Raw genomic sequence first — 49,871 nt, forward strand, 5'->3', positions numbered from 1 at the left:
GGTTTCCTTTTTCATCAACAGCTAGACATCTATCTGCATCTCCATCAAAAGCAAATCCCATTTGGCATCCTTTTTTAACTACATAGTCCATTAATTCTTCTGGGTGTGTTGAACCACACTTCTCATTTATATTAGTTCCATCTGGATTATCATTTATTACGTATACTTCAGCGCCTAAATCTCTAAAAGCTTCAACAGCTGCTTTATGAGCTGATCCATTAGCACAGTCTAAAGCAATTTTTACTCCTTCAAGATTTGATGCTATTGTATTTTTAGCAAATTCAATATAATCATCTAAAGCAGCAACTTCAACTCTTTCTCTTCCAAGTGCTACTCCTGTTGGACTTGGAACTCCAATAAATCCATTTTCTATAGTACTTTGGATTTGATCTTCTAACTCATCTGAAAGTTTATATCCTTTATTATTGAAGAACTTAATACCATTGTACTCTACAGGATTATGTGATGCTGAAATCATTACTCCTGCGTCTGCTCCATATTCTCTTGTTAAATGAGCTACTGCTGGTGTTGGTATTACTCCTAAAACAACGGCCTCTGCTCCAACTGATAATATTCCAGCTACTAATGCAGCTTCTAACATATCACCTGACAGTCTTGTATCTTTCGCTACTAATATTTTTGGTTTGTGAGCTCCCTCTGTTAATACGTAAGCTCCTGCTCTTCCAAGATTATATGCAAGTTCTGCTGTAAGCTCAGTATTAGCTACTCCTCTTACTCCGTCAGTTCCAAACATTCTACCCATAAAATTTTACCTCTTTCTTTTCATTTAAGTTTACATTTAAACCTTTAACTTTTTCATCTAATATATAGTATAATATTTTCTCTAATCATTGACAACTATTTCAGAATCTATCCTATCTAAAACAGTGTTGTAGCCATCACTACCGTAATTTAAGCATCTATTCACTCTACTAATTGTAGCTGTGCTTGCTCCTGTAATTTCTGCAATTTCTGTATATGTCTTTTTGCTCTTTAAAAGTTTCGCAACATGTATTCTTTGTGCTAATGCTTTAACCTCTGTTATAGTCGCAACATCTTCAAAAAACTTATAACATTCCTCTCTGTTTTCTAATGCTAGTATTGCATCAAAAAACAAATCCATGTCTTTGCTCTTTATCTTTGAATCCATAAGTTACTCTCCACCTTTCATCTTAAGTTTTATTATACCATCTCATTTCACTAATTCATAACGTTAATATATAGAAGACACTCTATTCATCTTCAAATACTTCTTCTTTTAAACTATCTTTATCATTTACTGACCTCATCTTATCATAAACAACTTTTGTTGGGACAAGCCATACATCTCCAGTGCCTCGATAAACATTAAGTAAACCTTCTCCACTTGTCGCACTACCTATCATAGTTGTTGCTGACTTCTCTACTGAGAATTCAATATCACCAGTTCTAAGTATGGCAAAGCTTCCATCTACTTTTAATACATCCTCATTTAGCTTACATTTAAATATTTCCTCTTCTGGCACTGGAATTTCTAAAGCTACTATTCCTGTTCCATATATTTTTGTTTGGAATATACCTTCATTACCAAATATCATAGATGATATAGTCTTTTGACCTGAATGTGTTACTTCTACTCCATCTTCACATGCTAAAAACATTCCGTCATCAACTATTATTCTATCATCTTCAAGCTCAATTAAGGCATAATGTTTAAATGAAGGCTCTAAAAATATTTCCCCTCTACCTTCATAGCTTGGCTTAAACATTTCCTCTCCAGTTAACTTGCTTGAAATAAACTTCTTAGACATTCCAATAACACCATTAAGTTTATTTACAATCTTTATATCGCCTTTCATATAACTTAAAGCGCCACTTTCTATTTTGACTTTACTTTCATCTAAAATTATTCTAATTTGTTTAAGCTTTACTCCAGCTTTCTTCATAATATTTAAATCAAATGCTGTATCTATATCTGTAGCTCCATTTAACTTATCAAATTCTAATACTTGAAATCTTGAATCATTTGTCATTTGAGCTAACATTGTTAATGTGTTTTCAAACTTTAAACTTGTCCTCATTTTCTATTGCCTCCGATCATTCTTTTATAAAAAAAGAGATATATCTAAATTATAGACATATCTCCCTATATTATTCAACAATCAACAGGTTAGTTATAATTAAATAATAAATTAATATTCTTTAGCTTTTTCTTCTCCGTTTAATACTCTAATAGCACCTTGTGCTAATGCAAGTAATTCATCTTCTCCTGGGTAAGTCTTAACTTCTGAAATCCATCCTACTCTTTTTGTTATGTCCCCTACAACTTTATCTGAGTAAGCCATTCCTCCTGTTAAGATTATCCTATCAACTTTTCCTTCTAGTACAGTTGACATAGCTCCAATTTCTTTTGCAACTTGGTATATGAATGCATCATAAATTAATTGAGCTTCTACATTTCCTTCTTCTGATAATTTTAAAACATCTCTAAAATCATTTGTATCAAGGTATGAAACACATCCACCCTTACCTACAAGTTTGCTATATATTTCTTGTTCTGTATACTTATTGCTAAAGCACATTTTAACTAAATCACCAGCTGGTACTCCACCTGCTCTTTCTGGTGAGAATGGTCCATCTCCATCTAGTGCATTGTTTACATCTATGACTTTACCTTTCTTGTGAGCTCCAACTGAAACTCCACCGCCCATGTGAGTTACAATAAGGTTTAAGTTTTCATATCCTTTTCCACTTTCTTTACCAAATCTCTTAGCTACAGCCTTTTGGTTAAGTGCATGGAATTTACTCTTTCTTGGAAGTTCTGGAACACCAGAAATTCTAGCAACTTGTTCTAATTCATCAACAACAACTGGATCTACTATAAATGATGGAACATTTAATTCATTTCCGATTTCTCTAGCTAATATTCCACCTAAGTTTGAAGCATGTTGTCCTTGTACTCCTTCTTTTAAGTCACTTACTAAGCTATCTGTTACTTCATAAGTTCCTCCTGGAATTGGCTTAAGCATCCCACCTCTGCCAACAACAGCATTTAAAGTTTTAATATCAAAATTCTTTTCTGCTAATACTTTTAAAATAACATCTTTTCTAAAAGCTAGTTGATCAACTATTGTAGCATATTTAGCTATTTCATCTGATGAGTGTCTTAAAGTTTCCTCTAAAATTTCTCTCTCATCTTCATAAACTCCAATTTTTGTTGAAGTTGAACCTGGGTTTATTATTAATAATTTGTATGACATAAACTTAATTCCCTCCTAAATATATTACTTTAATGATTCAGCAACTAAAGCTGCTAAAGCTATTGAATTTACTTTTGTTTGGAATGAGTCCGCTCTTGAAGTTAATATAACTGGTGCTGATGTACCTACTAGTAATCCACCATTTTGTGTGTTTGATGTGTAAGTTAAGCATTTATACATAACATTTGCAGTTTCTATGTTTGGAAGCATTATTATATCGGCTTTTCCTGCAACTGGTCCTGTTATTCCTTTGTGGTGTGCTGCTTCTTCTGAAAGAGCATTATCAAGTGCTAGAGGTCCGTCAACTACACATCCTTTGATTTGGCCTCTATCATTCATTTTTGATAATAATGAAGCATCTAAAGTAGCTGGCATATCTGGGTTTACAACTTCAACTGCACAAACTGGAGCTACTTTTGGTATAGCTAATCCACAAGCATGTGCTACAGCTACTGAATTCTCTATAATTTGCTTTTTAGCTTTTAAATCTGGGTATGTGTTAAATGCTGCATCTGTTAAGTATATTAATCTGTCTATTCCTTCGATTTCAAAAACAGCAACGTGTGACATAAGTTTTCCTGTTCTTAATCCTATTTCTTTGTTTAATACGCTTCTTAAGAAAGTTGCAGTGTCTACTAAACCTTTCATAACCATATCAGCTTTTCCACTTGAAACAAGTTGAACTGCAAATAAAGCTGCTTTTCTAACATCTTTTTCATGCATTATTTCGTATCCTGATAAATCCATTCCGATTTTATCTGCTAATTTCTTTATTTCATGTTTATCTCCAACTAGTATAGCGTCTGCTATTCCTTGCTCTTTTGCTGACTTTACTGCTTCTAATACTGGCTCATCTTGAGCTACAGCGACAGCTACTTTTTTTGGTTCAATCTCTTTGACCTTTGATAATAAATCATCAAAATTTCTACTCATTTTCAACGCACCTCTTTAATTTTTATTTAAAAACCACTACTTTTTTAACACATTCAGTATTAATGGCATTTTTTATCGTTAATTTTATAACAATTTCATTATGTCTATTGTATCAGAAAATTTATTTAAAAAGCAAATTGTCAGAAAATTTATATAAAAAAAAGTGGCATTAAGCCACTTAATTTTTTTTGTACTCTTCCATTATTCTCTCAGCAACCTTTATTCCGTCTACTGAAGCTGAAATTATTCCACCTGCAAAGCCTGCACCCTCTCCAGTTGGATAAAGTCCTTTAACATTTACACTTTGTAATCTTTCGTCTCTTGGCATTCTAACTGGAGCTGAAGTTCTAGTTTCAATTCCCGTTAAAACCGCATCTGACATATCGTAACCTTTAATTTTTTTACCGAATACAGGTATACCTTCTTTTAAAGTTTCCACTACAACATCTGGAAGACATTCTTTAAGTTCTTTAAACTCATATCCTGGTTCATATGTTGGCATTACTCTTCCAAACTCTGTTGACATCTTATCCTTTAAGAAGTCTCCTACAAGTTGAACTGGTGCTTTATAATTTCCACCACCTAAGTTAAATGCAAGACTTTCATAATATCTTTGGAATTCCATACCTGCTAGAGGATGCTCCCCATTAAAATCATCTGGTCCTACTGTTACAACTAATGCTGAGTTTGCATTTACTAAGTCTCTTGCATGATAACTCATTCCATTTGAAACTAATCTTCCTTCTTCTGATGCAGCACCAACTACAACACCACCAGGGCACATACAGAATGAATACACTCCCCTATTCATCTTTTCACTTTGATAAGCTAATCTATAATCAGCTGCATGTAATCTTTTATGATCTTTATACTTACCATACTGACTTTCGTTAATTATTTCTTGTGGATGCTCTATTCTAACACCTATAGCAAATGCCTTTTGCTCCATAGATACTCCTTCTTCATATAACATTTCGTAAGTATCTCTTGAGCTATGTCCTATTGCTAGTATTAAAACACTACATGGTATTTCACGTCCATTAACAACAATTTTTGTTAATCTACCATCCTCTTTTATTATCTTCTCAAGCTTTGAATTAAAGTGTACTTCTCCGCCTAAAGATTTTATATCTTCTCTTATATTTCTAACAACATTTTTTAATATATCAGTTCCAACGTGAGGCTTGCCAACGTAAGTTATTTCTTCTGGCGCTCCACTTTTTACAAGCTCTTCTAATACGAATGCACATCTTTTATCTTTAATTCTAGTAGTAAGCTTTCCATCTGAAAAAGCTCCTGCACCACCTTCACCAAATTGTACATTAGAATTAATATTTAATTCCCCAGTTTCCCAAAACTTTTCCACAGTTTTAGTTCTATTGTCAACATCCTCTCCTCTTTCAAAGACAATTGGTTTATAACCATGCTTTGCTAAAGTTAGTGCTGCAAATAATCCTGAAGGCCCAAGCCCTATAACAACTGGTCTACTTTTTAATTCAGTATCACCATATATAAAGTCTTCTTTTTTTAAATTTTCTTCTAATTTAATGTTGTTATCTTTAACTCTACTTACTATAAGTTTCTCATTTTCACAATTAACATCAACGCAATAATTAAATTTAATATTATCTTTCTTTCTTGCATCAATACTCTCTTTTATTATTTTTAATGAACTTATATGTTCCTCTTTTATATTAAGCTTCTTTGCCGCTTTATTTTTTAAAGTATCTTTATCATCTTCTATACCTAGAATAATGTTATTTATTCTTATTGTCATATAATTTTTACTCCTACGTAGCCTTATTGGCATCATTATTTGAATCTTTTACTGTTGTCTTTTTAGTTAATGTAAATTTGATATTACCTACATTTGATATAGTTACTTTTGCATTACTATTAACTATATCAATAGTAGCATTACCATCAAATGTGCCGCCTTCCTTATACTTGCTTATATCAAGCTTGCAAGCGAAGTTAGCATTGGTTAAACTATCAACATCTTGCTTACTACCTTCAATAGTGAAACTAACATTTTTTGTTTCACTTGATAATTCTAAAGAACTATCAAGCCCTGTGTAAGTTACAGGTATTGTCATCTTCTTTGTTATTTTATTAGTCTGATCTTGATTGTTATTATTATTATTTTCTTCTTTTTCTTTTTGTACTTCTAATTTAACTGTTACTGTATTATCACCAGCTACTAAACTAACTCCATCTGGAACAATTATTTTAACCTTCTTCTCAGTACTACTTGTTAAAGTAGATAAATCTATCTCTTCTGTCTGTAATGAAGTAATATTTTTTAATGTATCATCACTTCCAACAATTTGAACACTTTGCTTTGATAAAGTTGTATTTAATAACTTATATCCTTGTGGAATGCTTCCAACTGTATTTGCTGTTATTGTAACTGACTTTCCATTGTTTACCCCAATACTTATTACACCTTTGTTTTTACTTAATGTAACACCTTTTACTATTTTGCCATCAGCATCTAATGGTTCAAAGGGAAACTCCTTAGTTACACTACTATTAACATCCTCTAAGTTCCCGACTAAAGCTACTGTTGCTACCTTATCAACTGCACTTTTAGGTCCAGATACTGAAACTTTTTCTGATGTGAATTGTTCCTTCTCTTTATAAGCACCTTGTGCATATGTTACATTTACATTAGACGTAGTATTAACTTCCTTTGTTATTAACTTTTCTAACTTAACCTCTATTGTTAAATTACTATTGTTTCTTATATTTACTTGCTCTGGATAATTAATTACATTAACTGGGATGTTATTAACTCCACTTTTTAACGCATATTCTCCAAGGTCTGCAGTTAAATCAAATTGATCTTTAGATACAGAGTATACATACTTTATATCTCCTTCAAGCTTTAAGTCTACAGCAAAGCTTTGATCTGGTGATAAAGCAAGTCCGTATGCTTTTAAACTTTCAGTATTTAAAACTTTAACTGGTACACCTTTTAATGTATATGTTCTTATTGAGTTTTGAACATTAGAAACATAAAGCCATAGAATAAAGGATAGTAATAAACATACTAATTTTATACCTATTGTTTGTTTTTTATTCCTTTTATCCATGATTTCACCCTCTCACCAGCTGATTTTACTTTTTTATTTTCTTTACTTTGCATTATGCTAAGTAATGTCTTTTTCAACTTTTCTTTATCATAGTTTCTAGTAAGTCTTCCTCCAATTGCTAAAGATATAACACCTGTTTCTTCTGAAACTATTATTACTAAAGCATCTGAGTTTTCTGAAAGTCCAATACCAGCTCTATGTCTAGTTCCAAGTTTTTTGTTTATATTATTATTATTTGTTAGTGGTAATACACATCCTGAAGCATATATTCTGTCTTGTCTTATTATTGTAGCTCCATCATGCAGTGGTGTATTTACAACAAATATATTCTCTAAAAGGGCAGAACTTATAACTGCATCTATTATAGTTCCTGATGCTAAAACTTCTCCTAGCCCAGTTCCTTGTTCTATAGCTATTAAAGCACCTGTTTTTGTTTCTGCTAAATTTTCTACTGCAATTACTATTTCATCAACAACTACTTCTCTTTGCTTAACATCTCCTATATTGTGACTCTCATCGAATGCACTTCTACCTAAATGTTCAAGCGCTCTTCTAATTTCTGGTTGGAATATAATAACTACTGAAAGCACACCTATTGTTAATGTCTTATTTAATATAAAATAAAGCATATCTAACCTTAGAATATAACTTATTGGAATTAACGCGACAATAAGAAGTATTCCTTTTAAAAGTTGTTCTGCTCTAGTTTCTTTTATAAGCATATACCCTTTATAAAAAATATATGAAACAACTAAAATATCTACTATTGACCAAACAGATATATGTTTAATCGAATTTAGCGCTCCAATGAAAAAATCTTGCATCAGTCTCACCTCTCTTAATATCATTTCTTTCTAAATTATACACCAAATAATCAAAGCTTAATATAATAGAAAACTACTTTTTACTATTTTTAATAATATTTTAAAACCTTTCTTAATATAATCTATAGATTACTATATTTAGATTATGAAAAGGAGGAATATTGCATGGAAAAGTATAACGAAATTTTAAATAAAATCAAATGTAAAATTAAATCTAATAAGAAGTTGTTTAGTGCTACCTTAGCAATTATCACAATTCCATTAATACTGCTTATTATAACCAAAATTATGCCATCTAGTATAAATCTTAGACATATTAATAAATTTTCTAAAGAAATTTCTTCAATAAACTTATATTTAGCTAATTGTATTTCTAAAGAAAGTGTTGACCCAGAGCAGTCTAAAAAAACTCTTACTGATAACATTACTAAACTTAAAGATGTACAATCTAAATTAAGTGCATTAGAAGTATCTTCTAATGCCTCTAATACTAAAGCTTTACTTGATGAAACACTTACAAATAATATATCGATATGCGAAAAAGCAATGTCTTTATATAATAACGCTTCAACTTCTGAGCTTAGTTCTAAACTTAAAGATTATAACGTGAATTTAGAAGCTATTAAATCATTAAATAAAGATTTAAATGCATTAGGTGTTAAAAGTGTAACTTCTAAAGATAGCTTAGAGTTTTTTGAAAAAACTTATAAATATTTTGATACATTAATTCAAATTAATATTATGAAAGATATTAATAGCGAAAAGAATTCAGCATACATTTTAGCAATAGATAAAATGGTATCTAACTTCAAAGAAATAGACGAAGATTTAAAGCCTGCTTTTAATGATATTATTAAAAATAACAGAGACATACATGTCCTAATTTCGGATATTTCGAATAAAAAATCTACTTTTGAGAATATTAAAAATGATTTCTATTCACTGAGCATCCCTGAAGAAGGTAATGAACTTAACTCAAACTTACTTCAAACAATAAACCTTTATGATATTTATATAAATTCAATGAATGATGCTCTAGATAGTTATATTACTGACTCTAACAACAATGTAAACTTTGAGAATTCGTTTTCTAAACATGCTGATTTTATTACCTCATTAAACAATTTATGTAACAAATTAGAAAGTTTTAAAAGAAAATAGTATATAAAGATTCCTTTTGGCAATACTAAAAGTTAACTGGGTTGTAAAAAGGAGGTTTTTATGAAAAAATTTTTCAGTATATTCTTACTATCTATGTTTTTCTTATCATCAATAACAGCAGAGGCATCTGTTCTTACTATATTTGATTATATTAATGCCACTGAAACAAAAGTTGATGATACTAAAAACAAAGAAAAAGATAAAGATAAAGTGAGCGTAGAAAAGCATACATCTAAGGCAACATCAGCCACTAATAAAGAAAATTCAAAAAATGATATAGAGGTATTTAATCAAAAAGGTTCATCACTTAAAATAACTAAAGCCGACATAGACTTAATGGCAAAATTAGTTTACTGTGAAAGCAGAGGGGAACCCTTTGAAGGAAAAATTGCAGTAGCATCAGTTGTTTTAAACAGAGTTATGAACCCTAAGTTCCCTAATACAATTAATGATGTAATATTTCAAAAGAATGCATTCTCATGTGTTCAAAATGGAAAGATAGTAGCCCAGCCAAATAAATCTTGTTATGATGCTGTTTATGAAGCAATTAGAGGAAAAGATCCTACTAATGAAGCTTTATTTTTCTATAATCCAGAAATAGCAACTTGCTCTTGGATGAAGTCAACATCAAAAAAAGATAGTAAAACAATTGGAAATCATACGTTTTTTAAACAATAAATTAAAGCCTTCCTGCAAAATGCAGGAAGGCTTTATAAATTCTACTTTAAGTTAATTACTGTAGCCTTAGGTCTTGACATTGCTTCAATTGAATATTGAACACCTTGTGTTCCCATACCTGAAGCTTTAACTCCTAAGAATGGGAAGTGATCAGGTCCTCTTTCAGTCTTATTATTCACTTGAACTGTACCAACTTCTAATTTATTAGCTATATTAAATGCTTTATTTATATCTTTAGTAAATACTGATGATTGAAGTCCATATTCAGACTCATTAGCAATTCTTACTGCTTCATCTGCATCTTTAACTCTTATAATAGGTAGTACTGGTCCGAATGGTTCTTCCCAAGCTATTCTCATATCTTCTGTTACATTATCAAATAATGTTGGCATTATAGTGTTTCCTTCTCTATTTCCACCAAGTAAAAGTTTAGCTCCTTTATCTACAGCTTCTTTTATTAATCCATCAACAAAATCACAAGCTTTAGTACTTATAAGTGGTCCAACTACATAATCTCCTTCTAATGGATTACCAACAGTTACATTTTTCATTTCTTTCATTACTTTTGATACTAATTCATCAGCAACGCTATCTAAAACAAGAACTCTCTTTACTGCTGTACATCTTTGTCCTGAATAAGAAAATGCTCCTGCAACTATATTTTTAGCAGCCAATTCTAAATCAGCATCTTCTAAAACTATTGCAGCATCTTTTCCACCAAGTTCCATTAATAGTGGTTTCATTTCTGTTATTCTTGAAATTCTCTTTCCAACTTCACTACTTCCTGTAAAGTTTACGAAATCTATATCTTTATGAGTTACAACGTAATCTCCAATTTCGCTTCCTCTTCCTGTAATAGTATTTAAAACCCCATTTGGTATTCCTGATTCATTAAATGCTTTCGCTAAATAAAGAGCTGAAATACTACCTTGAGTAGCTGGCTTAAATACTACTGTATTTCCAGACATAAGTGCTGGTGCTATTTTTGAAGCAGCTAAGTTTACTGGATAATTAAATGGTGATATCGCAAGTACAACTCCAAGTGGTTCTCTTGTCACTATTGATATTTTATCATTTTTAAATCCTGGGAAAGAATCTCCTGGTATTGATTCACCTTTAATATTTTCTGCAGTATCTGCTGTAAATCTTATTAAGTCAGCTGTTCGTTTTATTTCAGACATAGCACTCTTTTTATCTTTACCAATTTCAATAGTCATAACTTTAGCCATTTCTTCTATTCTTTCTTCTAATAGATCAGCCACGTTATGTAATAACCTTGACTTTTGATTTGTTGGTACTTCTCTCCACTTTATTTGAGCTTCCTTTGCAACTTTTATTACATCATCTACTTCTTCCTTACTCATAGGATGAACTACTCCAACTAATGATTCATCTATTGGTGATAATATTTTAATTCCATTTTCATCACCTTTATTTACGAAGCTACCATTTATTAAGTTACCATAAATAGCAACGCCATTTTTTTCTTCTTTGAACATATATAAGTCCTCCTTATAAATTAATAAATCCTCTATCTTTATAATCTATATATTTCTATACTTTTATTCTAAAATTTCAATTTAGTTTATGATATTATATATTAATTAATATTCATTATTAATATCATACCACTATAGGAAATTTTTAAAACCCCTTTACAACAATATTAACTTTTTATTAATAAATAATTATTATCATTTAAATAGTAAAAAAAATAAAGAAACTTTATTTTTTTATTTTTTTCTCTATTCCTTCTCTAAGATATTCAAGATAGTCTGTATTTGCTCCATTTTCTTTTAGCCAATTAATTTTTTCTTTAGCCTTCTCTATCGAATTTTTAGCTTCTCTAAAATCCTTTTGCTTTATGCATATACTAGTGTACTCTAAAAAGTAATCCGCTTTCATAACATCTTTAGCTAAGTCTTCTCTATCCTCATTTACTAAATCTAAAATAACATTATAAACTTTAGGTGAAGATTTTTCCCTTGCTCTATATAAAAAGTCATTATTTTTACTTGTTTTCTTTGCCATAATTTAATCTCCTTTAAACATCATATTTATTATATTTTATACTTTTCTACGAAAAAAAAAAGTGGCAAAACCACTTTTTTTAAAATTTAAACTAAATATTTTGATGCAACTACTTTAAATTCTTCCTTATTATCCTTATACCAGTCTTCGAATTTTAAATCAGCCTTCTCTAAAACTTTATATAAATCATATACAAAGTTTGGAACTTCTTCATCAACAATATCTCCATAAATCTCTGCAAGCTTTGTGTCTAGAACTTCGTAGCTTCCATTAACATTTAATTCAAAGCATTTTCTTGGAGCATCGTTAACTCTCTTTGATTTTCCTGCTAATCCTATTGAACCAATTTCATGAACTCCACAAGAGTTTTGACAACCTGAAATGTGTAGCATTGGTAAAAGGTCCTTTTCTACATTTTCACTTGAAAGTTTATCTAAAATACTTGTTAATAGCTCTTGGCTATTTGCTAATCCCATTTGACATATTGGAACACCGATACATGAAACAGATTGCATTACTTTAATTTCACCACCACGTCCTTGTGTTAGTTCAATCATTCTTTCTGCTTCTTTACCATTAAGATTTCTCATATAGAAACCTTCTGTCATAGTAAATCTAAAGTCTATGTCTTCCATATCCTCTATAGCCTTTAAAATTTCGTTTAAGTCAGTTAACTTAAGCTTTCCACCAAATGGATGGAAGTAAACACTATAAAGACCTTCTTGCTTTTGTTCTACTAATCTTGAATGTTTAAACTCTGTTACTATTCCACTCTTATTAATTCTATTTTCTTTTACATCTATTTTTAAGTCAGCTTCTCCTAAAACTTCATTTAAATGTTTCTTGTAACATTTAACGAATTCTTCAGCTCCCATTCTTTCAACTATATATCTTATACGAGCCTTATTCTTGTTTTGATAATCACCTTCAGCCATGAATAATCTTACCATAGCTTCAAAGTGGTATATACAATCTTCTGGCTTTATAAGCTCATCATATTCTACTCCAAGTCTTGGGTTTCTACCAAGACCTCCACCTAAATAAACTTTAAAGAATCTTTCACCATCTTTTTCTACAGCTAAAAATCCTAAATCAGTTACTGTTGCATGTGGTGCATCTTCATTATCTATTGCCATAGCAACTTTAATTTTTCTAGGTAACTTATAAGTATAAACTCTTTCCATAATGTATGCATTTAAAGCTTTAGCATATGGTGTTATATCAAATGCTTCTTCCTTGCAAGTCCCTGAAAGTGGTGATATTGCAACATTTCTTGGGAAGTTTCCACCTGAACCTCTTGTATATATTCCGTAATCTAATGCTTCTTCCATTAAGTCACAAACTTCATCAATACTTAACCCATGTAATTGAATCGCTTGTCTTGTTGTTGGATGTATCCAATCTAAGTTATATCTATTTGCCCATTCATATATTTTATTCATATCTTCTTTTGATGCCATACCTGATGGAGTTTTTAATCTTATCATGAACTCTTGTCCACCTCTATGTGCATATACACCCATTCCCCCAGATATTCCTTTAAACTTTGCAACATTTAATTCTTTATTTAAGAACTTATGTCCATTTTCTCTAAATTCTTGTATCTCATCTCTTAGTATCTCTTTTAAATCTTTCATTAACATTCACCTCGTTTATAATTCTACTATTAAAAATTTATAAGGTAAAAGAAGATTTCTTTATAACACATATAAGTATATACCTATATGACTACTAATATATCTTATAAAGAATCTCTAATTACTTTCTTTTGATTTATACATAAAAATCAAAATTGTAATAGCTATACAACATAATATTATGAAAATTATTCCGAGTAAACTAAACATATTAAACCCATAATTTATAATATCCATTGATTTCATACTTTCAAATGGCGAAAAAGCCTTTAATATTCTAACTTTAGGTGATAACCTTGAAGCCATACCTAAAATGTAAGTATAAATTCCAATTCCAATTGTTATTGATATAGAAACTACATCATCCTTCGTAATTGAACATATAATAAATCCTACACTCATAAATAATATTCCAATTACAATTAATCCAATTATTAAATATAATTCCTTTAATAATACATATTCTAATGCTGAATTTATATCTGTAACTAAAATAAGTGTCATAAATGTTATCATTCCTATTATTATACAATATGCTATATATTTTTCTAAATTTGCTATTACCTTTACTTTAATAAAGCTTTTGTATTCTGATGTTTTTAAATATTCTCCTCTTATATTAGAAGTGGCACCAAGGATTCCTCCATATACTGCACCTATTATATATAAATAGTTAAATATATATCCTAAATAAGTAGTTAAGCTAACGTAATTTATCGCTTTATTTATATTTAAAAAGTTATTAGCACCTTGCGATGATATTCTAGGTATACTAACTACACCTTTAAGATCTTTTCCTATAACATAATAAATGGCTAAAAACATAATTACTATTAAAGAACTACATCCGCTCCATATTAGAACTGATTTTATATCTTTAGATACTTCCTCTTCTATTGAGTTCATAAGAATTTTCTCCTTAAACTATTTATATTTTTTGTAAGTATATTCAAATTATAGGTACAAAAAATAGACAAGATTTTAATCCAGTATAAACTTTAAGTGAATAATTTAGGATACTAAATCATTTTTAGTATCCCCATTCATTCAATATTTTATATTAAATTCTGTAATCTTTTCTTTTATAAACAACTAACGTCATTCCAATACATACTGCTATTATGCCAATCATTGCTAATAAGTACCCCTCATTAAATCCATTTTTCATAATCTGTGCTGGTATTAAATTATCATAGGGTGATACATATTTTAAAAATTCTACATTATCATTTAATTTTGATAATATACCAATAAAATAGGTTCCAAAAAATAATCCTAGTGCTATCGGTGTTGCAGACTTTGCACTTTTAATTACAGTTGATATTAAAAATCCTACACTCATGAAAAATACTCCTAATAGGAAAAAGGCAATAAGTACTAACTTAACATCTATTAATGTCTCTAACTTATCAACACCATCTGGTATAAATAATAGTATACATATAACTGAAGCAATACTAATTATCATAGAAAATATGAAAAAACTAATTATATTAGATATTATTTTCATTGAAGCAATTTTACTTCTTGATACTGGTTTTGAATATAGAAACTCTATAGTACCATCGCTTTCTTCACTTATAAGTGAATTGGCACCAAGTATACCCCCATATATAGCTGAAACCATTAATATATATTGAAATGAGTATGCAAAATATTCTCCTATGTCTGCAAAATTTGCCATTTCATTTATATTAAATATTTCTAGCATACTTTTAGGAAGAGTATCCATCTTAGTATTTACTATATCCATCATGGCGCTATTTTTCATAGAAGGATATATGCTCATAAATAGTATTACTATAAGAGAACTTACAATACTCCACATAAGTAATGATTTAAAGTTTCTCTTTATCTCAACTTTTATTATATTCATTACTTTTCACCTTCTTTATAATAATTTAAGAATGTATCCATTAAATCCTCTTCGCTTATTTCTATATCTTCTATCTCAAACTTTGATAAGTTAGTTATAAGTTTATTAATATTTCCTTTATACGAAAATGTAAATTTACCATTCTCTTCACTTAATATTTCTCCATTTATATTTTCTATATCTTGTTTTTTAATATTTTCGCCTTTTATTACTATTCTTTTCTTCTTCTTTTCCTTTAGTGAATTTATATCTTGAATATCTACAATTTCTCCTTCTTTTATTATTACTGCCTTATGACAATAATTTTGAACTTCGGTTAAATTATGACTTGATAGAAAAATTGTTGTTCCTTTTTTATTTTCTTCTAATAGTATTTCAAATAATTTCTTCTGTATTAATGGGTCTAGTCCATTTGTTGGCTCATCTAATATTATAAGTTTTGGTGAATTTATTAAAGCTTGTACTATTGCTACTTTTTTCTTATTCCCTAAAGATAATTCGCCCATCTTTTTATTTTCTTCAATATCTAACTTCTGACATAAGTTAGATATCCTGTCTTTATCCACATTTTCATAAAAGCTTTCCCCATACTTTATAATATCTTTAACTTTCATATCATCGTAAAATCTTACTTCACTAGGTACATAACCTGTAAATTCTTTTATCTTCTTAGAATCTTTAACACAATCTAATGAAAATATTTCACATTCTCCACTAGTTGGAAATATAAAATTTAAAAGAGCCTTTATCGTTGTTGACTTACCAGCCCCGTTCGGACCTATGAATCCAACAATATCACCCTCTAAAACTTCAAAACTTATGTTATTAACTCCCCGTTTGCTGCCATATTCTTTAGTTAATGAATTTATTTCTATAGCTTTCATATAACAATCCCCCTTTTATATATTAAAAACAAAAATATATCCACAGATTTTATTAATAATACACAGTATATTATTAAAACCTGTGCACATATGTTAATAATTTTATTATATCTTATGTTCAAATGTACCAAATACTTTTGCTTTTCCATCATCCACCATAACTGTTCCAAGTGCTAAAACTTTATCAATTTTAAGTTCTTTATTATCAACAATTACAATATCAGCATCCATTCCCTTTTCAATTTTTCCTTTAGTAATAAGCTTTAAAATATGAGCAACATTTGATGTTATAACTTTAATAGCTGTCTCAATGCTTATTTTTTCTTCTAATATTGATTTTCTAACCTCTTCATAAAGAGATTCTACACTACAGATGCCAAGTCCTTTAAGTTTTCCACCATCATCAAACATAGGCATACTTCCATTTCCGTCTGATGTGAATGTTATTTGCTCTATTGGTACCCCTTTATCTAATGAATATTTAAGTGCTTTTGATGCTATTAATTCCCCTTTTTCTAAATGATCTGGATCTGAACTTGTTGTTAAGTCAATATATCCTCCTCTTTTAGTCCACTCAATTCCAGCATCTAAAAGTTCATTTGTCCTACACATATGAGTTGGTAGAAGTTGTGCTGCTGGTATTTCTGATTCATCTAATAACTCAAATAAGTAGTTAAGCCTTCTAGCTCCTCCACCTAAATGAACATTAACAACTCCTGATTTATTTGAAAGTAAGCCACCAACTCTTGACTGTGCAACTAAATTTATAAATTGCTCTACAGTTGGCTGTGAACTTCTATTATCTGATAATGCAATTTCACCAACTCCAATTACTTCTTCAACTAACATAAGATCACCTTTAATGCTATCAGTCATAGTCTTTACTGGAACTTCATAAGAACCTGTATAACAATATGCTGTTATCCCCTCTTCTTTTAAACCTTTAACTTTAGCAACAAGTCCTCTCATATCACGACATACTCCATCCGTTCCAATACATCCAACAACTGTTGTTATACCTGATTTAGTAATAGTGCTTAGTTGTAATTCTGGTGTTCTAGTTTTAAATCCGCCCTCTCCACCTCCACCTGTAAGATGTACGTGGGCATCTATAAATCCTGGAAAAGCGATTTTGCCACTTCCATCTATAATCTCTATGTTCACAAAATTATTTGGAACTTCAATATTTTCATAAATTCCTTCTATCTTATCTTTAACAATTACTATATCTTTGATTCCAACATGTTCAGGTGAATATATTTCTATGTTCTTTATTATTTTGATCATTTAAACATCTCCTCTAATACATTGTTATATTTATTATTACCTATAATATAATAAAAAAACAGAACAAAAAAAAGAAGTCATCTCATAACAAACTATTGTTAGAAAATCCTTAAATTATTTTAGGATTTTCTTATAGTTATGAGACAACCTCTTTTAGCACATTAAAATGGTTACGTAAACTGATCTCTATATTACTTACAATATTTAATATAATCTAATTCGTTTGAAATAGCTATATTATAAATATATGAATTTGATACTTCATCTAAGAATTTTTCTTTTAAAACATCACTTAGTTCAATATTATTAAGCTTTGTGTAGTATTCCATAATGAAATCTTTTCTTCCTTCATCTTCGTTAAGAGCTTCATATTGATAGTAATTTAAAGCATTATAATCCACTTTATATACATTTTCTAATATTTTGTATATTGTTCTACCACCAAATAAATCAGCTAAATATCTAGAATATGCATGAGCTACTAATAATTCTGGATTACTTCTTCCAACTTCATTTAGCTTGTCTACATATGCTTTTGTTGAAGCTAATAACTTCATTGAGTTCATCTTTTCTCCAAGCAAAATCTTTAAATCTTTGTATATCGCTTCTGAACGATATACATCTATTGTCGCAAATTCTTTTACTGAAGGATTATCAGAGTATTTCTCTAAATTAAATTCTATTGTCTTATATATTTCATATAAGTTAAATAAATACTCTGAGTATCCTTCAACAGATGCATTTCCATCTACTAATCTTTTTAAAAACCATGTATTTTCTGCTACATCATGTAAGTTCTGACTATTTACTTTTATATTTTTCATAAATGTATTCATAACATCACCTTTTTAAATTCCTTTCTATTTTTTAACTATATCTCTGTTATCTATTAATTCTCACTCAGTATACTCAATGTGCTTCTTATTTATGATTACATAATAGTCCTCCATATTATAAGTATCAATTCTTATAATCCTTTGATTTAACTTATATTAAGGCGAATATCTATCTTACACACATATTTTAAATGCTATTCTCATTGTAGCTTTAATTATTATCCATTAACAATAGTTATTAATATTCTTTAAACAGCAGTATTCATCTCATTTACGTTTTATTAACAAAAAAATAAAGCCTTGAATCACATATTATTCAAAGCTCTATTTCTTATATTAATCCATAAAATATAATACCCAGTATACCTGCTATAACAATAGATATAATCGGATGTACCTTTTTCGATAACAACAGTCCGCCGATTATTAAAGTTATAATTACTGACTTAACATCTACATATGCATCTTTAGCTAAATCTATAAATGCTTGTATTATAAGTGCAATAAGTACTGGTCTCATTCCAAGTAAAGCTGCCTTTAATACTTTAGATTCTTTAAATTTCTCCATCATTTTTGAAGCAATTGAAACTAATATGAATGATGTTGTAACTACTCCAAGTGTTGCAGCAACACTTCCAAAAACTCCTGATACTTTATATCCAACAAAAGTTGCTGAGTTTATTGCAACCGGGCCAGGTGTCATTTGTGATATTCCGATTATGTCCATAAATGTGCTTGGTGCTATCCAGTGGTTATTTGTTATTATTTCTCTCTGTATAAAAGGTATCATTGCATACCCTCCACCAAAACTAAAAGTTCCAATTTTTAAGAAAGTGAAAAATAATTGTATTATTAAACTCATTTACTTCACCTTCTCCCTTAAAAATACTGCACCATATATTGCAGCTGCAATTACTACAATTACTGGATTAATTTTAAATATTACAAGTGCAATTAATGCTATAACTATCATTATTCCATTTCTAATATTTTTATCTATTCCTTTAGAAAGACTTATAACCCCTGTTAAAACTAATATTGGTACTGCTGCTGATATTCCTTTGAATACGAGATTTACATAATAGTTATCCCTAAATTGCATAAAGAAACTTGCAACAACTAATATTATTAAAAATGATGGAAGAGCTACTCCAAGTAATGCAACAACTCCCCCTAACACTCCAGCTATTTTATATCCAATAAAAATAGAACAATTTATAGACATAGCTCCAGGGAAACTCTGAGATACAACTAACATATCCATAAACTCTTCTTTGCTTACCCAACCTTGTTTGTTTACTACTTCTTCTTCAATAATAGGAATCATCGCATATCCACCACCAAAGGTAAAGGCACCTATTTTAAAGAATGAAATAAACATTTTAAAAATCTTATCCACACTTTTTCCTCCAAATTCATTAATGTATACACATATTTTATCACAAATGAGAAAAAAAAAACGTGGACATAAATCCACGTTTTTGAAAATTCTTTATTATATGCTTTTTACTATTCTTGTTCTAAGATTATTTTCTTAGCTCCTAGTATTGATGAAGCACTCATTGAGAATTCATCTAGTCCATATTCAACTAATGTTGGTATAGCAGTTTCGTCTCCTGCCATTTCTCCACACATTCCAACCCATTTACCATGCTTATGAGCTCCATCGATTGTCATCTTGATTAATCTAAGAACTGCTGGATGCATTGGATTGTAAAGGTATGATACCTTCTCACTCATTCTGTCTGCAGCTAATGTATATTGGATTAAGTCATTTGTTCCTATTGAGAAGAAATCAACTTCCTTAGCTAATTCATCAGCCATTACAGCAGCAGCTGGTATTTCTACCATGATACCCCATTGAATTGAATCTGAATATTCTAATCCTTCTGCTTTAAGTTCTAGAATACATTCTTCTACAACTTCTTTAGCTGATCTGAATTCTTGTATTCCTGAAATCATTGGGAACATTACAGCTAAGTTTCCATAAACTGAAGCTCTAAGTAATGCTCTTAATTGAACTTTGAATATTTCTTTTCTATCTAAACATAATCTAATTGCTCTATATCCTAAGAATGGATTCATTTCTTCTGGTAAAGGTAAGTATGGTAATGTCTTATCTCCACCAATATCAAGTGTTCTTATAACAACTTGTTTTCCATCCATGTTTTCTAATACATATTTGTATGCTTCATATTGTTCTTCTTCTGTTGGAGCACTGTCTCTATCCATATATAAGAACTCTGTTCTAAATAATCCGATTCCGTCTCCTCCATTTGCAAGAACGCCTTCAACATCAGCAGCTTTTCCGATGTTTCCACATACTTCAATTCTCTTACCTGACTTAGTTACAGTTTTAACTTCGATAAGTTTCTTAAGCTCTTCTTGTTCTGCTCTGAAAACTTCTCTCTTAGCTTCGTATTCTTTTACTGTAGCTGCATCTGGATTTATTATTGCTATTCCTTCAATACCATCTACGATTATTGAATCTCCAGTTTTAACTGAAGTTGTGATATCTCCAAGACCAACTATAGCAGGAATTTCTAATGTTCTAGCCATAATAGCTGAATGTGAAGTTCTTCCTCCGATGTTAGTTAAGAATGCAACAACCTTGCTTCTATCTAATTGAGCTGTATCTGATGGAGTTAAATCTTCTGCAACTACTATTGTGTTACCTTCAGTTATTGCAAATGCTTCTCCGCCTCTTCCAGCTAAGTTTGATATTATTCTTTTTGAAACGTCTTTAATGTCAGCTGCTCTTTCTCTCATGTAATCATTGTCCATTGATTCGAATATAGCAACAAATGAATTTGTTACATTTTCAACAGCTTTCATAGCGTTTGTATTGTTATTTTCTATTTCCATAGCCATAGCGCCTGTGAATTCTGGATCATCAAGTAAAGTTATGTGTGCTTCGAACACAGCAGCTTTCTCTTCTCCCATTTCATCAGCAGCTTTAACTTTTATCTTTTCTAATTGCTCTTTTGAAGCATCTAGTGCTTTTTGTAATTTGTCCTTCTCTAATGCTACATCAGTGATTTTTTCATCTGTTATAACTATTTCTTCATGCTCTTGTAAGAATACCTTTCCAATAGCGTATCCTTTTGAAGCCGCAATACCTTTTTTCATAATAAAAATCCTCCTTAATTATGGTACTTTTAAAAAATAAAATTAAGTACATAAAAAAAACTGTTATTTAATAACCAGTCTTCTGATATCTTTTACATAGTTAAGTATAACCCTAAATTATTATAACATAATTTATTCAATTGTTAATACTATATACTACTTTTTTATGCAATATGGTAAACTTTTTGTCATTATTTATTTACATTTTATACTTTTTTATACTTTTTTTATTAATTTTGTAATCTATTTTTCAAACTATTTAGAGTTTTTACACAATTTTCTCTAATCCTTTTCATAAAATATTTTGTAAAAAAATAAGGAAACCTAATTATTTTATAATTTGGCTTCCTTTAATAAGAATTTATATTATAGTATTTTGGCCTTTAGTTTTGCGTGGTCATACTTAACTATTTTACAATATTAATTATAATCCACATAAAAACCTAAAAATAGTGATTAAATTTCATATTTATTGTACAAAACATATATTATTTTTTAAAGGTCATCAATAAGTGTTGCAGCTTTTGCATATGCAGTTGATTTAGCTTCAAAGAAGTCTGTTTTAACTGAATTTGCATCCGCCTGTCTATCAACCCACTCTGCTGGATTATTGTCATATCCATCATAAAGTCTTCCAAGTCCTATTGAAGCAGATCTCATATTACCTAAGTACTTAATATAGTCGTTAATAAGCTTCCTATTTAGTCCTTGAATCTTATCACCTATTACATACTCTCCCCACTCAATTTCGTTCTCTACACCTGTTCTCATCATTTCTCTAAGTTCTTCTTTAATCTCTTCAGTGAAAAGTTCTGGTTCTTCCTTTTGAAGTTCTCTTATTATACTTCTAAATAACCAAAGATGAGTATTTTCATCTCTATTTATATATCTTATTTCTTGAGCAGATCCTGGCATCTTTCCATTTCTCTCTAAATTATAGAAGAACATAAATCCTGAATAGAAATATACTCCTTCTAATATATAGTTTGCCATTATTGTTCTTAATAAGTTATGTTTTGTTGGTTCACTTAAAAATGTATTATATTGATCTCCGATAAACTTATTTCTTTCTAATAAAATTTTATCATCTTTCCATTGGTATAAAATTTCATTTCGCTTCTCTGGCGAACAAATAGTATCTAGCATATAACTATAACTTTGTGAGTGAACAGCTTCTTGGAAAGCTTGTATTGTTAAGCAAAGATTAACTTCACTTGCAGTTATATAATTGTTTATATTAGAAAGATTTGCTGTCTGTATTGAATCTAGAAAAATTAAAAATGAAAGTATCTTATCATAAGCTGTTCTTTCCTCTTCATTAAGCTTCTTATAATCTTTTAAATCTTGAGCTAAATTTATTTCTTCTGGTATCCAGAAATTATTCATACCTTGTCTGTACCAATCTGAAACCCAAGTGTATTTCATATTATTAAAATCATTAAGATTTGTTGTATTACCATTTATCATTCTTTTCTTTGAAGTTTCTATATCTCCAAATTCATTGAATAGCGGTTTTTTATTTATATCTAACATTTCTTTCATTCTCCTCTAAACAAACTTATTAAGCTGAGCAGCTCTCACAATCTCCAACAGTTAAAGATTTACTTCTTACATAATATACTGATTTAACTCCAGACTTGCATGCTTCTATATAAAGATTCATAATGCCTCTCATTGTATAATTAGTAGTAATATAGAAGTTAAATGATTGTCCTTGGTCTATATGTCTTTGTCTAACACCATTCATCTTTACACACCAAGCTTGATCTATATTATAAGCTGAATTGTAGTACCAGAATGTTTCTTCTGAAAGACCTGGTGCTGTCTTTGGAACTATACTTCCCTTTTTCTCTTCAAGCCAAAATCTTGACATTACAGGGTCTACTCCTTCTGATGTTCCTGCAAGTGTTGCAGTTGAACCATTTGGAGCTATTGCAAGTAAGTATCCATTTCTCATACCGTATGTTTTAACATCTTCTCTTAAATTGTTCCATCTATCTGAATTATATTCTCTAATATTAAAGTAATCTCCATTATCCCAATCTGAACCTTGGAATTCTGGATATCTTCCCTTTTCTTTTGATATCTTCATACTTGCTTTTATAGCATAGTAATTAATATTTTCATAAACTTTATCTGCAAATTCTTCATGTTCATCTGCTGTAAAGTGTACTCTATTATTTGCAAGCATATGATGATATCCTGATGTACCAAGACCTACTCCCCTGTATTTTTTATTAGTAACTTCTGCATATGGAACTGAATAGTAATTTAAATCAATAACATTATCCATAGCTCTTATTTGAGTTTCTACAACATACTCAATTTCTTCTTCATTTGTAACATCAATATTACCTAATACTACTGATGAAAGATTACATACAACAAAATCTCCAGCCTTTGTTTTCTCAACTATTATTTTGTCTCCATTTTCATCTAATATTTCTGTATTTTGAATATCCATTGCACTCATATTTTGCATTATTTCAGTGCAAAGATTTGATGAATATATCATTCCCTTATGTTTATTAGGATTCATCTTATTTGCTGCATCTCTATAGAAAGCAAATGGTGTTCCAGTCTCTGCTGCACTCTTTATAATAAGACGTACAAGATCCTTAACTTTCATAATACGCTTATCTATTCTTTCATCATTTACGCAATCAAAATATCTCTTTTCCCACTCTTCTCCATAGAAATCTTCTAATGAATACCCTTTAACCTTCTTTATTTCGTGCGGACACATCATGTACCAGTTACCGTCAATATCATTCTCTGCCATCTTCCAGAATAAATCTGGGTAGCAAAGACCTGGGAATACATCATGTGCTTTCTTTCTATCATCACCATTATTAGTTCTAACTTGAAGGAACTCTGGTAAATCTTTATGCCAAGCATCAAGCCATATAGCAACAGAACCATTTCTAACTCCAAGCTGATCAACAGCTATTGCTGTATCATTAAATAGTTTTACCCAAGGTATTATTCCACCAGATGCTCCTTTAAAGCCTCTTATAGGTGAACCTAGCGCTCTAATCTTACCAATGTATATTCCCATTCCACCACCGAACTTAGAAACTTCTGAGAAATTATCTAGTGATTTATAAATTCCCTTCAAACTATCATTTACAGTATCAATGAAGCATGAACTTAATTGATAAAATGGCTTCCTCGCATTTGACATAGTAGGAGTTGCCATTGTTGCTTTAAGTGAACTTAAAACGTCATAAAATCTCTTTGCATAATAAAGTCTGTTTTCCTTCTTTTCTGGTATAGCAAGGTGCATTGATATTCCCATAAACATTTGTTGTGGTAACTCTAATACCTCACGATTAAAGTTCTCAACTAAATATCTTTCTCCTAAAAGCTTTATACCACTATAAGTGAATAAGAAGTCTCTCTCTGGCTTTATTTCCTTCTCAAGTTCTTCTATATCTTCTTTAGAATAGTTATCTAATATATATTTTCCGTATAACTTTTCCTCAGTTAATTTATTTACAAATCCATAAAGGTCTCCGTATAAATCTTCATCTTCTGAAATTCCTCTATTTCTTCTTACTTTATCATAAAGCTTATGTACATATAGCTTTGCTGCTGCTTTTTGCCAATCTGGCTCCATATCTGTTGTAAGTTCTAAGGATACCTGTATTAATGATTCCCTAATTTCTTCATATCCCATTCCAGGTCTTACAATTAAGTCTAATTTTTCTTTTAATACTTCTACGTTATATATTCCAAATTCATCATTTATTGATGATAATGATAATTCTAAAAGTGCATCTATTTCCTTCACCAAATTTCCCTCCAAAGCAATATATAGTATATTTATATTGTATTTTTACCAAACCAACACAATATATTGACTTACTTATTATAGTTTTTAAAAGCTTTTATGTAAAATTATATAAAGTTCACTGTAGTATTAAAATAGCCTTTTTTATTTAATAAGCTTTAAATATCTCTTCTTTTTAATAACTTTTATCCTTTGACAATTCAAACTACGAAACATTAAATATTTGAATTATTTTTAACAAAAGACCTCCATATAAGTAAACGGTTATACCTATATGGAGGTCAATAATATTATTCTATTTTAAGTTACTTTCCCACTCTACTTCTTTAAATCCAACAAGGACTTTGTCATCACCTATAACTAACGGTCTCTTAACCATCATCCCATCAGATGCAAGTATATCTAAAAGTTCATCTTCTGATAAAGTTTTTACTTTATCTTTCATTCCTTGTTCTCTATAAAGCACACCACTTGTGTTAAAGAACTTCTTTATCTCTAATCCACTTCTATCAAGCCAAAGCTTTAGCTCTTCCTTAGTTGGATTACTAAGTTTTATATCTCTGTCTATAAAGTCAACTTTGTTTTCTTCTAACCACTTCTTTGCTCTTTTGCAAGTTGTGCATTTTGGATATTCTACAAATAAATAACTCATATATATTCTCTCCTCTTGTTAAAAAGATTACTTTCTAATATTTATTATTGATTATATCATATTCAAAATATTTTTTCATACTTATTCTATTGTTTCAAAAGGAAGGTATACATATATTTTAAATAAATCTCCCTCTCTTTTAATTCTTGTTGTACCTTCATGAAGTTCAACAATGCTCTTTGTAATTGCAAGACCAAGTCCTGAACCATCAACAGCTGACGTTCTTGACTTATCACCTCTTGCAAATCTTTCAAACATTTCAGATTCATTAAATTCCATTTCATAATTTGCAACATTTTTAAATGAAATAAGTACTCCGTTATCTTCTTTTATTATACTAGCATAAACTCTAGTATCATCTAATGAATATTTAAGAGCATTTATAACTATGTTCTCTATAACTCTAGAAATCATTATTCCATCTAGTTCCATTATTATTTCATCTTCATCACAATCAACTTTAAATTCAATTCCTTTATCTTCGTAAAGGGATGAGAACTCTCCAATTACTTGATATATAAGTGATACAACATCAATACTATCTTTCTTTAACTGAAGCTTTCCTGAATTTATTTTTGATACTTCAAATAAGTCTTCTATAAGAGATTTAAGCTTATTAGATTTTTTCTCTAATATCTTTAAATAATCCATTCGTTCCTCTTCTGATATTCTGTCATCTTGAAGTATATTTACGTAGTTTATTATTGAAGTTAATGGTGTTTTTAAATCATGAGATACATTTGATATAAGTTCTGTCTTTAGCTTCTCATTTTGAAGTGCTTCATCGACAGCAATATTATACCCATCTTTCATCTTATTAATGTTTTGAATAAGTTCCCTTACTTCTACTCCACCAATTTCTTTTATAGTGTGCTCAAAGTTACCATCATTTATTATTTTAAGATCATCTTTAACCATTCCAATTTCTATGTTTCTCTTTACTGAATACATTATTCCAATCATAGGTAATATTACAATAAGGAAACTTCCCTTAAACGGGTATTGACTAAAGAAATTTGCAATTATATTATTTTCAATCCCACCTATAGCAAGTAAATATAAATAAACAATATAAAATATTATGCTTGCTATTAAAGCTATTAACATAGTCCTTCTTGGACCTTTATATTTAAATGCATGTTTAAATATATATATTATATCTTTTATTATATTTCCTCTAACAACTACTTTGCCTTTCTTGCTGAAAATTACATAAATTATTTTAAAGAATAAAAATATACCAACAACTATAATTACTGAAAATAATACTATATCTCCAATAGCTCTCTTAACTTGAGGCATATATTTAACCTCTGGTGTATAATATATTTCTTCAAAATCTTTTAATACTTTAGCTGAATATGCAACATCTCCATCTTCAACTAACTTATTATATATATTTACGTTATTACAGCTGTAAGTAATTATATGTTCACCTTTATACTTTTCTTCTATAACTTTGTAGAGATTTTCACCTTGTATTTTCTTAACTCCTTGGAAAAAGGAATCATTAGTAAAGATTTCATCAGTAAATTTATTTCTAATAATAAAATAAATATCCTTAGGTAATTTATCGTTTGAGTAAAAGCTATTATCATATATGTTGCTTCTAATACCATCTTTTTCTCGTTCTGTTGAGTATAGCAATTTATTTAAACTATCAGTCCTATTATAAATATCCGTATTTAATATTTTCGCATCATTCTTAAGGGAATTCTTATAAAATGATTGTCTATCAAAAACAGCTTCTATTGCTCCTGTACCATCTCTTGAACTTGAGCTTTTAAAATATTTTATAGAAATATCTGCACACGCAACTCCTACAACAATTACTATTATTATTTCCATTAACCAAACATTATTAAAGTATTTTTTAAACTTACTTCTCAATCTTGTATCCAATTCCCCATACCACCTTTATATATTCAGGCTCCTTAGTATTAATCTCTATCTTCTCTCTTATTCTTCTTATGTGAACAGTAACTGTATTCTCACTCTTATAAAATGGTTCTTCCCAAACCTTTTCGTATATCTCCTTAATTGAAAATACTCTTCCAAGATTTGATGCTAAAAGAACTAATATTTTATATTCTGTCGCTGTAACTTTAATTTCTTCATCTCTTACAGTAACCATTTTAGCTATTGTATCTATTTCTAAATCTTTTACCTTTATGAAATCCTTATTTTCCATTGATAATGGATTTTCATATCTTCTAAGCTGTGACTTTACTCTTGCAACAAGTTCTAAATGATTAAATGGTTTTGTTATATAATCATCAGCACCAACATTTAGCCCTAATATTTTATCTGAATCCTCACCTTTTGCTGATAACATGATTATTGGAATATTATTTGTTTCTCTAATTTTTAAACATGTCTTTATTCCATCCATCTGTGGCATCATTATATCTAGAACTATTAAGTGAATATTTTTTTCTTCTAATATTTCTAAAGCCTGTATCCCATTGCTAGCATTAAAAACTTTTAGATTCTCTCCCCTTAAATAAATATTTATGGCATCTCTTATTTCCTTTTCGTCATCTACAACCAAAATGTTAAACATACTTAGCCACTCCTTCCTATAAATATCTTATCGTAAATCCGATTAAAAGAACACGTACCTTTGTTACGAAATTCTTAAAACTCCTATTTATTATCCATATGTATTTCTACATTTGTACTCTTATGGTTTATATTATCTTTCTTATTTTCCATATAAGTCTTTATTAATATACCAACACAAATCAAAACTAGTATATATAATATTATTTTTTTAGTCTTTAAATTACCTGGTAAATTCATTCTAAACATACATAATACCTCTTTAAAATTTAATATATTCTATATTATCCTTCAATATTATCACAATGTCTAGAAAACAGTTTTATTTGTTGTAGCTATTAGAACCTTTTTAAAGATATTAATAAGGTTAATGATATAATTGCCCCTCTTCCTATTTCTTCCTCATATACCCCTCAAATCACAACTATTTAGATGTTAACTTTATTGAGTATTTTATATATAATAGACTGGTTATTACATAATTTTTTTAATTTATACAATAGGAGATTAACATGAAAATTTTACTCAAAAGTAAAACCTTTATTTTAGATGTAATTCTAATTTTTGTTGGATGCATTATTGCTTCCCTTGGAGTTAATTTATTTTTAACTCATGCCAAATTACTTAGTGGTGGCGCCACTGGTATAGCACTTATTTTTCAGTACCTTTTTGCTGTACCTGCAGGTGTTGTTGTTTTCATTATAAACCTACCACTATTTGTACTAAGTTATAGAAGACTTAGTAAATCATTCACTCTATACTCAGCAATCGGAATGTTATCACTTTCCATTGCACTTATTATAACCAAACCTCTATCATCATTTGTTAAAGTTGATGATATTTTATTGTACTGCATTTATGGTGGTGTTCTTTGTGGTATTGGTTATGGTATCGTATTTTTAAGAAATGGATCTACTGGTGGTACTGATATTATCACTATGTTAATTAGACAAAAGTACTCAAACTTTGAGATTGGTAAACTTGGATTTATACTTAACTGCTTAATTGTAATAGTTGGAGCTGCTATATTTGGAATTCCAAAGGCACTTTATACTTTATTATCAATTTTCATTCAAGGTGCTGTTTTAGACAGAGTTCTACGTGGACTTAACAGTAAAAAACTTATGCTTATAATTACAAAGAAAAGTCAAAATATTATCGACTTCGTTATTGATGATATGACTAGAGGTGTTACTTCAATTCCAATTGAAGGTGAATATACTCATAGCAAGAAGAAGATGCTTTATTGCATCGTAACTACAAGTGAGATGCTTTTATTAAAAAATAAAGTTTATGACATTGACCCTAAAGCGTTCATTACGATAATGGACACATCTGAAGTTAAAGGTAAAGGCTTTAAAAGTATATAATATAAAAAAGGCTATCTACAAAAGATAGCCTTTTTCTTATACCATTTTTAAATACTCTTCTCTTCCTATATCATATAAGTTATTACCTAAACTATCTATTACAACAACTAGAGGTAAATCCTTAACTTCTAGCTTTCTTATAGCTTCAGAACCTAAGTCTTCATATGCAATAATTTCAGACTTAATAATACTCTTTCCTATAAGAGCTGCCGCTCCACCAATTGCACCAAAGTATATAGCTTTATTTTTCTTTATACTATTTATTACTTCATAATTTCTAAGACCTTTACCAATCATCCCTTTAAGCCCTAAGTCGAGAAGTTTTGGTGCATATGCATCCATTCTATAACTAGTCGTTGGTCCTGCAGAGCCTATAACCATTCCAGGCTTTGGAGGTGTTGGTCCAACATAGTATATAATCTCTCCCTCTATATCAAAAGGAAGCTTTTCTCCCTTATCTAAAAGTTCAATTAACCTTTTATGTGCAGCATCCCTTGCTGTATATAAAGTTCCTGTTAATAACACAGAGTCCCCACATCTTAATTGATCAATCTCACAATTACTAAGTGGTGTTATAATTCTCTTTACCATAATTTTATACCTCCTATATAACTCTCTCTTTATGTCTTGTTACGTGGCAACTTATGTTAACTGCAACTGGCATTCCCGCTATATGTGTTGGATATGTTTCAATATTTATCCCCAAAGCTGTTGTTAATCCACCAAACACCTGTGGACCAATTCCTAAACTGTTGATATCTTTTAAAAGCTCTTCCTCTAACTGTGCATAAATTTCATTTTTATTTCTTTCCTTTATACTTCTAAGAAGTGCTTTTTTTGATAAATATGCAACTTTATCAAAAGTTCCACCAATTCCAACTCCAACTACCATCGGTGGACACGGATTAGGACCTGCCTCTTCAACAGTTTTCAAAATGAACTTCTTAACTCCTTCCAATCCATCTGAGGGTTTAAGCATTGCAACCTTGCTCATATTTTCAGAACCAAATCCCTTTGGTGATACAGTTATTTTAACTTTATCTCCATCTACAATATTGTAATAAATAACAGCTGGTGTATTATCTAAAGTATTTACCCTATCGATTACTGGATCTTTAACTACTGACTTTCTTAAATATCCTTCATCATAACCTCTTTTTACACCTTCATTTATTGCAGTTTCTAAATTCCCATCAATAAAATGCACATCTTGTCCAATATCTAAAAATACACAAGCCATACCTGTATCTTGACATATAGGCATTTTTTCATTTTTTGCTATCTCATCATTCTCAATAATTCTATCAAGGACATCTTTAGCAATAGCAAACTTTTCTTCACTTTTACCGACCATAAGACCTTCTTTAATATCATCACCAATATAATAATTAGCCTCAATACATAAATCCTTTACAATATCTCTCACAATATTTACACTAACATCTCTCATAACTCAATTCATCTCCCTTCTCCTATAGTTTATTTCTTAAGGGCATATTTTTCAATATATTACTTTTATTTCTAGACAAAAAAAGAGCTGTTCTGTAACAACTCTCTCAATTTCCTAGGAAATATAACAATTTAATTTAATATTGGTTTCTTTTCTGGTTTTTCTTCAAAATATTTATCTATTCCATTACCGATTGCTGTAACAATAGATCTTTGATATTCTTCATTTTGAAGATTTTTCTCATCGTCATAATTAGATAAAAATCCACATTCTACAATTACACTACCACAATCATATCCGTCTCTTAGTATCTTGTAAGCCTTCTTAGCATCTTTAGCAACTCTTGTATTCTCTGGCTGAACTTGTTCACGCACTGCAAGCTGAATGCTCTCTGCAAGCTTCTTACTCTTCTCATTACTTGAATACCAAACCTGGGTTCCTTTGCACTTTTGACTTGAAAACATATTTTGATGTATTGATATGAATAGATCGCATTCAGTTTCTTTTTTCATTTCACATCTTAAGTGAAGATCATCTTTCTTACCTGTAGCTAATGATATATCATCTTCTCTAGTCATATATACTTTATATCCTTTACTTGCTAAAACATCTCTTAATTTTAAACTTATAGATAAATTAATTCCCTTCTCAATTGTTCCATTTTTTGATTTTGCTCCGCCATCAAAACCACCGTGACCTGCATCAATTAATATTTTATATTCATTGTTACTTTGATCTGCATAAGCTGCGTAATTACCTATAAATAAAAATATAATTGTCAATAATACCGTTTTGAAAATCTTCATGTTTTCTATCCTCCTTAAAAGTCTTATAGATTTATTATGTGATTACACCCTTTATTTATTCTGGTAAATATAAACTTTAACAAAAAAAGAGAATCACAGTTACGTGATTCTCTCGTAATAATTTTTATTATTTTGTATTATTCTCTATAACACTTTGCGCTATATTTTTAGCATGATCTCCAATTCTTTCGAAGTTTGAAATCATATCTAGGAATATTGCTCCAGCGTAAGCATTACATTTTCCGTCATATAATCTCTTTATATGTTTGTCCCTATATTGCTTTTCTGATGAATTTATTCTCTCTTCAATACTATTTATACTACTTGCTTTTTGAACATCTCTATTTTCATAGCTGTCTATTGCAAGTTGTAGTGCTGTAAGCGTATAGTTATATATTTGATGTAATTCATCTACAGCATCTTGGCTATATTTTAATTTTTTATTTGATTTTTGAGTTGCAAGATCAGCTATGTTTTCTGCATGATCTCCAATTCTTTCGATATCATTTATTATGTGGAAAGTTGAAGCGACTATACCACTTTCTTTATCTGATAACTCACACTTTGATAGTTTAACTAAATATGTTGTTATTGATTCTTCTAACACATTTATTATCTCTTCATTATTATATACATCATTAACGAGTTCTTCATTCTCTTCGTTAAATGCTTGCATTGATAACTCTAAGTTTTGCTTAGCTTTGTTTGCCATTCTGATAGTTTCTTTAATGACTTGTCCAGCTGCAATTACTGGTGTTTCAAGTAATCTATCATCTATATATTTAGGACCAACTTTTTCAATTTCGTCATCCCCTGGAATTATCTTATTAACTGCTAGTATTAAATACTTTCTAAGTGGTAACATAACCGCCGTATTTGCGATGTTAAATACAGTATGTGAATTTGCTATTTGTCTTTGAACATCATCTGGGCTCATGCTTGTAACTAACTTACCTAATATACCGATAAGAGGTAAGAATAGAATTGTTCCACCTACATTAAATATTAAATGTAGCATTGCTGCTTTATGTGCTGTCTTATTTGTACCTACTGTTGAAAGCATTGCTGTTATACATGTACCTATATTACATCCAAATAAGATAGGTAATGCAGCTTCAATGTTAATTGCGCCTGCTGTTGCAAGAGCTATAAGTATCCCTGTTGTTGCAGAAGAACTTTGCAGTATTGCTGTAATAGCTGCCCCTGCTATAATTCCGATAAACATATTATCTCCAATTGCTACAACTAATTGTTCAAACATTGGTGATGCTGCTAGTGGTTTCATTGCACCACTCATCATTCCCATTCCTGTGAATAATATACCGAATCCTAGTATGATATTTCCAATATCTCTTCTCTTCTTCGCTTTAGCAATCATAACCATTGCTGCTCCAATAAATATGAAAACAGGAGCTATAGTATCAAGTTTAAAAGCAACTAACTGAGCTGTAATTGTAGTACCAATATTAGCACCCATTATTACTCCAGCAGCTTGTGCTAAATTCATAAGTCCTGCATTAACAAAACCAACAACCATTACTGTTGTAGCACTACTACTTTGTATTACAGCCGTAACTGCCGCTCCAACAAAAACTGCCATTATTGGGTTTGATGTTACTTTTTCAAGAATTCTCTTTAACCCTTCTCCGGCGGCGTTTTCAAGACCATCTCCCATTAATTTCATTCCATAAAGAAATAATCCAAGACCTCCCATTAAAGATATAACCGTCATTACTACAGAATTCAAATTTGTTCTCCTCCATCTCAATTAAAATTTATATAATCTACTTAATTTCTTATTTGTGAACTTTGTAAGGTAAGTGTACATTATTTCTTTACATTTGTTAATATTAATTCCATTTATTTAACCTAGATTTAATATAAGATTACTTTTTCTTCTATTTTTTACTTTTTTATCATTTTTGCATGTAAAATCTAATTAAAATCTCTTAACTTTTATGTAGATAAATTTACTTTATTGTATAAAAAAAAGAGAAGAGTAAAACTCTTCTCTTTCATCCGTACTCCAAATATTATCTCTTTGAGAATTGTGGAGCTCTTCTTGCTTTCTTAAGGCCGTATTTCTTTCTTTCAACCATTCTTGGGTCTCTAGTTAAGAATCCAGCTTTCTTTAATTCTGACTTTAAAGCTTCGTCTGATTTAACTAACGCTCTAGCGATACCGTGTCTGATTGCTCCAGCTTGACCTGTGAATCCTCCACCGTGTACGTTAACTAATACGTCAAACTTATCTTTAGTTCCTGTTAAAACTAAAGGTTGGTTCACGATAACTCTTAAAGTTTCTAAACCAAAGAAGTTTTCGATTTCTCTTTTATTTATAACTACTTTACCATTTCCTGGTACTAGTCTTACTCTTGCAACTGATTTTTTTCTTCTACCAGTTCCCATGTATTGAACTTTTGCCATTTTAAATCCTCCTCCCGAGCTTCGGTTATTAGTACTTTAATTCAAGTACTTCTGGCTTTTGAGCTTCATGATTGTGCTCTTCGCCTCTTACTACGTTTAATTTCTTTAACATTTTTCTTCCTAAAACTCCGCTTGGAAGCATTCTTCTAACTGCTTCTTCAAAAGCAAATTCAGGTTTCTTTTGTAACACTTCTCTGTATGGGATTTCTTTTAATCCACCTACGTATAAGCTGTGCTTTCTCATCATTTTTTGATCTAACTTCTTACCAGTTAAAACAACCTTTTCAGCATTGATTACGATAACGAAATCTCCGCAGTCAACATTTGGTGTAAATGTTGGCTTATTTTTTCCTCTTAAGATTGAAGCAACTTGGCTAGCAACTCTTCCTAGTGGCTTACCAGCAGCATCAACAACATACCATTTTCTTTCAACGTCTTGTGCTTTCGCAATGTATGATTTCATGTCTTTTTCCCTCCTTGAACTTACAGTGAGCAATATTCTTCATATTGCATTTATGTCAAGATCCTTAAATTTTAAGAATCTTCCGTACATAAATATTCTAACAAACATACATCATTATAATACACGCTTACGGGCGTGTCAATGTATTTTACATATTTTTTTATATTAATAATAAACTTTTTCTAAAACTAGACCATTAGGTGGTGCACAATGCCCTGATTTTTCTCTCTTACCAGTATTTATGGCACTTAGAACCTCATTATATCCCTTTTTTCCTAGTCCAACCTCTACTAAAGTTCCTACTATTATTCTTACCATATTATATAAAAAACCATCAGCTGTAACGTAAATTTTTATAAGTTCGTTATCTTTTTCTATATGTAAGTCACTTATCGTTCTAACTGTTGTTTTCACCGAGCTTCCATTAGTTTTAAATGCGCTAAAATCATGTTTTCCTATGAAGCATTTACAAGCCTCTTTCATATCATCTATATTTAATTCATCCATAACGTGATAAACATAATTTTTAAAAAGTGCAACCTTTTCTCGTCTATTAATTATAGTATAACAATATGTTTTTCCCTTGCTATCATATCTTGAATGGAACTCATAAGGTACCTCTTCTGACTTTATAATTGCGATGTCACTTGGTAACTTAGTATTTATAGCCTCTCTAAACCTCTCTGGCGGCACACTGCTATCTACCCTAAAGTTCGCTACCATTCCTTTTGCATGAACTCCTGAGTCCGTTCTAGAGCTTCCTGTTATAGACACTTCTTCTTTAACAATCTTTGATATAGCATTCTCTATACTTTCTTGAATTGTTTTACCTTGTTTTTGCCTTTGCCAGCCGTTATAACCTGTTCCGTCATATTCAATAGTTAATTTTATATTTTTCATGTAAATACACCTAATCCTTAAAGCACTCTAATAACTATACTTGCAATAAATAATATTCCAAATATACACCATGCTAAAATATCATTTTTAGTAAATACTAATTGTTTCATTCTTGTTCTTCCAGCTCCACCTCTATAACATCTAGCTTCCATTGCCATAGCAAGTTCATCTGCTCTTCTAAATGAACTAATAAATAATGGAACTAATAGTGGTACTAAACTTTTTGCCTTTTGAATAATTCCACCTGATTCAAAATCTGCACCTCTAGCCTTTTGAGCTTTCATTATTTTATCTGTTTCATCCATTAGCGTTGGAATGAATCTTAAAGCTATTGTCATCATCATAGCAAGCTCATGAGCTATTTCCTTACCAATTGGTCTAAGAAGTCTCTCAATACCATCTGTAAGCTCTATAGGTGATGTTGTTAAAGTAAGTAAGGATGTTCCTGCAACTAAGAATATTAATCTAAGCGCCATAAATGCAGCTGTCCTAATACCTTCAACATAAACATTCAAAAATCCAAAATGGAATAATAATGTTTCTGGTGTTCCTTTAATCATAAAAATATTTAAAACTGAAGTAAATAACACCAAAATAATAATAGGTTTTAATCCTTTTAATATAAATTTAGGTGGTACTTTTGAATTAATAATAACTGCCGCAAGAAATGCAACAACTATAATATACCCATAAAACTTATCTATTAAAAATAAAGATACAATAAATAATAAAGATATTAAAATCTTTGTTCTAGGGTCTAATTTATGAGTAAATGAGTTCCCTGGTATATATTGTCCTATAGTTATATCCTTTATCACTTATTTACCCTCCCCGTACTCTCTTCTTTATTTCCAAATAATCTAACTAATTCCTTTTTGCATTGTCCTATTGTATAAACCTCGTCACTTACTTCAAAACCTCTTTTTCTAAGTTCCATCATAAGGTAAGTAACTTGTGGCACACCAAGACCTATTTCTTCTAATACTTTAACATTTTTAAATACTTCAGCTGGTGTTCCTTCTAAAGCAATTTTACCCTTATTCATAACAACAACTCTTTGAGCAATCTTAGCTACGTCTTCCATACTATGACTTACTAAAATAATTGTCATATTATATTTTGAATGAAGTAACTGTATTTGTCCTAATATGTCATCTCTTCCTTTAGGGTCTAACCCTGCTGTAGGCTCATCCAAAATAAGTGTTTTTGGCTCCATTGCAATAACTCCAGCAATTGCAACTCTTCTCTTTTGTCCACCACTTAAATCAAACGGAGATTTATCTTTATATGTTTCAAAATCAAGTCCAACCATCTCCATAGACATCTTTACACGCTTATCTATTTCATCTTCATCTAAACCTAAATTTGTAGGACCATATGCAATATCTTTAGCTATTGTTTCCTCAAAAAGTTGATATTCAGGATATTGAAATACAAGTCCAACCTTCTTTCTAACATCAGAAAGCTTTACTCCCTTTTTAGTAATATCCTCACCATCTACAATTATACTTCCAGATGTAGCTTCTAAAAGCCCATTCATATGTTGTATAAGTGTAGACTTACCTGATCCTGTGTGTCCTATTAAAGCAATAAATTCACCATCTTTGATGTCTAAACTAACATTATCTAATGCTTTCTTTTCAAAAGGACCATTTGCCATATATACATGTGTTAAATTCTCTATTTTAATTGACATAACGCATCCACCATCTCATCTACATTTATTATTTTACTATCTAAATCTATACCTTCTTTTTTTAGCTCATAACTTAGTTCTGTTACTTGTGGTACATCAAGTCCTATTTTCTTCATAAGTTCAACTTGAGAAAATACATCTTTTGGAGCACCTTCAAGTATTAGCTTACCATTGTCCATAACAACGATTCTATCTGCTTGTGCTGCTTCATCCATATAATGAGTAATAAGAACTATAGTAATTCCATATTCCTTATTTATTTCTTTAATATTATTTAAAACTTCTTTTCTACCTGATGGATCAAGCATAGCTGTTGGTTCATCAAATATAATACATTCTGGTTGCATAGCAAGTATCCCTGCAATAGCGACCCTTTGCTTTTGACCACCAGATAAAAGGTGCGGAGCGTGTCTTTTATATTCACTCATTCCAACCTTTTCTAAACTTTCATCAACTCTTCTTCTTATCTCCTTAGGATCTACTCCTAAATTTTCTGGTCCAAAGGCTACATCTTCTTCAACTATTGTAGCTACCATTTGGTTATCTGGATTTTGGAATACCATACCGGCTTTAGATCTTACATCCCATACGTTATCCTTATCCTTAGTATTTAATCCATCAACATATACAAAGCCCTCACTTGGTATAAGTAATGCATTCATATGCTTTGCTAAAGTAGATTTTCCTGAACCATTGTGACCTAGAACAACTAGAAATTCACCTTTATTAACAGTTAAATCAACACCATTTATAGCATACTTTTCAATGCCATCTTCATGTGACGTGTACTTAAAAACTAAATTTTCACATTTAATCATATCTTGACTCATTTGGTCCTCCATAATTTATACATATTTAATATATTTTTTTACTACCCTAAACAATAATTTCTATACAATTGTAGAATGTTACTGTATATACACTTTATCATTATTATTATATACCATAAATTGCAACTTTCAACTCCAATATTGAATTTCCATTATTACACCTCTATAGAAATTATTTTGAATATAACAAAATGGGGATTAAGAATAATCTTAATCCCCATGAAAAATTATACTAATTCAAGTATAACTATTTCAGCTCCGTCCCCTCTTCTAGGGCCCTTTTTATACATTCTTGTGTATCCACCGTTTCTTTCAGTGTATTGTGGAGCTATATTGTCAAATAAGTGTTTAACTACTGCTTCTTCTTGAACAAATGTTAAAACTTGTCTTCTAGCGTGAAGATCGCCTCTCTTTGCAAGAGTAATCATCTTTTCAGCTATACTTCTAGTTTCTTTTGCTCTAGTTTCAGTTGTTTCGATTTTACCATGTTTTAAGAAACTAGTTACTAAGTTTCTTAACATAGCTCTTCTTTGGTCAGTAGGAAGACCTAACTTACGATAACCTGCCATGGATTTACCTCCTTACTCGTCGCTTAATTTTAAGCTTAAGCCTAATTCTTTAAGCTTCTTTTCAACTTCTTCTAAGGATTTCTTTCCTAGATTTCTTACTTTCATCATGTCGTCCATTGATCTGTTAGCAAGCTCTTGAACTGTATTGATTCCAGCTCTCTTTAAACAGTTATATGATCTAACTGATAAATCCAACTCTTCTACAGTCATTTCTAGTACTTTTTCCTTTTTATCTTCTTCTTTTTCAATCATTATTTCAACATCATTAGTTTCATCTGTTAATGACATGAATAATTTAAAATGTTCTATTAAGATTTTTGATGATAAGCTTATTGCTTCATCGATCTTTATAGTACCATTAGTCCAAATTTCAAGTGTTAACTTATCATAGTCAGTAATTTGACCGACTCTAGTATTTTCAACTTTAAAGTTAACTCTCTTAACTGGTGTATATATTGAATCAACAGCTATTGCTGATATTGGTAGGTCTTCACTCTTATTTTTGTTCTGAGTAACATATCCTCTACCTCTATTAACAGTTAATTCCATATAAAGTCTTCCATCGTTATCTAAAGTTGCAATATGTAAATCCTTATTAACAACCTCAACATCTCCGTCTGTCTTTATATCTGCTGCTGTAACAACACCAGGTCCTTTTGCATCTATATATATAGTCTTAGGACCTTCACCATTCATTTTTAAAGCTAAAGCTTTGATGTTAAGGATTATCTCAGTAACATCTTCTTTAACTCCTTGTATTGTAGAAAACTCGTGAAGCACACCATCAATTTTAACTGAAGTAGTTGCAACTCCAGGTAATGATGATAATAGTATTCTTCTTAGGGCATTTCCTAAAGTTATACCGTATCCTCTTTCTAATGGCTCTACAACGTACTTACCATAAGTACCGTCTTCATTTGCTTCTACACATTCAATTATTGGCTTTTCGATTTCTAACATACGAACCCTCCTTATTTTTAAAATGGCAACCTTATTTTGAGGGCAACTGATTCTATATTTGTACTAACAAATATTACAATTATTTGCTATATAACTCAACGATAAGAGTTTCATTAACTGGTACGTCAATATCTTCTCTAGTTGGCATAGCAACTACTTTGCCTTCGTAGTTTTCAACGTTAGCTTCTAACCATTTTGGTAAAGTCTTTGGATTTTCAACGAAAGTCTTGAACTTTTCGCTTCCCTTGCTCTTCTCAGAAACAGTTATTATATCGTTAACTGATACTTTGAATGAAGGAATGTCAACCTTTTTACCATTTACTAAGAAATGACCGTGGTTAACTAATTGTCTTGCTTCATTTCTTGAAGCACCATATCCTAATCTATATGCAACGTTATCTAATCTTAATTCTAATAACATTAATAAGTTTTCACCAGTAATACCCTTCATGTGTTCAGCTTTTTCATAGTATGATCTGAATTGGCCTTCTAACACTCCGTATATTCTTCTAGCTTTTTGCTTTTCTCTAAGTTGTACACCGTAGTTTGATAACTTCTTTCTTGCTGCTCCGTGTTGTCCTGGTGCATAACTTCTTCTTGTGAAAGCACATTTATCTGTATAACATCTATCCCCTTTAAGGAATAGTTTCATACCTTCTCTTCTACATAATCTACATGTAGCTCCAGTATATCTTGCCATTAATTACACCTCCTGTATGAATCTACTAGACTCTTCTTCTTTTTGGTGGTCTACATCCATTGTGTGGGATTGGAGTAACATCTTTAATTAATGTTACTTCTAAACCTGCTGCTTGTAGAGATCTTATTGCTGCTTCTCTACCTGATCCTGGTCCTTTTACGTATACTTCAATACTCTTTAAACCATGTTCCATTGCTGTTTTAGCTGCAGTTTCAGCTGCCATTTGCGCTGCAAATGGAGTACTTTTTCTTGATCCTCTGAAACCTAGAGCTCCAGCACTTGACCATGATAACGCGTTTCCTTGTGCGTCTGTTAAAGTAACTATTGAGTTATTGAAAGTTGACTTGATGTGTGCAGCACCATGCTCAACATTCTTTCTTTCTTTTTTTCTTCTAGTCTTTTTGACTTTTTGAGCTGCCATCGAATTCCCTCCTCACTACTTCTTCTTATTTGCGATAGTTTTCTTTGGTCCTTTTCTTGTTCTTGCGTTAGTTTTAGTCTTTTGACCTCTAACTGGAAGACCTTTTCTATGTCTGATTCCTCTATAACATCCGATTTCTACTAATCTCTTGATGTTTAAAGCTATTTCTCTTCTTAAGTCACCTTCAACCATTATAGTCTTAGTAATTAAAGTTCTGATTTCATTTACTTCTTCTTCAGTAAGATCTTTAACTCTAGTATCTGGATTTATTCCAGTAGTTGCTAAAATCTTATGTGAAGTAGAAAGTCCTATTCCATATATATATGTTAGACCTATCTCAACTCTCTTTTCTTTTGGTAGATCTACTCCTGATATTCTTGCCATTAAAACTTACACCTCCTGATAATTGAAATGCATAAAAGTTAATTATTTTTGTGCTTTATATAATAAAATTTTAGGTCGATAGACTTTTATTCATCTATCGGTCAGCCGTCCTAAAATTTACTTATTTAATTAAAATGCCTATATAATCATATGTGACTTTAACCTAAAAGTCAATAATTATTATATAGTAATATAATACTTTTTTGCCTAATACCTAATTATATTAGCCTTGCTTTTGCTTGTGCTTAGGATTTTCACAGATAACCATTACTCTTCCTTTTCTTCTTATAACCTTGCACTTTTCGCAAATAGGCTTAACTGATGGTCTTACTTTCATCGCTAACCCTCCTTGTAATATTTGATAGATTATCCTATCTTATTTTGCTCTCCAAGTAATTCTACCTCTTGATAAGTCATATGGAGAAAGCTCCACTGTAACTTTATCTCCTGGTAAAATTCTGATGAAGTTCATTCTTAATTTTCCTGATATATGTGCTAGAATTGTATGCCCACTTTCAAGTTCAACTTGGAAATTAGCATTTGGTAAAGATTCTAAAACTACACCTTGCATTTCTATAACATCATCTTTTGACATAAGGTAATCAACCCTCCTTAACAATGTATCTTAATTTAAAAAATCTCTTAATTTTTAAGTCAGTATCTTTTCTGTCGCTGATCATGGCTGATCTGATATCGTCATCTATATTTTCTAAGAAAGATAAATGCTTAACTTTTTTCTTCTTAGGTGTCTTAACCTTTTTAGTATCACCATTTGCAAGTAATACATACTGATCATCAACAACATGTGTTACCACATATAAATTTCCTTTATCTCTGCCAGCTAAAGAAAGAACAACTTTCCCAATCAAGTCATTGTTTTGCAAATTTTTCACCTCGATGATTACCTTAGAATTAAATAAGCTAAGTATGTATACTATGCAAATTTAAAACTAAGTAACACTTTTATTAATCTAGTGTTAATACTTCGGGACCATCTGGTAAAATTGCAACTGTATTTTCGTAATGTGCTGATAGGCTTCCATCACTTGTCACAACTGTCCAGTCATTTCTCAATGTTCTTACTTTAAAAGTTCCTTCATTAACCATTGGTTCTATAGCTAGAACCATGCCTTTAGTAAGCACTGGACCTCTACCTAGTCTACCGAAGTTAGGTACTTCAGGATCCTCATGTAGATCTCTGCCTATCCCGTGTCCTACAAAATCTTTAACAACGGAAAATCCATTTGTCTCTATATGATTTTGTATGGCATGTGATATATCTGTTAATCTATTCCCAATTTGAGCGAATTTTATTCCCTCAAAGAAAGATTGTTTTGTAACTTCTATAAGTTTTAATGCGCTTTCACTTACATTTCCTACTGGAAAAGTTCTAGCTGCATCACCATGAAATCCATCAAAATATGCTCCACAGTCAATACTGACAATGTCGCCATCCCTGAGAATATATCCACCTGGTATTCCATGTACAACCTCATTATTAACAGATATACAAAGTGTAGCTGGGAACCCATACAATCCTTTAAAGGAAGGTTTAGCGCCTTGCTCAGTTATAAACTGCTCTGCAACTCTATCTAACTCTTTTGTACTTATACCTGGTTTGATTTCATGTTCTAATAGTAACAATGTTTCAGCTACTATTTTTCCTGCTCTTCTCATACGGTTGAGCTCTAAATCATTCTTAATTAAAATCATTATTTAGTGCTTCCTAATATGTCGCAGATACTTTCAAATACTTCATTGATTGCTTTAGTGCCATCAACTGTTGAAAGTAAATTTTTATCTCTATAAAAATCAATTAGTGGTTGTGTTTGTTTTTCATAGACATCAAGTCTTTCTTTAACTGTTTCTTCAACGTCATCTTTTCTTTGAACAACGTCGCTTCCACAAAGATCACATTTTCCTTCAACCGCTGGTGGGTTAAATTTAACATGGTAACTTGCTCCACATGAAGGACAAACTCTTCTACCAGTCATTCTTTCAAGTATAAATGAACTTGGAACTTCTATACATAATGCTGTATCTAAGTTTTCATTTCTACCTTCTAAAAATTCTTGTAATGCTTTTGCTTGAGCAACTGTTCTTGGGAAACCATCTAATAGGTATCCGTTCTTACAATCGTCTTGCACAAGTCTATCTTTAACCATATCTATGGTAACTTGATCTGGAACTAATTGTCCGTTATCCATATATCTTTTTGCTTCAATTCCTAACGGAGTATTTTCTGAAATATTCTTTCTGAAAATATCTCCTGTAGAAATATGTGGAATTGAATATCTATTACTAATTGATTTTGCCTGTGTTCCTTTTCCTGCTCCAGGAGGACCTAATAAAATAATCTTCACGGGCATCATCTCCATTATCTAATCTTATTTAAGAAATCCTTTGTAGTGTCTCATTATCATTTGTGATTCTAGTTTTCTTGTGAAATCTAGAGCAACACTCACTACAATAAGAAGTGCTGTTCCCCCAAATTGTATTTCCTTGAATGAAGTATAATTTGTTACTATTATAGGTGTAACCGCTAATAGTGCTGCAAATATTCCTCCAATGAAAGATATTCTGTTAAGAATGCTTTCAAAGTATTGTGTAGTTGGCTCGCCTGGTCTAATACCTGGTATAAATCCAGCAGACTTGTGCAGATTCTCTGACATTTCGTCTGGCTTGAAAGTAACTTGAGTATAGAACCAATTGAAGAATATAGTTAATAGTGAATAAACAACTAGATACATCCAGTTTTGACTATTAAAAATACTCATTGGGCTACTAGTAACCCACACTGCCCAATCCTTGTCTGGGAAGAAGCCTGCTATTGTTGGTAAGAATTGCATTACAGACATAGAGAATATTATTGCTATTACAGCAGATCCAACTATGCTTAATGGGATGTGAGTGGATTGACCCTTCATCATCTTGTTACCAACCGCTTTTCCTGCATATTGTACAGGAATTCTTCTTTCAGCAAGTGAGAAATAAATTACTCCAGTAATTGCAGCTAGTGCAAATACTAAGAATAAGGCAATCTCAACAACATTAACATCTAATGACATAACTGAAGCTATTGTCATTGGTAGTCTTGAAACTATATTTACAAAGATTAAGATTGATACACCATTTCCGAAACCTTTAACAGTGATCTGGTCTCCTAACCACATACAGAATGTAGAACCAACAACTAACGCCAGTATGACAACCATCATTTGTGCAGTTTTCATACCTACAGTTGCTCCTGTTTGAGATATTGTTGCATACATACCAAACGCAAGAATCACAGCAATTACAATTGATACATACCTAGTGGCATTTTGTATCTTTCTTCTACCATCTTCGCCTTCTTTAGAAAGCTGTTCTAATGATGGAATAGCTATTGTTAATAACTGTATAATGATTGATGAGTTAATGTATGGCATTACCCCAAGAGCAAATATACTAAATCTACTTAAGGCTCCTCCTGATATTAAATCATAGAAACCCATTAAATTTCCAGATTGAGCGTATCCTTTAAGGAAATCAGCGCTAATCCCAGGAACAGGAATATGACTTCCCATCCTAAAGATAGCAACTAAAAATATTGTCCAGTAAAATCTCTTTCTCAATTCTGGAACCTTCCAGGCATTACGTAGGGTTGATAGCATTCTTATTTCACCTCAACTTTTCCTCCAGCTGCTTCGATTTTCTCTATAGCAGACTTTGAGAACTTGCATCCTTTTACAGTTAAGTTCTTCTCTAAGTTTCCGTTTCCAAGAATCTTAATTCCGTCCATAACTTTTGATACAACTCTTGTTTCTAAAAGTAATTCTGGAGTAATTTCTGTTCCATTTTCAAAAATGTTTAATCTATCTACATTTATGCTAACGATCTTCTTAGCAAAGATATTAGTGAATCCTCTTTTAGGAAGTCTTCTGTATAAAGGCATTTGACCACCTTCGAAACCTGGTCTAACTCCACCGCCTGATCTAGCGTTTTGTCCTTTTTCACCTTTACCAGCGTTTCTTCCTAAACCTGAACCAGTTCCTCTACCAACTCTCTTAGGAGCTTTTCTGCTTCCAGCAGCTGGCTTTAATTCATGAAGTTTCATATCTCAGTGCACCTCCTCTTATATTTCTTCTACTTTTAGTAAGTAATCAATCTTTGTTACCATACCGTTTATTTGAGGAGTTCCCTCATGTTCTACTGTCTTACCGATTTTCTTAAGTCCAAGGGCATTTGCAGTAGCGATATGGTCTTTCTTTCTACCGATTAAGCTCTTTACTAGTGTAATTCTTAACTTAGCCATGCAATCTTCCCCCTAACCTAATATTTCCTCAACAGATTTTCCTCTTAATTTAGCTATTTGTTCAGCTGTTCTTAAGTTTGCTAATCCGTTGATTGTAGCTTTTACCATGTTGTTAGGATTGTTTGAACCTAATGATTTAGCTCTAACATCCTTAACACCTGCTAATTCAAGTACTATTCTAGCTGGGCCTCCAGCTATAACTCCTGTACCTTCTTTAGCTGGCATTATAAGAACATCACCTGTTCCGAATTTACCATGGATTTGATGTGGAATTGTAGTGTCAACCATTGAAACTTCTACTAAGTTTTTCTTAGCGTCTTCAATTCCTTTTCTGATTGCTTCAGGTATTTCGATAGATTTTCCCATTCCAACTCCAACGTGTCCGTTTTCGTCTCCGACAACAACAAGAGCTGCGAATCTAAAGTTTCTACCACCTTTAACAACCTTAGTAACTCTGTTTATGTTAACAACCTTTTCTTTAAGGTCTAGTGTACTAGGATCGATTCTCATTTATTTCCCTCCTCGTTTCTTAGAATTTTAAGCCTGCTTCTCTAGCACCTTCAGCTAATGATTGAATTCTTCCGTGGTATATAAATCCACCTCTATCAAAAACAACTTCTGTTATTCCTTTATCAATAGCTTTCTTAGCAACTAATCCGCCAACTACTTTAGCGCCTTCTTTGTTTCCGCCCTTAGCTGAGAAATCTTTTTCTAAGCTTGAAGCAGCAACTAAAGTTACAGCATTTATATCATCTATGATTTGTGCATAGATATTTTTTTCACTTCTGTATATTGAAAGTCTTGGTCTTTCAGGAGTACCGAAAACTTTCTTACGTACTCTAAGGTGACGTCTCTTTCTGCTTGCTTTTCTGTCTGCCTTTTTAAACATAAAGCTCACTCCTTTCTTTTATTACTTACCAGTTTTACCTTCTTTACGTCTGATCACTTCGCCTTCATATCTGATACCTTTACCTTTGTATGGTTCAGGTTTTCTCCATGATCTGATCTTTGCAGCTGCTTCTCCAACTTTTTGCTTGTTGATTCCTTTTACAACTACTTTAGTAGTTTCAGGTATTTCAAATTCAACACCTTCAACTGCTTCTATTTCAACTGGATGTGAATATCCAAGATTCATTACAAGTTTGTTTCCTTGTTTTTGAGCTCTATAACCAACACCGTTTAAGATTAAAGTCTTTTGGAATCCTTTTTCAACTCCAACAACCATGTTGTTTATAAGTGCTCTAGTTAATCCGTGAAGAGCTCTGTGCTCTTTAACGTCACTTGGTCTAGTAACAACTACTTCGTTGTTTTCAACCGCGATATTCATGTCTTTGTGCATAGCTTCTACTAGCTCACCCTTAGGTCCTTTTACAGTAACAACATTTTCTGGTGTTACTGTAATAGTTACGCCAGCAGGTATAGCTATTGGTAATCTACCTACTCTTGACATAATTGCACCTCCTGTATTTTATACATACATATATTCAAATGTTTTAATTAATTCTAATTTATATATTAACTACCAAACGTAGCAAAGAACTTCTCCACCAACGTTGTTCTTTCTAGCTTCTCTATCTACCATTATTCCTCTTGAAGTTGAAATAACAGCGATACCTAAACCATTAAGAACTCTAGGTGTTTCGTCTTTTTTGCAGTACACTCTTAATCCTGGCTTAGATATTCTCTTTAATCCAGTGATTACTCTTTCGTTGTCAGCTCCATATTTAAGAGTTATTCTTAACATTGGAACTACTCCATCATTGTACTCATCAATTTCCTTGATGTATCCTTCTTGTAATAATATATTTGTAACGGCCTTCTTTACGTTAGAAGAAGGTACCTCTACTACTTCATGTTTAACAGCATTTGCATTTCTTATACGTGTTAGCAAATCTGCTATAGGATCTGTCATAACCATTTAATGTGCCTCCTTTCGCTATATCTCCGGTATTACCAGCTTGCTTTTTTACAACCAGGGATTTGGCCTTTATATGCAAGTTCTCTGAAACAGATACGGCATATACCGAATTTCTTTAATACGGAATGTGGTCTTCCACATATTCTACATCTAGTATAGGCTCTAGTCTTATACTTAGGTGTCTTATTCCACTTTTCTATCATCGCTTTACGTGCCATATATTATCCCTCCTTATTGTTGAGCAAATGGCATACCAAGGAATCTTAATAATTCTCTTGCTTCTTCGTCTGTGTTAGCAGTTGTTACGAAGATTATATCCATTCCTCTTACTTTATCGATTTTATCGTACTCAATTTCTGGGAATATTAATTGTTCTTTAATTCCTAATGAGTAATTTCCTCTACCGTCAAATGACTTAGCTGAAATTCCTCTAAAGTCTCTAACTCTTGGTAAAGCAATTGACATTAACTTGTCAGCAAATTCGTACATCTTTGCTTTTCTTAATGTAACCTTACATCCTAATGCCATGTTTTCTCTAATTTTGAAGTTAGCAACTGATTTCTTAGCTCTTGTTAATATTGGCTTTTGACCAGTTATTAAAGTTAAATCGCTAACTGCTGATTCTAAAACCTTTTGGTTTTCTTTGGCTTCACCAACACCCATGTTGATTACTACCTTTTCAAGTCTTGGTACTTGCATTATATTTTCATATCCGAACTTTTCCATCATAGCTGGGATTATCTCTTTTTCATATTTATCTTGAAGTCTAGTCATATTGTTAACCTCCTTTCAAATTCTAGAATGTTTCTCCGCACTTTTTGCATACTCTTACTTTAGCGCCGTCTTCTAAGATGCTATTGCTAATTCTAGTAGCTTTTTTGCACTTTGTACAATATAACATTACCTTTGAGCTGTTAATAGCAGCTTCTTTTTCGATTATAGCACTTTCAGCTTGAGTTCTACCTGCTTTTTGGTGCTTCTTTACTATATTAACTCCTTGAACTAGAACTTTTCCAGTCTTAGGGAATACTTTTAAAACTTCACCAGTTTTTCCTTTATCTTTTCCTGATATAACAACAACTGTGTCGTTCTTTTTAACGTGTATTTTCAAGTTAGCCACCTCCTTATTATAGAACTTCTGGTGCTAATGATAATATTTTATTGAATTCTTTATCTCTTAGCTCCCTAGCAACAGGTCCAAAGATACGTGTTCCTTTTGGTTGCTTATCATCTTTTATTATAACAGCAGCATTTTCATCGAATTTAACGTATGATCCATCTGCTCTTCTGATTCCTTTTACTGATCTAACAATAACAGCCTTTACTACTTCGCCTTTTTTAACAACTCCGCCTGGTGTTGCACTTTTAACGCTAGCAACTATTATGTCTCCAATGTTACCGTACTTTCTCTTAGATCCACCTAATACTCTGATGCACATTATTTCCTTTGCTCCTGAGTTATCAGCGACTTTTAATCTAGTTTGTTGTTGTATCATTGAAAATTACCCTCCTTTCAGTCTTAAGCTATATTATTTAGCCTTTTCAACTATTTCAACAAGTCTCCATCTCTTGTCCTTTGATAAAGGTCTTGTTTCCATTATTAAAACTCTATCATTAACTTGTGCTTCATTTTTTTCATCATGAGCTTTGAACTTAGTAGTTCTGTTAACAGTTTTTCCGTATAGTGGATGTCTTACTTTAGTTTCAATAGCAACTACGATAGTTTTATCCATTTTATCAGAAACAACTCTTCCGATTTTCTTTTTTCTTAGTCCTCTTTCCATTAAGGCTTACCTCCTTCCAGATTTACTGTTCAACAACCCTTAACTCTTCTTGTCTTAAGATGGTTTTTATTTGGGCTATAGATTTCTTTACTTCTCTTATTCTCATAGGATTTTCTAATTGTCCTGTAGCTAATTGGAATCTTAAGTTGAATAATTCAGCTTTAAGTTCTCCTAATTTAGCTTTTAAATCTTGAGGATTACTTGCTCTTAATTCTTTTAATTCTCTAGCCTTCATTATTCTTCACCACCCATTTCCTCAAAATCTCTTCTTGTAACGAACTTA

General features: G+C 31.0%; 60 protein-coding genes and 1 pseudogene. 3 read left to right on the top strand and 58 right to left on the bottom strand.

The genetic code is table 11. The annotated features are described in order from the left end of the window. The 8 genes and pseudogenes from RSF37_RS06930 to cdaA all read right to left on the bottom strand — a co-directional run. Window positions 1-763, bottom strand: a pseudogene (locus tag RSF37_RS06930) (phosphoglucosamine mutase); the annotation flags it as partial. A gap of 81 nt (window positions 764-844) precedes the next feature. After that, complete coding sequence (locus tag RSF37_RS06935; RefSeq protein WP_332563679.1) at window positions 845-1,150, bottom strand: YerC/YecD family TrpR-related protein; 306 nt, start codon at window positions 1,148-1,150, stop codon at window positions 845-847. 82 nt (window positions 1,151-1,232) lie between these two features. After that, the gene (locus RSF37_RS06940) at window positions 1,233-2,060 is read right to left on the bottom strand and encodes an AIM24 family protein (RefSeq protein ID WP_332563680.1); all 828 of its coding nucleotides are present in this window, start codon (window positions 2,058-2,060) and stop codon (window positions 1,233-1,235) included. Window positions 2,061-2,171: 111 nt separating this feature from the next. Beyond that, on the bottom strand, window positions 2,172-3,239 hold the full coding sequence (gene buk, locus RSF37_RS06945; RefSeq protein WP_332563681.1) for a butyrate kinase: 1,068 nt from the start codon (window positions 3,237-3,239) through the stop codon (window positions 2,172-2,174). 24 nt (window positions 3,240-3,263) lie between these two features. After that, window positions 3,264-4,172, bottom strand: a complete 909-nt coding sequence (ptb, locus tag RSF37_RS06950) for a phosphate butyryltransferase (protein ID WP_332563682.1) — start codon at window positions 4,170-4,172, stop codon at window positions 3,264-3,266. Window positions 4,173-4,350: 178 nt separating this feature from the next. After that, window positions 4,351-5,949, bottom strand: coding sequence for an NAD(P)/FAD-dependent oxidoreductase (locus RSF37_RS06955; protein ID WP_332563683.1), 1,599 nt, complete (start codon window positions 5,947-5,949; stop codon window positions 4,351-4,353). 13 nt (window positions 5,950-5,962) lie between these two features. Continuing rightward, on the bottom strand, window positions 5,963-7,267 hold the full coding sequence (locus RSF37_RS06960) for a CdaR family protein (protein ID WP_332563684.1): 1,305 nt from the start codon (window positions 7,265-7,267) through the stop codon (window positions 5,963-5,965). Continuing rightward, entirely contained in the window at window positions 7,237-8,091 is an 855-nt protein-coding gene (cdaA, locus tag RSF37_RS06965; RefSeq protein WP_332563685.1) for a diadenylate cyclase CdaA, read from the bottom strand. The genes RSF37_RS06960 and cdaA overlap by 31 nt, the downstream gene beginning before the upstream one ends. Window positions 8,092-8,256: 165 nt before the next feature. On the opposite strand from cdaA, the gene RSF37_RS06970 reads away from it, so the two are divergent. Together RSF37_RS06970 and RSF37_RS06975 are read left to right on the top strand one after the other, a co-directional pair. Continuing rightward, on the top strand, window positions 8,257-9,252 hold the full coding sequence (locus tag RSF37_RS06970) for a hypothetical protein (protein ID WP_332563686.1): 996 nt from the start codon (window positions 8,257-8,259) through the stop codon (window positions 9,250-9,252). Between the two features lie 60 nt (window positions 9,253-9,312). Further along, window positions 9,313-9,930 (top strand): cell wall hydrolase, encoded by a 618-nt coding sequence (locus RSF37_RS06975; RefSeq protein WP_332563687.1) that lies wholly within the window; start codon window positions 9,313-9,315, stop codon window positions 9,928-9,930. Window positions 9,931-9,971: 41 nt separating this feature from the next. On the opposite strand, the gene RSF37_RS06980 is transcribed toward RSF37_RS06975, so the two are convergent. The 17 genes from RSF37_RS06980 to RSF37_RS07060 all read right to left on the bottom strand — a co-directional run bounded on the left by RSF37_RS06980 (window position 9,972) and on the right by RSF37_RS07060 (window position 28,866). After that, window positions 9,972-11,429, bottom strand: coding sequence for an NADP-dependent glyceraldehyde-3-phosphate dehydrogenase (locus tag RSF37_RS06980; RefSeq protein ID WP_332563688.1), 1,458 nt, complete (start codon window positions 11,427-11,429; stop codon window positions 9,972-9,974). Window positions 11,430-11,655: 226 nt separating this feature from the next. Beyond that, window positions 11,656-11,961 carry a hypothetical protein gene (locus RSF37_RS06985; RefSeq protein WP_332563689.1) on the bottom strand — a complete coding sequence of 102 codons (306 nt, stop codon included), beginning with the start codon at window positions 11,959-11,961 and terminating at the stop codon, window positions 11,656-11,658. Between the two features lie 86 nt (window positions 11,962-12,047). After that, window positions 12,048-13,598, bottom strand: a complete 1,551-nt coding sequence (locus RSF37_RS06990) for a nitrite/sulfite reductase (RefSeq protein ID WP_332563690.1) — start codon at window positions 13,596-13,598, stop codon at window positions 12,048-12,050. Between the two features lie 117 nt (window positions 13,599-13,715). Next, entirely contained in the window at window positions 13,716-14,504 is a 789-nt protein-coding gene (locus tag RSF37_RS06995; protein ID WP_332563691.1) for a hypothetical protein, read from the bottom strand. Between the two features lie 154 nt (window positions 14,505-14,658). Further along, the gene (locus tag RSF37_RS07000; RefSeq protein WP_332563692.1) at window positions 14,659-15,474 is read right to left on the bottom strand and encodes an ABC transporter permease subunit; all 816 of its coding nucleotides are present in this window, start codon (window positions 15,472-15,474) and stop codon (window positions 14,659-14,661) included. Beyond that, window positions 15,474-16,358, bottom strand: a complete 885-nt coding sequence (locus RSF37_RS07005) for an ABC transporter ATP-binding protein (protein ID WP_332563693.1) — start codon at window positions 16,356-16,358, stop codon at window positions 15,474-15,476. The genes RSF37_RS07000 and RSF37_RS07005 overlap by 1 nt, the downstream gene beginning before the upstream one ends. Window positions 16,359-16,463: 105 nt before the next feature. After that, a complete protein-coding gene (gene iadA, locus RSF37_RS07010) occupies window positions 16,464-17,645 on the bottom strand; it encodes a beta-aspartyl-peptidase (RefSeq protein ID WP_332563694.1) in 1,182 nt (393 codons plus the stop codon). Between the two features lie 191 nt (window positions 17,646-17,836). After that, complete coding sequence (locus tag RSF37_RS07015) at window positions 17,837-18,481, bottom strand: biliverdin-producing heme oxygenase (protein ID WP_332563695.1); 645 nt, start codon at window positions 18,479-18,481, stop codon at window positions 17,837-17,839. A 331-nt stretch (window positions 18,482-18,812) separates the two neighbouring features. Further along, the gene (locus tag RSF37_RS07020) at window positions 18,813-19,343 is read right to left on the bottom strand and encodes a chromate transporter (protein WP_332563696.1); all 531 of its coding nucleotides are present in this window, start codon (window positions 19,341-19,343) and stop codon (window positions 18,813-18,815) included. Next, window positions 19,344-19,880: a chromate transporter gene (locus RSF37_RS07025; RefSeq protein ID WP_332563697.1), complete on the bottom strand. Its 537-nt coding sequence runs from the start codon at window positions 19,878-19,880 to the stop codon at window positions 19,344-19,346. It lies immediately after the preceding gene. A gap of 110 nt (window positions 19,881-19,990) precedes the next feature. Next, a complete protein-coding gene (ptsP, locus tag RSF37_RS07030; RefSeq protein WP_332563698.1) occupies window positions 19,991-21,610 on the bottom strand; it encodes a phosphoenolpyruvate--protein phosphotransferase in 1,620 nt (539 codons plus the stop codon). A 495-nt stretch (window positions 21,611-22,105) separates the two neighbouring features. Then, the gene (locus tag RSF37_RS07035) at window positions 22,106-23,143 is read right to left on the bottom strand and encodes a ribonucleotide-diphosphate reductase subunit beta (protein WP_332563699.1); all 1,038 of its coding nucleotides are present in this window, start codon (window positions 23,141-23,143) and stop codon (window positions 22,106-22,108) included. 28 nt (window positions 23,144-23,171) lie between these two features. Then, complete coding sequence (locus tag RSF37_RS07040) at window positions 23,172-25,394, bottom strand: ribonucleoside-diphosphate reductase subunit alpha (protein WP_332563730.1); 2,223 nt, start codon at window positions 25,392-25,394, stop codon at window positions 23,172-23,174. Between the two features lie 304 nt (window positions 25,395-25,698). Further along, the gene (locus RSF37_RS07045) at window positions 25,699-26,055 is read right to left on the bottom strand and encodes an arsenate reductase family protein (RefSeq protein ID WP_332563700.1); all 357 of its coding nucleotides are present in this window, start codon (window positions 26,053-26,055) and stop codon (window positions 25,699-25,701) included. Between the two features lie 81 nt (window positions 26,056-26,136). Beyond that, window positions 26,137-27,957 (bottom strand): sensor histidine kinase, encoded by a 1,821-nt coding sequence (locus tag RSF37_RS07050; RefSeq protein WP_332563701.1) that lies wholly within the window; start codon window positions 27,955-27,957, stop codon window positions 26,137-26,139. After that, window positions 27,935-28,618: a response regulator transcription factor gene (locus tag RSF37_RS07055; protein WP_332563702.1), complete on the bottom strand. Its 684-nt coding sequence runs from the start codon at window positions 28,616-28,618 to the stop codon at window positions 27,935-27,937. Before RSF37_RS07055 ends, RSF37_RS07050 begins: the two co-directional genes overlap by 23 nt. Before the next feature lie 83 nt (window positions 28,619-28,701). Then, window positions 28,702-28,866 carry a hypothetical protein gene (locus RSF37_RS07060; protein ID WP_332563703.1) on the bottom strand — a complete coding sequence of 55 codons (165 nt, stop codon included), beginning with the start codon at window positions 28,864-28,866 and terminating at the stop codon, window positions 28,702-28,704. A gap of 263 nt (window positions 28,867-29,129) precedes the next feature. On the opposite strand from RSF37_RS07060, the gene RSF37_RS07065 reads away from it, so the two are divergent. After that, window positions 29,130-29,987 carry a YitT family protein gene (locus RSF37_RS07065; protein WP_332563704.1) on the top strand — a complete coding sequence of 286 codons (858 nt, stop codon included), beginning with the start codon at window positions 29,130-29,132 and terminating at the stop codon, window positions 29,985-29,987. Window positions 29,988-30,023: 36 nt separating this feature from the next. Here the strand turns inward: RSF37_RS07065 and RSF37_RS07070 are convergent, their stop codons facing one another. The 33 genes from RSF37_RS07070 to rpmC all read right to left on the bottom strand — a co-directional run bounded on the left by RSF37_RS07070 (window position 30,024) and on the right by rpmC (window position 49,823). After that, the gene (locus tag RSF37_RS07070) at window positions 30,024-30,578 is read right to left on the bottom strand and encodes a Fe-S-containing hydro-lyase (RefSeq protein ID WP_332563705.1); all 555 of its coding nucleotides are present in this window, start codon (window positions 30,576-30,578) and stop codon (window positions 30,024-30,026) included. A 13-nt stretch (window positions 30,579-30,591) separates the two neighbouring features. Then, entirely contained in the window at window positions 30,592-31,437 is an 846-nt protein-coding gene (locus tag RSF37_RS07075; protein WP_332563706.1) for a fumarate hydratase, read from the bottom strand. 131 nt (window positions 31,438-31,568) lie between these two features. After that, window positions 31,569-32,243: an N-acetylmuramoyl-L-alanine amidase gene (locus tag RSF37_RS07080; protein WP_332563707.1), complete on the bottom strand. Its 675-nt coding sequence runs from the start codon at window positions 32,241-32,243 to the stop codon at window positions 31,569-31,571. A gap of 127 nt (window positions 32,244-32,370) precedes the next feature. Next, the gene (locus RSF37_RS07085) at window positions 32,371-33,975 is read right to left on the bottom strand and encodes a Na/Pi cotransporter family protein (RefSeq protein WP_332563731.1); all 1,605 of its coding nucleotides are present in this window, start codon (window positions 33,973-33,975) and stop codon (window positions 32,371-32,373) included. Between the two features lie 301 nt (window positions 33,976-34,276). Next, entirely contained in the window at window positions 34,277-34,669 is a 393-nt protein-coding gene (gene rpsI / locus RSF37_RS07090) for a 30S ribosomal protein S9 (protein WP_024615630.1), read from the bottom strand. A gap of 28 nt (window positions 34,670-34,697) precedes the next feature. Next, window positions 34,698-35,132, bottom strand: a complete 435-nt coding sequence (rplM, locus tag RSF37_RS07095; RefSeq protein WP_332563708.1) for a 50S ribosomal protein L13 — start codon at window positions 35,130-35,132, stop codon at window positions 34,698-34,700. Between the two features lie 165 nt (window positions 35,133-35,297). After that, the gene (gene truA, locus RSF37_RS07100; protein ID WP_332563709.1) at window positions 35,298-36,032 is read right to left on the bottom strand and encodes a tRNA pseudouridine(38-40) synthase TruA; all 735 of its coding nucleotides are present in this window, start codon (window positions 36,030-36,032) and stop codon (window positions 35,298-35,300) included. A 17-nt stretch (window positions 36,033-36,049) separates the two neighbouring features. Continuing rightward, window positions 36,050-36,850, bottom strand: a complete 801-nt coding sequence (locus RSF37_RS07105; RefSeq protein ID WP_332563710.1) for an energy-coupling factor transporter transmembrane component T family protein — start codon at window positions 36,848-36,850, stop codon at window positions 36,050-36,052. After that, complete coding sequence (locus RSF37_RS07110) at window positions 36,847-37,728, bottom strand: energy-coupling factor transporter ATPase (protein WP_332563711.1); 882 nt, start codon at window positions 37,726-37,728, stop codon at window positions 36,847-36,849. Before RSF37_RS07110 ends, RSF37_RS07105 begins: the two co-directional genes overlap by 4 nt. Further along, on the bottom strand, window positions 37,713-38,558 hold the full coding sequence (locus tag RSF37_RS07115) for an energy-coupling factor transporter ATPase (protein WP_332563712.1): 846 nt from the start codon (window positions 38,556-38,558) through the stop codon (window positions 37,713-37,715). The genes RSF37_RS07110 and RSF37_RS07115 overlap by 16 nt, the downstream gene beginning before the upstream one ends. A 227-nt stretch (window positions 38,559-38,785) precedes the next feature. Then, complete coding sequence (gene rplQ / locus RSF37_RS07120; protein WP_332563713.1) at window positions 38,786-39,127, bottom strand: 50S ribosomal protein L17; 342 nt, start codon at window positions 39,125-39,127, stop codon at window positions 38,786-38,788. Window positions 39,128-39,139: 12 nt separating this feature from the next. After that, window positions 39,140-40,087 carry a DNA-directed RNA polymerase subunit alpha gene (locus RSF37_RS07125; RefSeq protein ID WP_039312883.1) on the bottom strand — a complete coding sequence of 316 codons (948 nt, stop codon included), beginning with the start codon at window positions 40,085-40,087 and terminating at the stop codon, window positions 39,140-39,142. A gap of 79 nt (window positions 40,088-40,166) precedes the next feature. Next, window positions 40,167-40,787 (bottom strand): 30S ribosomal protein S4, encoded by a 621-nt coding sequence (gene rpsD, locus RSF37_RS07130; RefSeq protein ID WP_332563714.1) that lies wholly within the window; start codon window positions 40,785-40,787, stop codon window positions 40,167-40,169. Window positions 40,788-40,812: 25 nt separating this feature from the next. Beyond that, window positions 40,813-41,208 (bottom strand): 30S ribosomal protein S11, encoded by a 396-nt coding sequence (gene rpsK / locus RSF37_RS07135; RefSeq protein ID WP_332563715.1) that lies wholly within the window; start codon window positions 41,206-41,208, stop codon window positions 40,813-40,815. A gap of 15 nt (window positions 41,209-41,223) precedes the next feature. After that, window positions 41,224-41,592, bottom strand: coding sequence for a 30S ribosomal protein S13 (rpsM, locus tag RSF37_RS07140; RefSeq protein WP_332563716.1), 369 nt, complete (start codon window positions 41,590-41,592; stop codon window positions 41,224-41,226). Between the two features lie 223 nt (window positions 41,593-41,815). Next, on the bottom strand, window positions 41,816-41,929 hold the full coding sequence (gene rpmJ, locus RSF37_RS07145; protein ID WP_039312872.1) for a 50S ribosomal protein L36: 114 nt from the start codon (window positions 41,927-41,929) through the stop codon (window positions 41,816-41,818). A 39-nt stretch (window positions 41,930-41,968) separates the two neighbouring features. After that, the gene (gene infA / locus RSF37_RS07150) at window positions 41,969-42,187 is read right to left on the bottom strand and encodes a translation initiation factor IF-1 (RefSeq protein ID WP_332563717.1); all 219 of its coding nucleotides are present in this window, start codon (window positions 42,185-42,187) and stop codon (window positions 41,969-41,971) included. Window positions 42,188-42,194: 7 nt separating this feature from the next. After that, window positions 42,195-42,476, bottom strand: a complete 282-nt coding sequence (locus tag RSF37_RS07155; protein WP_332563718.1) for a hypothetical protein — start codon at window positions 42,474-42,476, stop codon at window positions 42,195-42,197. A gap of 82 nt (window positions 42,477-42,558) precedes the next feature. Then, window positions 42,559-43,305 carry a type I methionyl aminopeptidase gene (gene map, locus RSF37_RS07160; protein ID WP_332563719.1) on the bottom strand — a complete coding sequence of 249 codons (747 nt, stop codon included), beginning with the start codon at window positions 43,303-43,305 and terminating at the stop codon, window positions 42,559-42,561. After that, a complete protein-coding gene (locus RSF37_RS07165; protein ID WP_332563720.1) occupies window positions 43,305-43,955 on the bottom strand; it encodes an adenylate kinase in 651 nt (216 codons plus the stop codon). Before RSF37_RS07165 ends, map begins: the two co-directional genes overlap by 1 nt. A gap of 24 nt (window positions 43,956-43,979) precedes the next feature. Beyond that, window positions 43,980-45,245 (bottom strand): preprotein translocase subunit SecY, encoded by a 1,266-nt coding sequence (secY, locus tag RSF37_RS07170; RefSeq protein ID WP_332563721.1) that lies wholly within the window; start codon window positions 45,243-45,245, stop codon window positions 43,980-43,982. Window positions 45,246-45,247: 2 nt separating this feature from the next. Beyond that, entirely contained in the window at window positions 45,248-45,688 is a 441-nt protein-coding gene (gene rplO / locus RSF37_RS07175) for a 50S ribosomal protein L15 (protein ID WP_332563722.1), read from the bottom strand. A gap of 18 nt (window positions 45,689-45,706) precedes the next feature. Continuing rightward, window positions 45,707-45,886, bottom strand: coding sequence for a 50S ribosomal protein L30 (rpmD, locus tag RSF37_RS07180; RefSeq protein WP_332563723.1), 180 nt, complete (start codon window positions 45,884-45,886; stop codon window positions 45,707-45,709). A 12-nt stretch (window positions 45,887-45,898) separates the two neighbouring features. Then, window positions 45,899-46,396: a 30S ribosomal protein S5 gene (gene rpsE, locus RSF37_RS07185; RefSeq protein ID WP_332563724.1), complete on the bottom strand. Its 498-nt coding sequence runs from the start codon at window positions 46,394-46,396 to the stop codon at window positions 45,899-45,901. A 19-nt stretch (window positions 46,397-46,415) separates the two neighbouring features. Further along, window positions 46,416-46,775 carry a 50S ribosomal protein L18 gene (gene rplR, locus RSF37_RS07190; RefSeq protein ID WP_332563725.1) on the bottom strand — a complete coding sequence of 120 codons (360 nt, stop codon included), beginning with the start codon at window positions 46,773-46,775 and terminating at the stop codon, window positions 46,416-46,418. Between the two features lie 21 nt (window positions 46,776-46,796). After that, a complete protein-coding gene (gene rplF, locus RSF37_RS07195; RefSeq protein ID WP_332563726.1) occupies window positions 46,797-47,336 on the bottom strand; it encodes a 50S ribosomal protein L6 in 540 nt (179 codons plus the stop codon). 69 nt (window positions 47,337-47,405) lie between these two features. Further along, a complete protein-coding gene (rpsH, locus tag RSF37_RS07200; RefSeq protein WP_332563727.1) occupies window positions 47,406-47,804 on the bottom strand; it encodes a 30S ribosomal protein S8 in 399 nt (132 codons plus the stop codon). 32 nt (window positions 47,805-47,836) lie between these two features. Continuing rightward, a complete protein-coding gene (locus RSF37_RS07205; RefSeq protein WP_024615608.1) occupies window positions 47,837-48,022 on the bottom strand; it encodes a type Z 30S ribosomal protein S14 in 186 nt (61 codons plus the stop codon). 13 nt (window positions 48,023-48,035) lie between these two features. Continuing rightward, a complete protein-coding gene (gene rplE / locus RSF37_RS07210) occupies window positions 48,036-48,578 on the bottom strand; it encodes a 50S ribosomal protein L5 (protein ID WP_332563728.1) in 543 nt (180 codons plus the stop codon). Window positions 48,579-48,600: 22 nt separating this feature from the next. Continuing rightward, window positions 48,601-48,915, bottom strand: a complete 315-nt coding sequence (gene rplX / locus RSF37_RS07215) for a 50S ribosomal protein L24 (RefSeq protein WP_332563729.1) — start codon at window positions 48,913-48,915, stop codon at window positions 48,601-48,603. Window positions 48,916-48,931: 16 nt separating this feature from the next. Further along, the gene (gene rplN, locus RSF37_RS07220) at window positions 48,932-49,300 is read right to left on the bottom strand and encodes a 50S ribosomal protein L14 (RefSeq protein ID WP_039312829.1); all 369 of its coding nucleotides are present in this window, start codon (window positions 49,298-49,300) and stop codon (window positions 48,932-48,934) included. Window positions 49,301-49,333: 33 nt separating this feature from the next. Then, window positions 49,334-49,588 (bottom strand): 30S ribosomal protein S17, encoded by a 255-nt coding sequence (gene rpsQ / locus RSF37_RS07225; RefSeq protein ID WP_039312826.1) that lies wholly within the window; start codon window positions 49,586-49,588, stop codon window positions 49,334-49,336. 22 nt (window positions 49,589-49,610) lie between these two features. Then, window positions 49,611-49,823 carry a 50S ribosomal protein L29 gene (rpmC, locus tag RSF37_RS07230; protein WP_039312823.1) on the bottom strand — a complete coding sequence of 71 codons (213 nt, stop codon included), beginning with the start codon at window positions 49,821-49,823 and terminating at the stop codon, window positions 49,611-49,613. Between the last annotated feature and the right edge of the window lie 48 nt (window positions 49,824-49,871).

The organism is Clostridium sp. (assembly GCF_036643715.1).
Taxonomy (GTDB): Bacteria; Bacillota; Clostridia; order Clostridiales; family Clostridiaceae; genus Clostridium.

Coding starts and splice junctions, on each gene's coding strand:
- rplR (WP_332563725.1), bottom strand. CDS start 46,775: ATGTTTAAAAAGGCAGACAGAAAAGCAAGCAGAAAGAGACGTCACCTT.
- RSF37_RS06960 (WP_332563684.1), bottom strand. CDS start 7,267: ATGGATAAAAGGAATAAAAAACAAACAATAGGTATAAAATTAGTATGT.
- RSF37_RS06970 (WP_332563686.1), top strand. CDS start 8,257: ATGGAAAAGTATAACGAAATTTTAAATAAAATCAAATGTAAAATTAAA.
- RSF37_RS06940 (WP_332563680.1), bottom strand. CDS start 2,060: ATGAGGACAAGTTTAAAGTTTGAAAACACATTAACAATGTTAGCTCAA.
- RSF37_RS07020 (WP_332563696.1), bottom strand. CDS start 19,343: ATGAGTTTAATAATACAATTATTTTTCACTTTCTTAAAAATTGGAACT.
- rpmC (WP_039312823.1), bottom strand. CDS start 49,823: ATGAAGGCTAGAGAATTAAAAGAATTAAGAGCAAGTAATCCTCAAGAT.
- rplF (WP_332563726.1), bottom strand. CDS start 47,336: ATGTCAAGAGTAGGTAGATTACCAATAGCTATACCTGCTGGCGTAACT.
- secY (WP_332563721.1), bottom strand. CDS start 45,245: ATGCTATCAACCCTACGTAATGCCTGGAAGGTTCCAGAATTGAGAAAG.
- RSF37_RS07205 (WP_024615608.1), bottom strand. CDS start 48,022: ATGGCACGTAAAGCGATGATAGAAAAGTGGAATAAGACACCTAAGTAT.
- RSF37_RS07055 (WP_332563702.1), bottom strand. CDS start 28,618: ATGTTTAACATTTTGGTTGTAGATGACGAAAAGGAAATAAGAGATGCC.
- iadA (WP_332563694.1), bottom strand. CDS start 17,645: ATGATCAAAATAATAAAGAACATAGAAATATATTCACCTGAACATGTT.
- RSF37_RS07110 (WP_332563711.1), bottom strand. CDS start 37,728: ATGTCAATTAAAATAGAGAATTTAACACATGTATATATGGCAAATGGT.
- rpsD (WP_332563714.1), bottom strand. CDS start 40,787: ATGGCAAGATATACTGGAGCTACATGTAGATTATGTAGAAGAGAAGGT.
- rplM (WP_332563708.1), bottom strand. CDS start 35,132: ATGAAATCATACATTGCGAAAGCACAAGACGTTGAAAGAAAATGGTAT.
- RSF37_RS07045 (WP_332563700.1), bottom strand. CDS start 26,055: ATGAGTTATTTATTTGTAGAATATCCAAAATGCACAACTTGCAAAAGA.
- RSF37_RS07080 (WP_332563707.1), bottom strand. CDS start 32,243: ATGAAGATTTTCAAAACGGTATTATTGACAATTATATTTTTATTTATA.
- ptb (WP_332563682.1), bottom strand. CDS start 4,172: ATGAGTAGAAATTTTGATGATTTATTATCAAAGGTCAAAGAGATTGAA.
- rpsE (WP_332563724.1), bottom strand. CDS start 46,396: ATGAGAATCGATCCTAGTACACTAGACCTTAAAGAAAAGGTTGTTAAC.
- infA (WP_332563717.1), bottom strand. CDS start 42,187: ATGTCAAAAGATGATGTTATAGAAATGCAAGGTGTAGTTTTAGAATCT.
- rpmD (WP_332563723.1), bottom strand. CDS start 45,886: ATGGCTAAGTTAAGAATTACACTAGTAAAGAGCTTAATCGGTAGAAAG.
- buk (WP_332563681.1), bottom strand. CDS start 3,239: ATGTCATACAAATTATTAATAATAAACCCAGGTTCAACTTCAACAAAA.
- RSF37_RS07060 (WP_332563703.1), bottom strand. CDS start 28,866: ATGTTTAGAATGAATTTACCAGGTAATTTAAAGACTAAAAAAATAATA.
- RSF37_RS07015 (WP_332563695.1), bottom strand. CDS start 18,481: ATGAATACATTTATGAAAAATATAAAAGTAAATAGTCAGAACTTACAT.
- rpsQ (WP_039312826.1), bottom strand. CDS start 49,588: ATGGAAAGAGGACTAAGAAAAAAGAAAATCGGAAGAGTTGTTTCTGAT.
- RSF37_RS07065 (WP_332563704.1), top strand. CDS start 29,130: ATGAAAATTTTACTCAAAAGTAAAACCTTTATTTTAGATGTAATTCTA.
- RSF37_RS07075 (WP_332563706.1), bottom strand. CDS start 31,437: ATGAGAGATGTTAGTGTAAATATTGTGAGAGATATTGTAAAGGATTTA.
- RSF37_RS06935 (WP_332563679.1), bottom strand. CDS start 1,150: ATGGATTCAAAGATAAAGAGCAAAGACATGGATTTGTTTTTTGATGCA.
- RSF37_RS07005 (WP_332563693.1), bottom strand. CDS start 16,358: ATGAAAGCTATAGAAATAAATTCATTAACTAAAGAATATGGCAGCAAA.
- map (WP_332563719.1), bottom strand. CDS start 43,305: ATGATTTTAATTAAGAATGATTTAGAGCTCAACCGTATGAGAAGAGCA.
- rpmJ (WP_039312872.1), bottom strand. CDS start 41,929: ATGAAAGTAAGACCATCAGTTAAGCCTATTTGCGAAAAGTGCAAGGTT.
- RSF37_RS06980 (WP_332563688.1), bottom strand. CDS start 11,429: ATGTTCAAAGAAGAAAAAAATGGCGTTGCTATTTATGGTAACTTAATA.
- rplE (WP_332563728.1), bottom strand. CDS start 48,578: ATGACTAGACTTCAAGATAAATATGAAAAAGAGATAATCCCAGCTATG.
- RSF37_RS07035 (WP_332563699.1), bottom strand. CDS start 23,143: ATGTTAGATATAAATAAAAAACCGCTATTCAATGAATTTGGAGATATA.
- RSF37_RS06955 (WP_332563683.1), bottom strand. CDS start 5,949: ATGACAATAAGAATAAATAACATTATTCTAGGTATAGAAGATGATAAA.
- RSF37_RS07000 (WP_332563692.1), bottom strand. CDS start 15,474: ATGAATATAATAAAAGTTGAGATAAAGAGAAACTTTAAATCATTACTT.
- cdaA (WP_332563685.1), bottom strand. CDS start 8,091: ATGCAAGATTTTTTCATTGGAGCGCTAAATTCGATTAAACATATATCT.
- RSF37_RS07115 (WP_332563712.1), bottom strand. CDS start 38,558: ATGAGTCAAGATATGATTAAATGTGAAAATTTAGTTTTTAAGTACACG.
- rpsK (WP_332563715.1), bottom strand. CDS start 41,208: ATGGCAGCTCAAAAAGTCAAAAAGACTAGAAGAAAAAAAGAAAGAAAG.
- RSF37_RS07125 (WP_039312883.1), bottom strand. CDS start 40,087: ATGTTAGAAATCGAAAAGCCAATAATTGAATGTGTAGAAGCAAATGAA.
- RSF37_RS06985 (WP_332563689.1), bottom strand. CDS start 11,961: ATGGCAAAGAAAACAAGTAAAAATAATGACTTTTTATATAGAGCAAGG.
- rpsI (WP_024615630.1), bottom strand. CDS start 34,669: ATGGCAAAAGTTCAATACATGGGAACTGGTAGAAGAAAAAAATCAGTT.
- ptsP (WP_332563698.1), bottom strand. CDS start 21,610: ATGAAAAAAGGTATTGCGGCTTCAAAAGGATACGCTATTGGAAAGGTA.
- RSF37_RS06995 (WP_332563691.1), bottom strand. CDS start 14,504: ATGAACTCAATAGAAGAGGAAGTATCTAAAGATATAAAATCAGTTCTA.
- RSF37_RS07070 (WP_332563705.1), bottom strand. CDS start 30,578: ATGGTAAAGAGAATTATAACACCACTTAGTAATTGTGAGATTGATCAA.
- rplO (WP_332563722.1), bottom strand. CDS start 45,688: ATGAAACTTCATGAATTAAAGCCAGCTGCTGGAAGCAGAAAAGCTCCT.
- truA (WP_332563709.1), bottom strand. CDS start 36,032: ATGAAAAATATAAAATTAACTATTGAATATGACGGAACAGGTTATAAC.
- RSF37_RS06975 (WP_332563687.1), top strand. CDS start 9,313: ATGAAAAAATTTTTCAGTATATTCTTACTATCTATGTTTTTCTTATCA.
- rplQ (WP_332563713.1), bottom strand. CDS start 39,127: ATGGCAGGTTATCGTAAGTTAGGTCTTCCTACTGACCAAAGAAGAGCT.
- rplN (WP_039312829.1), bottom strand. CDS start 49,300: ATGATACAACAACAAACTAGATTAAAAGTCGCTGATAACTCAGGAGCA.
- RSF37_RS06990 (WP_332563690.1), bottom strand. CDS start 13,598: ATGAAAGATTTAAAAGAGATACTAAGAGATGAGATACAAGAATTTAGA.
- RSF37_RS07085 (WP_332563731.1), bottom strand. CDS start 33,975: ATGACGGTTATATCTTTAATGGGAGGTCTTGGATTATTTCTTTATGGA.
- rpsM (WP_332563716.1), bottom strand. CDS start 41,592: ATGGCAAGAATATCAGGAGTAGATCTACCAAAAGAAAAGAGAGTTGAG.
- rpsH (WP_332563727.1), bottom strand. CDS start 47,804: ATGGTTATGACAGATCCTATAGCAGATTTGCTAACACGTATAAGAAAT.